Annotated in this window: 50 protein-coding genes, 1 tRNA gene and 1 rRNA gene (1 of these 52 running past the window's edge); 44 read left to right on the plus strand and 8 right to left on the minus strand. The window is 49.2% G+C overall.

The window, feature by feature from the left end; all coding sequences use genetic code 11:
- A 5S ribosomal RNA gene (gene rrf, locus CRO03_RS18695) occupies window positions 1–88 on the plus strand; the annotation flags it as partial.
- A 366-nt stretch (window positions 89–454) separates the two neighbouring features.
- Window positions 455–2,092: an EAL domain-containing protein gene (locus CRO03_RS15420; RefSeq protein ID WP_097112539.1), complete on the plus strand. Its 1,638-nt coding sequence runs from the start codon at window positions 455–457 to the stop codon at window positions 2,090–2,092.
- Here the strand turns inward: CRO03_RS15420 and CRO03_RS15425 are convergent.
- Complete coding sequence (locus tag CRO03_RS15425; protein ID WP_097112540.1) at window positions 2,046–3,032, minus strand: 1-aminocyclopropane-1-carboxylate deaminase/D-cysteine desulfhydrase; 987 nt, start codon at window positions 3,030–3,032, stop codon at window positions 2,046–2,048. The genes CRO03_RS15420 and CRO03_RS15425 overlap by 47 nt on opposite strands.
- A 71-nt stretch (window positions 3,033–3,103) precedes the next feature.
- Here CRO03_RS15425 and CRO03_RS15430 point away from each other — a divergent pair, with 71 nt between their 5' ends.
- The 25 genes from CRO03_RS15430 to CRO03_RS15550 all read left to right on the plus strand — a co-directional run bounded on the left by CRO03_RS15430 (window position 3,104) and on the right by CRO03_RS15550 (window position 31,575).
- Window positions 3,104–4,027: a hypothetical protein gene (locus CRO03_RS15430; protein WP_097112541.1), complete on the plus strand. Its 924-nt coding sequence runs from the start codon at window positions 3,104–3,106 to the stop codon at window positions 4,025–4,027.
- Window positions 4,024–4,614 carry a PilN domain-containing protein gene (locus CRO03_RS15435; RefSeq protein WP_097112542.1) on the plus strand — a complete coding sequence of 197 codons (591 nt, stop codon included), beginning with the start codon at window positions 4,024–4,026 and terminating at the stop codon, window positions 4,612–4,614. The genes CRO03_RS15430 and CRO03_RS15435 overlap by 4 nt, the downstream gene beginning before the upstream one ends.
- A gap of 2 nt (window positions 4,615–4,616) precedes the next feature.
- Complete coding sequence (locus tag CRO03_RS15440; protein WP_097112543.1) at window positions 4,617–5,267, plus strand: type II secretion system protein M; 651 nt, start codon at window positions 4,617–4,619, stop codon at window positions 5,265–5,267.
- Window positions 5,245–5,571: a hypothetical protein gene (locus tag CRO03_RS15445; protein ID WP_097112544.1), complete on the plus strand. Its 327-nt coding sequence runs from the start codon at window positions 5,245–5,247 to the stop codon at window positions 5,569–5,571. Before CRO03_RS15440 ends, CRO03_RS15445 begins: the two co-directional genes overlap by 23 nt.
- Complete coding sequence (mshL, locus tag CRO03_RS15450) at window positions 5,561–7,222, plus strand: pilus (MSHA type) biogenesis protein MshL (protein ID WP_097112545.1); 1,662 nt, start codon at window positions 5,561–5,563, stop codon at window positions 7,220–7,222. Before CRO03_RS15445 ends, mshL begins: the two co-directional genes overlap by 11 nt.
- Window positions 7,223–7,226: 4 nt before the next feature.
- A complete protein-coding gene (locus CRO03_RS15455) occupies window positions 7,227–8,114 on the plus strand; it encodes an ExeA family protein (RefSeq protein ID WP_097112546.1) in 888 nt (295 codons plus the stop codon).
- Window positions 8,111–9,259, plus strand: a complete 1,149-nt coding sequence (locus CRO03_RS15460) for a hypothetical protein (protein WP_097112547.1) — start codon at window positions 8,111–8,113, stop codon at window positions 9,257–9,259. The genes CRO03_RS15455 and CRO03_RS15460 overlap by 4 nt, the downstream gene beginning before the upstream one ends.
- Before the next feature lies 1 nt (window position 9,260).
- Window positions 9,261–11,018: a GspE/PulE family protein gene (locus CRO03_RS15465; RefSeq protein WP_097112548.1), complete on the plus strand. Its 1,758-nt coding sequence runs from the start codon at window positions 9,261–9,263 to the stop codon at window positions 11,016–11,018.
- A gap of 3 nt (window positions 11,019–11,021) precedes the next feature.
- Window positions 11,022–12,239: a type II secretion system F family protein gene (locus CRO03_RS15470; protein WP_097112549.1), complete on the plus strand. Its 1,218-nt coding sequence runs from the start codon at window positions 11,022–11,024 to the stop codon at window positions 12,237–12,239.
- 74 nt (window positions 12,240–12,313) lie between these two features.
- Window positions 12,314–12,847: a prepilin-type N-terminal cleavage/methylation domain-containing protein gene (locus CRO03_RS18700; RefSeq protein ID WP_097112550.1), complete on the plus strand. Its 534-nt coding sequence runs from the start codon at window positions 12,314–12,316 to the stop codon at window positions 12,845–12,847.
- Between the two features lie 14 nt (window positions 12,848–12,861).
- Window positions 12,862–13,359: a prepilin-type N-terminal cleavage/methylation domain-containing protein gene (locus CRO03_RS18640; RefSeq protein ID WP_097112551.1), complete on the plus strand. Its 498-nt coding sequence runs from the start codon at window positions 12,862–12,864 to the stop codon at window positions 13,357–13,359.
- Window positions 13,360–13,374: 15 nt separating this feature from the next.
- Window positions 13,375–13,848 (plus strand): type II secretion system protein, encoded by a 474-nt coding sequence (locus CRO03_RS18645; RefSeq protein ID WP_097112552.1) that lies wholly within the window; start codon window positions 13,375–13,377, stop codon window positions 13,846–13,848.
- Window positions 13,842–14,438 carry a type IV pilus modification PilV family protein gene (locus CRO03_RS15490; protein ID WP_245861690.1) on the plus strand — a complete coding sequence of 199 codons (597 nt, stop codon included), beginning with the start codon at window positions 13,842–13,844 and terminating at the stop codon, window positions 14,436–14,438. Before CRO03_RS18645 ends, CRO03_RS15490 begins: the two co-directional genes overlap by 7 nt.
- A complete protein-coding gene (locus CRO03_RS15495) occupies window positions 14,438–15,271 on the plus strand; it encodes a PilW family protein (protein WP_097112553.1) in 834 nt (277 codons plus the stop codon). The genes CRO03_RS15490 and CRO03_RS15495 overlap by 1 nt, the downstream gene beginning before the upstream one ends.
- The gene (locus CRO03_RS15500) at window positions 15,261–15,677 is read left to right on the plus strand and encodes a PilX N-terminal domain-containing pilus assembly protein (RefSeq protein ID WP_097112554.1); all 417 of its coding nucleotides are present in this window, start codon (window positions 15,261–15,263) and stop codon (window positions 15,675–15,677) included. Before CRO03_RS15495 ends, CRO03_RS15500 begins: the two co-directional genes overlap by 11 nt.
- Window positions 15,674–19,648 carry a DUF6701 domain-containing protein gene (locus CRO03_RS15505; RefSeq protein WP_097112555.1) on the plus strand — a complete coding sequence of 1,325 codons (3,975 nt, stop codon included), beginning with the start codon at window positions 15,674–15,676 and terminating at the stop codon, window positions 19,646–19,648. Before CRO03_RS15500 ends, CRO03_RS15505 begins: the two co-directional genes overlap by 4 nt.
- 223 nt (window positions 19,649–19,871) lie before the next feature.
- Entirely contained in the window at window positions 19,872–20,915 is a 1,044-nt protein-coding gene (locus CRO03_RS15510) for a rod shape-determining protein (protein WP_019677307.1), read from the plus strand.
- A gap of 66 nt (window positions 20,916–20,981) precedes the next feature.
- Complete coding sequence (gene mreC, locus CRO03_RS15515; RefSeq protein WP_097112556.1) at window positions 20,982–21,839, plus strand: rod shape-determining protein MreC; 858 nt, start codon at window positions 20,982–20,984, stop codon at window positions 21,837–21,839.
- The gene (gene mreD / locus CRO03_RS15520) at window positions 21,839–22,321 is read left to right on the plus strand and encodes a rod shape-determining protein MreD (RefSeq protein ID WP_097112557.1); all 483 of its coding nucleotides are present in this window, start codon (window positions 21,839–21,841) and stop codon (window positions 22,319–22,321) included. The genes mreC and mreD overlap by 1 nt, the downstream gene beginning before the upstream one ends.
- 32 nt (window positions 22,322–22,353) lie before the next feature.
- Complete coding sequence (locus CRO03_RS15525) at window positions 22,354–22,926, plus strand: Maf family protein (RefSeq protein ID WP_097112558.1); 573 nt, start codon at window positions 22,354–22,356, stop codon at window positions 22,924–22,926.
- A complete protein-coding gene (rng, locus tag CRO03_RS15530) occupies window positions 22,923–24,389 on the plus strand; it encodes a ribonuclease G (protein ID WP_097112559.1) in 1,467 nt (488 codons plus the stop codon). The genes CRO03_RS15525 and rng overlap by 4 nt, the downstream gene beginning before the upstream one ends.
- Window positions 24,389–28,288: a YhdP family protein gene (locus CRO03_RS15535; RefSeq protein ID WP_097112560.1), complete on the plus strand. Its 3,900-nt coding sequence runs from the start codon at window positions 24,389–24,391 to the stop codon at window positions 28,286–28,288. The genes rng and CRO03_RS15535 overlap by 1 nt, the downstream gene beginning before the upstream one ends.
- Window positions 28,278–29,111: a carbon-nitrogen hydrolase family protein gene (locus CRO03_RS15540; protein ID WP_097112561.1), complete on the plus strand. Its 834-nt coding sequence runs from the start codon at window positions 28,278–28,280 to the stop codon at window positions 29,109–29,111. The genes CRO03_RS15535 and CRO03_RS15540 overlap by 11 nt, the downstream gene beginning before the upstream one ends.
- Complete coding sequence (tldD, locus tag CRO03_RS15545; RefSeq protein WP_097112562.1) at window positions 29,111–30,550, plus strand: metalloprotease TldD; 1,440 nt, start codon at window positions 29,111–29,113, stop codon at window positions 30,548–30,550. Before CRO03_RS15540 ends, tldD begins: the two co-directional genes overlap by 1 nt.
- A gap of 29 nt (window positions 30,551–30,579) precedes the next feature.
- Window positions 30,580–31,575, plus strand: coding sequence for a branched-chain amino acid aminotransferase (locus CRO03_RS15550; protein ID WP_097112563.1), 996 nt, complete (start codon window positions 30,580–30,582; stop codon window positions 31,573–31,575).
- Between the two features lie 205 nt (window positions 31,576–31,780).
- Here CRO03_RS15550 and yjgA read toward each other — a convergent pair whose 3' ends face one another.
- Complete coding sequence (gene yjgA, locus CRO03_RS15555) at window positions 31,781–32,320, minus strand: ribosome biogenesis factor YjgA (RefSeq protein WP_097112564.1); 540 nt, start codon at window positions 32,318–32,320, stop codon at window positions 31,781–31,783.
- Between the two features lie 118 nt (window positions 32,321–32,438).
- On the opposite strand from yjgA, the gene pmbA reads away from it, so the two are divergent.
- Window positions 32,439–33,785: a metalloprotease PmbA gene (gene pmbA, locus CRO03_RS15560; RefSeq protein WP_097112717.1), complete on the plus strand. Its 1,347-nt coding sequence runs from the start codon at window positions 32,439–32,441 to the stop codon at window positions 33,783–33,785.
- A 179-nt stretch (window positions 33,786–33,964) separates the two neighbouring features.
- Here pmbA and CRO03_RS15565 read toward each other — a convergent pair whose 3' ends face one another.
- Both CRO03_RS15565 and CRO03_RS15570 read right to left on the minus strand, forming a co-directional pair.
- Window positions 33,965–36,133 carry a M3 family metallopeptidase gene (locus tag CRO03_RS15565; protein WP_097112565.1) on the minus strand — a complete coding sequence of 723 codons (2,169 nt, stop codon included), beginning with the start codon at window positions 36,131–36,133 and terminating at the stop codon, window positions 33,965–33,967.
- A gap of 168 nt (window positions 36,134–36,301) precedes the next feature.
- On the minus strand, window positions 36,302–38,221 hold the full coding sequence (locus tag CRO03_RS15570; protein WP_097112566.1) for an ATP-binding protein: 1,920 nt from the start codon (window positions 38,219–38,221) through the stop codon (window positions 36,302–36,304).
- A gap of 162 nt (window positions 38,222–38,383) precedes the next feature.
- Here CRO03_RS15570 and CRO03_RS15575 point away from each other — a divergent pair.
- The 9 genes from CRO03_RS15575 to CRO03_RS15615 all read left to right on the plus strand — a co-directional run bounded on the left by CRO03_RS15575 (window position 38,384) and on the right by CRO03_RS15615 (window position 46,706).
- Window positions 38,384–38,460 (plus strand) — tRNA-Arg (locus CRO03_RS15575).
- 314 nt (window positions 38,461–38,774) lie between these two features.
- Window positions 38,775–39,122, plus strand: a complete 348-nt coding sequence (locus CRO03_RS15580; RefSeq protein ID WP_097112567.1) for a hypothetical protein — start codon at window positions 38,775–38,777, stop codon at window positions 39,120–39,122.
- A gap of 147 nt (window positions 39,123–39,269) precedes the next feature.
- Window positions 39,270–41,240, plus strand: a complete 1,971-nt coding sequence (locus CRO03_RS15585) for a DUF2779 domain-containing protein (RefSeq protein WP_097112568.1) — start codon at window positions 39,270–39,272, stop codon at window positions 41,238–41,240.
- A gap of 83 nt (window positions 41,241–41,323) precedes the next feature.
- Entirely contained in the window at window positions 41,324–43,378 is a 2,055-nt protein-coding gene (locus CRO03_RS15590) for an AAA family ATPase (RefSeq protein ID WP_097112569.1), read from the plus strand.
- 61 nt (window positions 43,379–43,439) lie between these two features.
- Window positions 43,440–44,432: a helix-turn-helix transcriptional regulator gene (locus CRO03_RS15595; protein ID WP_097112570.1), complete on the plus strand. Its 993-nt coding sequence runs from the start codon at window positions 43,440–43,442 to the stop codon at window positions 44,430–44,432.
- Window positions 44,433–44,524: 92 nt separating this feature from the next.
- Window positions 44,525–44,977 carry a hypothetical protein gene (locus tag CRO03_RS15600; RefSeq protein WP_097112571.1) on the plus strand — a complete coding sequence of 151 codons (453 nt, stop codon included), beginning with the start codon at window positions 44,525–44,527 and terminating at the stop codon, window positions 44,975–44,977.
- Window positions 44,974–45,282, plus strand: coding sequence for a hypothetical protein (locus CRO03_RS15605; RefSeq protein WP_097112572.1), 309 nt, complete (start codon window positions 44,974–44,976; stop codon window positions 45,280–45,282). The genes CRO03_RS15600 and CRO03_RS15605 overlap by 4 nt, the downstream gene beginning before the upstream one ends.
- Window positions 45,283–45,324: 42 nt before the next feature.
- A complete protein-coding gene (locus CRO03_RS15610; RefSeq protein WP_097112573.1) occupies window positions 45,325–45,882 on the plus strand; it encodes a YqiA/YcfP family alpha/beta fold hydrolase in 558 nt (185 codons plus the stop codon).
- A gap of 32 nt (window positions 45,883–45,914) precedes the next feature.
- Window positions 45,915–46,706: a hypothetical protein gene (locus tag CRO03_RS15615; RefSeq protein ID WP_097112574.1), complete on the plus strand. Its 792-nt coding sequence runs from the start codon at window positions 45,915–45,917 to the stop codon at window positions 46,704–46,706.
- Between the two features lie 218 nt (window positions 46,707–46,924).
- On the opposite strand, the gene CRO03_RS15620 is transcribed toward CRO03_RS15615, so the two are convergent.
- Window positions 46,925–47,794 carry a helix-turn-helix transcriptional regulator gene (locus tag CRO03_RS15620; protein ID WP_245861692.1) on the minus strand — a complete coding sequence of 290 codons (870 nt, stop codon included), beginning with the start codon at window positions 47,792–47,794 and terminating at the stop codon, window positions 46,925–46,927.
- Between the two features lie 291 nt (window positions 47,795–48,085).
- Here CRO03_RS15620 and CRO03_RS15625 point away from each other — a divergent pair, with 291 nt between their 5' ends.
- The 5 genes from CRO03_RS15625 (at window position 48,086) to CRO03_RS15650 (ending at window position 53,339) form a co-directional block, all read left to right on the plus strand.
- A complete protein-coding gene (locus CRO03_RS15625) occupies window positions 48,086–49,126 on the plus strand; it encodes a hypothetical protein (RefSeq protein WP_097112576.1) in 1,041 nt (346 codons plus the stop codon).
- Between the two features lie 324 nt (window positions 49,127–49,450).
- The gene (locus CRO03_RS15635) at window positions 49,451–49,774 is read left to right on the plus strand and encodes a hypothetical protein (protein WP_097112578.1); all 324 of its coding nucleotides are present in this window, start codon (window positions 49,451–49,453) and stop codon (window positions 49,772–49,774) included.
- Between the two features lie 27 nt (window positions 49,775–49,801).
- Window positions 49,802–50,647 carry a metallophosphoesterase gene (locus CRO03_RS15640; protein ID WP_097112579.1) on the plus strand — a complete coding sequence of 282 codons (846 nt, stop codon included), beginning with the start codon at window positions 49,802–49,804 and terminating at the stop codon, window positions 50,645–50,647.
- 119 nt (window positions 50,648–50,766) lie between these two features.
- A complete protein-coding gene (locus CRO03_RS15645) occupies window positions 50,767–50,958 on the plus strand; it encodes a hypothetical protein (RefSeq protein ID WP_097112580.1) in 192 nt (63 codons plus the stop codon).
- A gap of 293 nt (window positions 50,959–51,251) precedes the next feature.
- Entirely contained in the window at window positions 51,252–53,339 is a 2,088-nt protein-coding gene (locus CRO03_RS15650; RefSeq protein WP_097112581.1) for an AAA family ATPase, read from the plus strand.
- A gap of 35 nt (window positions 53,340–53,374) precedes the next feature.
- Here CRO03_RS15650 and CRO03_RS15655 read toward each other — a convergent pair whose 3' ends face one another.
- Window positions 53,375–54,397 (minus strand): helix-turn-helix transcriptional regulator, encoded by a 1,023-nt coding sequence (locus tag CRO03_RS15655; protein WP_097112582.1) that lies wholly within the window; start codon window positions 54,395–54,397, stop codon window positions 53,375–53,377.
- 108 nt (window positions 54,398–54,505) lie between these two features.
- On the opposite strand from CRO03_RS15655, the gene CRO03_RS15660 reads away from it, so the two are divergent.
- Complete coding sequence (locus tag CRO03_RS15660) at window positions 54,506–55,177, plus strand: HEPN domain-containing protein (protein WP_097112583.1); 672 nt, start codon at window positions 54,506–54,508, stop codon at window positions 55,175–55,177.
- Here CRO03_RS15660 and CRO03_RS15665 read toward each other — a convergent pair.
- Together CRO03_RS15665 and CRO03_RS15670 are read right to left on the minus strand one after the other, a co-directional pair.
- The gene (locus CRO03_RS15665; protein WP_097112584.1) at window positions 55,159–56,250 is read right to left on the minus strand and encodes a PDDEXK-like family protein; all 1,092 of its coding nucleotides are present in this window, start codon (window positions 56,248–56,250) and stop codon (window positions 55,159–55,161) included. The genes CRO03_RS15660 and CRO03_RS15665 overlap by 19 nt on opposite strands.
- Window positions 56,251–56,571: 321 nt before the next feature.
- Complete coding sequence (locus tag CRO03_RS15670) at window positions 56,572–56,970, minus strand: hypothetical protein (RefSeq protein ID WP_170949036.1); 399 nt, start codon at window positions 56,968–56,970, stop codon at window positions 56,572–56,574.
- 570 nt (window positions 56,971–57,540) lie between these two features.
- Between CRO03_RS15670 and CRO03_RS15675 the strand changes: the two genes are divergently transcribed.
- Window positions 57,541–57,671, plus strand: the 5' portion of a protein-coding gene (locus CRO03_RS15675) for an HNH endonuclease (protein WP_097112586.1). It continues 661 nt past the right edge of the window; 131 of the gene's 792 nt are visible here — the first part of the coding sequence; it begins with the start codon at window positions 57,541–57,543; the stop codon falls past the right edge of the window.

Consider the following 57,671-nt stretch of genomic DNA (forward strand, 5'->3'; position numbering starts at 1 on the left):
CCTGATCCCATTCCGAACTCAGAAGTGAAACGCAGCTGCGACGATGGTAGTGTGGCATTCGCCATGCGAGAGTAGTACACCGCCAGGCTCCCAATTCAATAAAACAGCCCCTCTCGACAGAGCAGGGGCTTTTTTATTGGCTGAGATTTGGTGGTGTATTGCCCGAGCATGGCGACCCCATGCGACAAGCATGCCCGGAGCATGTTTGGACAGCTTCAGCTGGCCGCGAAGCGGCGAACCCCAGGGATGGGGTGAGCAATGTAGTACAGCGATGCCGGTCTTTCGACAAGCCAACAGTTTGGCTTGTCGCCGGCAGAACGCCCTGAGCTCTGCGAAGGGCATAAAGGCTCCCAATAAAACCATGCTGATTCTGAACGGCTATAAAATCTGGCTAATATCTAGACAAAGCAGCAAATTAAGTTAACACTGTATTGACAGTCAAAAGGAGTTGCGTGTGTCACTTGCCCGGCTATTTAAACAAAAAACCTATTCCAGCTGGTTAATTATCCTGGCTTGCTGCTTCATTTTTGCTAATGTGCTCTTTGGTCTTGCTATCGTCCTTAGATCTTCAAGTCTGGCAGGCTGGCAACTTAGTCTGCTGTTTAATGCTTCACTTTTGATGTTTTTAGCTGGCTTATTTTATGGTGTACAGTGGCATCGTCGCTCTCTGGCTACCACTGTATTAAAGGTTGATCATGCGATAAAACGGCTGGAAGAAAGACTGGAACTTACCCAGCGGGTAGATTTGATGCCAGATATCCGGCTGGAGAAGATTAATGACCGGCTGTTAAGTTACATCAGGCGCGATCATGAAGTACGTCACCTGGTCAGAGTTCAGGGCCTTATTGATCACGAACTTGCGATTGGTAACCGGATATTTTTCGAAAGCAAGCTGCAACATTTTTTAAGCGATGCTTCAGAGGAAGGTTCTGGTGCTCTTTTCATTATTGAGGTTTCTCACCCCGGGCATAGTATCAGCCAGGTCAAACAGTTAGCATGTCTTAAGGCCTGCGTTGAAGTTATCAATAGTTATTGTGAGCCCTATCAGGATAGGATCCTGGCCCGCCTATCTGAAAATGACTTAGTATTATTGCTATCAGGTATCTCAGAAAAAGACATGGCTAATCTGGCTGATACGCTGGTGGTTGCTATGGGCCGGGCTAATTGTTTTGCTAATTATTTAAGTTCTGATTTTGTGCATATCGGTTATGTTGCCTATCAACGCGATCAAACGACTTATCAGTTACTTTCGGAAGCCGACATGGCGCTGCGAACTGCGCAGCTTTATGGCCACAATAGTGCCTTTGGTTTTGAGCCTGAGAAAAAACCTGCGGCCAAAGGTTCAGTCTGGTGGCGATCTGAAATAACTAAGGCTTTGGCGCAGCACCGCTTTAGTTTAAGCTTCCAGCCAGTGTTTTCATGGCAGGATCAGGAGCTGCTGCAACAAGAGGTTTTGGTAAGGTTGCAGAGCACCGAGGGCGAAAATATCCCAGCGGCGATATTTCTGCCAATGGCTTACAGCTGTGGCTTAACATTACAAATTGACCAGCATGTGTTGTTGCGGGCGGCAAAGCTGGGTTCATTGGAAAGTCGCAGCGCTATCAGGTGCAGCGTAAATATTAACGCGCACTCTTTATTAAGCAAAGACTGGCAACAATGGCTGGAGCAGCTAGTGGTAGCTGGCCAGCTCGACCCCTCACAGTTAGCCCTGGAACTGACCGAGCATCATCTTATTCGTTACTATGTTAAATTAAAGCCAGTGCTGGATAAAATTATTAACCTTGGCTTTGCGCTGGTTGTTGACCAGGTAGGACTTACCATTGATATACCTCCATACGCTGATGATCTGGCAATTGAATCAGCGAAATTACATCCATCTGTAGTGCGTAATATTGACCAGCATCTGGAGCAACAATTGTTTGTCCGGGGGCTGATATCACACTTTGCCGAGCGAGGCATCCGGGTGATTGGTACCGGAGTAGAGTTGGCTGCTGAATGGCAAACACTGCAAAAGCTGGGGGTCGCCGGCGGGCAGGGTTTTTACTTCAGCCAACCGCTGCCGCAGATAGTATCTGGTACTGTTGCTGAGTAATTAATTGCCGGTAATATAAGCCTGCCAGCCCTTGTAACCCACCGGTATGAAAAAAGCTGATCCTGCTGCCTTGGGCAAACTCACCTGCCGCTATCATCTTGTAAAGTTTAAATAAAGCCCTGCCGGTATAGACGGGCTCTACCGCTATATTGTGTTTAAGCGTAAATTCGCAGCAAAAATTGACATGTTCAGCAGGGCACTTTGCATAACGTTGATCAGGGGCAGTTGCCACAATCCGCCAGCACGCTGCGTCTACAGCTTGTTCAGCAAGCAAATTCGCTACTTTCTCAGGTAAAGACAGGTCGTTGACCACCGTTAATCCCAGAACCTTTGCGCTGTTACTACTAACTGCACTTTGTTGTGTGCTTGCGGCTATCAGGCCAGCAAGCGTACCACCACTGGCGGTGGCAGTGGCAATAACATCAGCCGGCCCCGCGGGAGTGTCAGTAAGATTTAAACCGGCAACACCGCGGGCTCCAAGTTCAGAGCTGCCCCCTTCCGGGATGATCAGGCAGCCAGGATGGCGAAGTGCGAGCATTTTAAGAAAATCTGGTTGTTGGCGTTGCCGGTATGTCTGACGATCGGTAGCAATCAGCGTCATACCTTTTGTCAGGCAATACTGTAAGGTAGGATTTTGCCGATCAATGACGTCAGCCCGGACATAGGCGGTTGCATCAAAACCGTTTAGTTGTGCTGCAGCGGCGCTCGCTGCCAGATGGTTTGAGAAGGCGCCACCAAAAGTGACTAGGCCACGATATTGCTGTTGCTGAATCAACTTTATATGATATTGTAATTTCATCCATTTGTTGCCGGATATCATCGGCTCAGTAGTCGTCGGACAATATAACCATAGCTCAACCCCTGTGTCTGAAAGCAGAGATTCATCAATCCTGTGCCAGTGGGCACAGAGACCTGCAATGTCCTGGGTTGGCAATAACATAAAGCGGCATGGCAGCTCTGAAATGAAGTTGCCAGTATTATAAACCGATATCAGGGTTAAATAGCATTAAGATGTTAGCCAAAGTTTTGCAACAATTCAGGGTCGGCCATAATAGTTCAGCGGGCATTGCTGTATTGCATATTCGTGATCATGAAATTCAATTGCTGATTCAGCCTGAAGACGGAAAAGAGGCATCAGTGCAGGTTACGGCTGTAAATCAGGGTAACTGGCAGCTGGCAATGCAAGAGGTACTGGCAAAAGTTAACAAAGGAATGGCGCTTACCCTGATCATTCCCCCTACCATGTATCAGATAATCCAACTGGAAAAGCCCGCCCTTGAACAACAGGAACTATTAACCGCTTTACCGTGGCAGATAAAAGATCTGACGGATATTGCGTTGGAAGAACTGGTGCTTGATTACATCGATTTACCCGCCGCTCCAGGTCAGCCTGCCAAAATTAATGTGGTAGCGAGCGTAAAAAGCCAACTGCAGGAGCTGATAGCAATTGTTAACCGTCACAAACTTAATTTGCAGCAAATTCTGATTGAAGAATGGTTAATTCATGAGTTACTTGATTATGCAGACCACGCAGCTTTAGTAATAATGCATCAACCTGAGCAAGATGTATTGTTACAGGTTATTCGCCAGGGCGAATTACAGTTCTCCAGACGGTTACGCGGTTTTAACCGGTTGCATCAATATACTGAATCTGAATTACAGCAGGGCGTTTTTGACAATTTGTTGTTGGAGATTCAACGTTCTATGGACTACATCGAAAGCCAGCTGAAATTGCCGCCAGTGCGCAGTATTCATTTGCTATGTAGTGGCGCCGATCGAACTGATTTGGTTCCGTTATTTCATCAGGCAGGATTTAGCCAGGTTCAGGCTTTGCAGCTAAAACCTGAACTAAACTGGGCTGTGGTCTTAGATGTAAATGAAGTCTGGCCTGCGATCGCTGCTGCGGGTAGCTTCAGCAAGGAGCCGTTGGCATGAAGCAACGGATAAATCTATACCAGGCTGGTTTAAAGCCACAGCAAGAAACGATGACATTATCGTCATTATTTGGTTTATTGGTGCTCGTACTGACCATAAGTTTGCTGGTGTGGGGGGGCTTAAAATGGCAACAAAGTCAGCAAATACAGCGAAATAAACAGGTCGAGCAACAGTTAAAACGCCAGCAGGAACAGCTTGGGTTGCTGCAGCAGGCCTTACTACAGCGCCAGCCATCTCAGGTATTAGTTTTTGAACGGGACCAGCTTAAACGTCGGGTTGAGCAGCAAATTGCATTACAACAATACTTAGCAGCACAACAAGTGCAAGCCGACTATGCCTACAGTGAAGTTTTACAACAGTTGGTTGATGCCGATATTAACAGCGTCTGGTTAACCCACTTTAAACTTCGGCCAGGCAGCAGTGAATTACAGGGCCTGACGCTAGCCCCGGCTGCTGTGCCGGGCTGGTTGGAAAGTCTGCGTCATTTCGACTATTTTAAAGGCCAACGTTTTAATGAGCTGCGTTTAACTCAACTGCCCGAGCAACAGGCGGTAATGTTCCATCTTATTGCTGAGCAGGGAGATTGAACATGGCGAACTGGCAGCAACTCAACCAGCGTTATCAGGCTTTGCAGTTAAGAGAAAAGCGGCTTATTTTTTTCGGTTCTGTAGTATTGGTTTTCTGGTTATTATTGATGTATCTGCTTGAACCTGCCTGGCAGCAGCAACAGCAACTGACAGGCCAGCAGCAAAAGTTTCGCTTGCAGCAACAGCAGGTCCGACAGCAACTTGAGCTACTGCAGCTACAGCTGGCAGTAGATATTGAACAACCTTTCCGCGATGAAATTAACCGTCTGACTCTGCAGCAGACAGAATTAACCAGCCAAAGACAGCAACAGAGTAGTTTGTTTATTGGCGCTGATCAGATGTTGGCGTTACTGCGGGAAATTCTTGGCAAAAGCCAGCAGCTAAAATTGAAGTCACTGTCCACTTCGGCGGCGGTACCTGTGGTACTGGCAGGCCAGCTGGTGGACGAGGCGCCTTTATTGTATCAGCATAAAACTACCCTGGTAGTTAGTGGTGCCTATCAGAATGTGCAACAGCTGTTAAGTGAGCTGGAACAATTACCCTGGTTGGTGCAGTGGCAGCAGTTAGATTATCAGGTAACGGAGTATCCGTTGGCCGATATTAGTATTGAATTTATTACAGTGAGCGAGAATGAAAACTTTATTCAGCTATAGTGCTGTAATGTTGCTGGCATTTTCCAGCCAGGCTGACCCAACCCGGCCAGCTGCTGGTTATATTGAAACGTCCGGCAATAATAACATTGCAACCAATACGAACAGCGCATTAAAGCTACAAATAATTCAAAACAGCGATCAGGGTAAGGCCGCTACCATTAATGGTCAGTTCTTGCAGCTTGGTGATCAGTATCAAGGCTATACCCTTACCGATATCAGTACTACTGCGGTAGTACTGAGTCGGGGGGATGAGCAACGCATTTTGCAGTTACATAATAAAACGATAAAAAATTATGATAAATAATACCCGCTATAAATTGTGTTTTATCAGCAGCATCTTATTGCTATCCGCTTGTCAGGCGCTGGAGCCAAATGCCGGCGCAGCTGATGCCAAAAAAGCATTGCAGCCGGCAGCAGCGACAGCAAAGCCTGCTCTGGCAGTGCCAGCGGCAGTAACTCAGGATCTACTTGCCAGGCCGCCAGCAGCAATCGCCAGTGCCGAACCCCGGTTTAATGTTTCAGCAGCAGATGTAGCGCTTACCGACTTTTTTCACTCAGTAGTGCACGACACACCTTACAGTCTGGTGGTTCATCCCAGTATCAGTGGCACTATCAGCTTGCAACTGAAGCAGGTTACTCTGGCAGAAACCCTGGCCATTGTGCAGTCGTTGTATGGTTTTGATATCCGGCGTCAGGGCATGGTATATCAGGTTTACCCAGCTGGCTTGCGTACAGAAACCATCGCAGTTAATTATTTAATGCTGCAGCGCAATGGCTTTTCGTCTATTTCAGTTAATTCGGGTGGGGTATCGCAAGACAGCTCAAACCAGAACAACAATAATCGTGGTAATCAGGGCCTGGCCAACAACAATAATCAACAGAATAACCCTTTTGGCAATAATAATGGTCAGAATCAAAATAGCCAGCAACAATTCAATGGCAGTACTATTCAAAGTGAAAGCCGGACTGATTTCTGGAGTGATTTAAAAGAGGCGGTAGCCGGCGTGCTGGGCGAAGGTGAGCAACGAATGGTGGTGGTCAGTCCGCAGGCGGGCCTGGTTACCGTGCGCGGGATGCCAAATGAAATTGCGGCAGTAAAAGCCTTTCTGGGCCAGTCAGAGCAGCAACTACAACGCCAGGTTGTACTGGAAGCAAAAATTATTGAAGTTACCTTAAGTGATGAATATCAGCAGGGTATTAACTGGCAAAATGCCCTGGCCACCATTGGCTCAACCAGTTTTAACTTTACCACCTCCGGGGTTACTCCAAATAACCCGACAACAACAAATTTAGGTGGTGTTACTGCCATTTCTTTTAATAACGCAGACTTTAACGGCGTAATTAACTTGCTGGAAACACAAGGTAATGCCCAGGTATTGTCCAGCCCGCGGGTCACCGCGATGAATAACCAGAAAGCGGTGATAAAAGTAGGCCAGGATGAGTATTTTGTCACCGATATCACCAGCAATACCACCATTGCCGGCACCGGTGCCACCACAACCTCTCCTAATATTTCTCTGCAGCCTTTTTTCTCCGGTATCGCCCTTGACGTGACGCCGCAGATAGATGAAAACGGCAGTGTAATTTTACATGTTCATCCGTCAGTGACCGAAACGTCAGAGCAAAGCAAAACCATTCGCTTCAGCGATGAGCAAATTGTCTTGCCGCTGGCACAGAGCAATATCCGCGAGTCAGATACCATTATAAAAGCCCAGAGTGGCGAAATTGTAGTAATTGGCGGCTTAATGCAAACCGTCACCAGTGACAGCGAATCACGTACGCCGGTGCTGGGCGCGATACCTTTGCTGGGCCAGTTGTTTACCAGCAAAAATAAAATAGAGCGGAAAAAAGAATTGGTGATCCTGCTTAAGCCTACTGTGGTGGGTACCGGGGTCTGGCAACAGCAGTTGCAACAGTCAGAAAAATTAATTACTGACTGGTATCCTGAGCAATAAGCTTATGTATGCTGCCCATTTTAATCTGGCCGCCACGCCGTTTTCTTTAACCCCCGATACCCGCTTTTATGTTGGCTTACCGCAACATGAAGCGGCACTGGCGGTGCTGAATACGGCATTAAATGCTGGCGAGGGTTTTATTAAAGTAACCGGTGAAGTGGGCACAGGTAAAACCTTATTGTGCAGGTTATTGTTAAAACAAGCGCCAGCTGATTGGCAACTGGCTTATCTGCCTGATCCCAGTGTTAGCCCTTCAGAACTGCGCTGGGCACTGGCCGCAGAGCTGGGCCTGAAATACTCCGCAAATATCGACGCCAGTCAGTTGCTGCAATTGTTGCAGCGGCAATTAATTCTACTGGCGCAAAGCGGTAAAAAAATTGTGCTGGTCATCGATGAAGCGCAAGCGCTGCCAGATGATACGCTTGAGACAGTGCGGCTGCTGACAAATCTGGAAACCGAGCGAAGGAAACTGCTACAGGTGGTATTGTTTGGCCAGCCAGAGCTGGATCAGCGCCTGGCCAGCCAGCAATTCCGTCAGCTGCGCCAACGTATTTCTTTCGCCTATAAACTGCCGGTAATGTCGCCGGCGCAAATCCGCTTCTATGTCCGGCACCGTTTACAAACAGCGGGGGCGACCCCAGCGTTATTTAATCGTTTCGCCTTGCTGGCCATTAACCGTTACAGCCGCGGTATTCCCCGATTGGTTAATTTACTGGCTCATAAAGGGCTGATGCTGGCTTACGGTGAGGGTAAAAGCCGGGTAACGGGCCGGCATATCCGCTTTGCCGCGCAGGATACCGAAGACACGCGCCGCAGTGCCGCGCATTATTTATGGTTACTGGCCGGTGCGGCAGTATTTAGTGCTGCCTGCTTTGCCTGGGTGCTGCGATGAGTGTGATTAACAAAATGCTGCAGGACCTGGAGCAACGTCAGCAATCTCAGGCAACAACAAGCCACAGCCAACAGGTGCCTTTACCGCGCAGTAGCAGCAAAAAAGGGTATGTTTGGCTGGCCCTGCTGTTGACACTGGTCCTATGCAGTGTGTTCTGGTTTAGCAACGTTAGTAACTCTGGCAACGTTAGCAACAATAGTCAGCTGCAGACCGGGCCTGCCGTTGCTGGCAGCGACGCGGCCGCCAGTAAAACCGGGCAGCCGGCACCTGCAGCAGAGCAACGCCAACAGAACGACAGCACTGGTGCAGAGCCTGTAGCAATTATGGCTGCATTGTCGGTTGAACCCGCTGCTGCGGTGACAGTAGCAGCTGCGGTCACCCGCACTGTGTCAGAGCCTGATATTACTGCTGAGCTGCCTGAACCGGTTATGTTAAAGCAGGTTCGGACGAAGCAGAATGTGGCATCGTCTGCGGGCACTGCCCCCAGGCAGCTAGCGGTTATTACTTCAGTGGAGCCAGAGTTACCCCCGGTTGCCAGGCCGCAGGCTAATGTGGATAAGCAGCCTCTGGACCCCGCAGCGCAGCAGCAGAATATGCAGTTACGGGCCAACGCCAGTGAAGCGGCAGGTGACACCAGCGGTGCTATCGTGATTTGGCAGCAAATTATTGCCCGGCAACCGGCCGAGGCCAATGGCTATCTTAACCTGGCCAGGTTATGGTTAAAGCAGCAGCAGGTAGTCAGTGCCAGTCAGGTTTTATTGCAGGCCCGGCAAAATGGCGTGCTAAGCGCTGAGATAAATATGCAGTTGGCGCAACTGGCAGTGCAGCAAGGCCAATGGCAACAAGCGCTGCAGTTTCTAGCTGATCAGTTTGAGCTGGCGGCAGAGCCAGAGTATTTTGGTTTTAAAGCCACCGTATTGCAGCAATTACAGCAACATGAGGATGCCCTTAACTGGTATCAGCGCTTGCAACAGCTGCAACCAGAGCAGGGCCGCTGGAGCCTTGGCGCGGCACTGGCCAGTGAACAGCTGGGGCAGCCCTTGCAAGCACACCAGTATTATCAGCATGCCTGGCAGCACCGCCAGGGACTGTCGGTCAGCAGTCACAATTTTATTCAACAACGACTAAAGGCAACAGAACCCTAGTATGCAAAAACCAAAGCTTAAGATGCGCCTGGGCGATTTGCTGGTGCATGAACACATTATTACTGAGGCCCAGCTCGAGCAAGCCCTTGCGCGCCAGAAAAGCAGTGGCCGTAAGTTAGGCGCAACCCTGATAGAAATGCAGTTTCTGTCAGAGCAGCAGTTACTGCAGTTTTTGGCCCAACAGTTACAGGTGCCATTTCTGGATATTGCCCAGCGAAAAATCGACCCGAAAGCAGCGCAATTACTGGCGGAAGTGCATGCCCGGCGTTTCCGGGCCCTGGTCATTGAGGACATGGGTGACTCAGTACTGCTGGGAATGAATGATCCGGCCGATTTGGCGGTGCTGGATCAGATAGCCCCGCTACTGGCGCCACGTGAAATTAAAATTGCCGTGGTGCGGGAAAGCCAGCTGCTGGAAGCATTTGACTCGTTATACCGCCGTACCAAAGACATTGAAACTTTTGCTACCCAGCTTAAACAGGAGCACAGCGGTGACACGGAAGATGCCCTGCTGGCAGAAGAAAGCCGCGAAGAAACCGATAACACCATTGCCAAACTGCTGCGCTCAATTTTTGAAGATGCGGTGCAGGTAAAAGCGTCTGATATTCACATCGAGCCGGATGAAAAAGTACTGCGGATCCGCCAGCGGGTAGATGGTATTTTGCAGGAGAGCACCTTAAACGAAGTCAGTATTGCGGCTGCATTGGTACTGCGCTTAAAGCTGATGGCCAGTCTCGACATCTCAGAGAAACGGCTGCCACAGGATGGCCGGTTCCAGATTAATGTTAAGCAACATAAAATTGATATCCGGATGTCGACCATGCCGGTGCAATACGGCGAGTCGGTGGTAATGCGCTTGCTGGATCAGTCTGCCGGCTTGCTGAAAATGGAAGATACCGGTATTCCCGGCCCGATGCTGGCGCGGCTGCGCCGTATAGTGCAAAGCCCGCATGGCATGATATTAGTCACCGGGCCAACCGGCTCAGGTAAAACCACCACCCTGTATGGTCTGTTAAGTGAGCTTAATCAGGCGGGCAGTAAAATAATCACAGTAGAAGATCCGGTTGAATACCGTTTACCGCGGATTAATCAGGTGCAGGTTAACCATAAAATCGGCCTGACTTTCAGTAATGTACTGCGCACAACGTTACGCCAGGACCCCGACATTATTATGGTCGGCGAGATGCGCGACCAGGAAACCGCTGAAATGGGGCTGCGCGGCGCACTAACCGGCCATTTAGTGTTATCAACTTTGCACACCAACGATGCAGTATCCAGTACCCTGCGTTTAATTGATATGGGGGCGGCACCTTATCTGGTCGCCAGTGCGTTGCGGGCAATTATTGCCCAGCGGCTGGTGCGCCGGCTCTGCGATTATTGTAAAAAGCCCCATCAGCCAGATGAGCTGGAGCTGACCTGGCTGCGCCATCATAGAGCCAGTGAACAGGCCAGTTATTGGCAGGGCGCAGGCTGTCAGTCATGCCATCATACCGGCTATAAAGGCCGGCTTGGCGTGTTTGAACTGTTGGTGATCAATAAGCCACTGGCCGATGCGCTGCGCCGCTCTGACATTGAAGGTTTCAGTAATCTGGCCTATCACAGTGCTGACTTTGTCAGTTTAGGTAACATGGCGCTGGATTATGCCCAGCAGGGTGTGACGACGCTGGAAGAAGTGATCAGGGTATCCGAATATCTGGAAACCGAACCCTTTACGCCAGATTTCAACGATAATGCGTCTGACGCGGCAGAGGAAAACTAAGTAATGGCCAGCTTTCAGTACAAAGCACGTGACGCCAGCGGCAATGCCGTTACCGGCCAGCTGGAAGCGGGTAGTCAGGCGGCCGCTGCCGATATTCTGAAGCAGCGACGCTACATTCCGTTAAGTATTGACGCCATTACTGTTAGCAACAGCTCCGCCAGGTTTGAACTATGGCAGGCAAAGGTCAGCCTGACTGAACTGATTATTTTTTCCCGGCAGATGTATTCGCTGATGAAAGCTGGTATTCCCATTATCCGGGCGATTAAAAGCCTGGCAGAAAGTACCGGCTCGCCGCGCTTACGCCAGGTAATGACTGACCTTGCCAGCGAGCTGGAAAACGGCCGCAGTTTATCGGTCGCCATGGCAAACCACCCAAAGGTATTCAGTCGCTTAATCGTTAGTCTGGTGCATGTCGGTGAAAATACCGGCCGGCTGGATGAAGCCTTTTTACAGCTAACCTTTTATTTCGAGCAGGAGCTGGAAACCCGCAAGCAAATTAAGCAGGCTACCCGATATCCTATTTTCGTATTGTTTGCCTTAGTCGTGGCAATGGTGGTGCTGAATATTTTTGTTATTCCGCAATTTGCCAATATGTTTGCCCGCTTTAATGCCGAGTTGCCCTGGTCAACCCAGCTGTTGCTGGCCAGCTCATCGTTCTTTATCAACTTCTGGCCTTTATTGTTGGTATTGTTGTTGGGGGCGGTTGTCGGCATCAGTTTCTATTTGCAAACGCCTGCCGGCAGGTTGCGCTGGGGACGCTGGAAACTTAAAGTGCCGATCATTGGCAGTATTATTAACCGGGCGACGCTGGGCCGCTTTGCCCGCAGCTTCTCGATGATGCTAAAAGCCGGGGTGCCGATAACAACTGCGCTTAGCCTGGTTGCCGAAGCGGTCGATAACGACTATCTTGGAGATAAGATCCGGGAAATGCGGCGCAGTATTGAACGGGGCGAAAGCTTGCTGCGGGTAGCACAGCAAAGCGAGATGTTTACTGATCTGGTATTACAAATGGTATCAGTAGGGGAAGAAACCGGTCAGATGGATGAAATGCTGACTGAAGTAGCCGGCTTTTACGAACGCGAAGTCGCGTTTGATTTAAAAAGCCTGACGGCGAAAATAGAACCTGTGTTAATTGTTATCGTTGCAGCAATGGTGTTATTGCTGGCATTAGGGATTTTCACGCCAATGTGGGATATGCTAAATGCGTATAAAGGCGGTTAATAGTTGACACAAATTAAGCTAATAACAATAAATAACGATATACTCAATATTACAAGTGTCCGGGAGAAACCAATATGAGACAACAGAACGGCTTTACCTTAATCGAATTAGTGATAGTAATTATTATTCTGGGTCTACTGGCAGCAGTGGCATTACCACGTTTTATAGACGTGACCGAAGAGGCAGAAAATGTTTCGATTGAAGCGGTAGCTGGCGGGTTTGCATCAGGTGTGGGTTTAACCAGAGCACAATGGGAAGTCTCAGGCCGTCCAGCCGGTAGTGTAAACTATGACGGCGTTACTGTGCTGGTAGGCACAAATGGCTATCCAACCGGTGGTGGCACAGCCACTGCTATGAATGAAACACAATGTTTAACTGTACTGGATAGTATTTTGCAAAGTCCACCTCGTGCTACTACTTCGACAACGGTAGCGGACATTGAAGAGGCTCGTTTATTTGTCCGGGCCAATACCACCCCAGCTAATCATGAATGCGAATATTATCAGACAGCGGGATTAACCGCAGCACCAACCGACTTTACTGGTAGTAACGGCTTTAGCTATACACCTGCTACCGGTCGTGTTATTACATTTACCAATAAAAACTAGTTGAGGATCATTTAATGAAACGTAGTCAAGCAGGTTTTACATTAATTGAATTAATTATTGTAATCGTTATTTTGGGCATTCTGGCAGTTACCGCTGCGCCGAAGTTTTTAGATTTTGGTGGTGATGCCCGTCGTTCAACATTAACTGGTGTGAAAGGTGCGTTAGAATCTGCAGGCTCGTTAGTCTATGGTAAGGCAATTATCGCTGGCAAACATAATGAACCTACTGAGTCGTTGACGGATCCTGCCATTGATATTGTTTATGGTTACCCTGCAGCGACTGATACTGCTATCAGAGCAGCTGCAGAACTGGCAGCTGACGAGTGGGATGTTGTTGTAAGTACAGATGATGATGCTCCTGGTTTTGGTGCCGTGGGTACCAGTAGTGTTGTTATCTCTGCGGCAAACTCTACCCCTGGCACTACTGAAGCAACAGCATGCCATGCGGTTTATGAAGCATCAGCAGGTCCCGCAGTAAAACCTGTAATTACAGTGTACGGCGACGGCTGCTAATAGCAGTAAGCTGTAATGAATAGCTCCCAGCGTCAGACAGGCTTTACCTTAGTAGAGCTTATTGTGGTGCTGGTTATCATAGGCGTGTTAGCAGTATCCTTGCTACCACGCTTTTTTTCTGGCAGCGGCACAAACGAATACTTATACCGCGACCAGGCGTTTAGTCTGATCCAGCGCCAGCAAATGCAGGCTATGCAATGCACCAATTGCCCGCTGGCAGGTTTCAGGGTTGGCAGTTTCAGCATAAACCCTGCTGGCATTGATGATTGTGCCAACACCGCTATGGCACTATGTATCAGTGAACGTGACCGCAGCGGCATCCGGCTGCTGCCGGGCTCCTTTAATAACGACCTGTTTTTCAATAATCTGGGACAGCCGGTAAACGCAGCCGGGGTCCGCAGCTGCAACAGCAGCTGCCGGGTGAATGTGCTGGGTAGCGTTAACCTTGCTATCTGTATTGAGTATGAAGGGTATATTCGCCGATGTTAGCCTCATTGATGTTAACCTCAGCCGGATTAGTCCGCAGCCAACGGGGCGTCAGCCTGATAGAGCTGATTGTCGGCATTGTAGTGCTTGCGATTGCCCTTAGTCTGGTAACGGCCGTATTGGGGCCCTTATACATTAAAAGTACCGATCCCTGGCATCAGGTACGGGCCACTGAGCTGGGCCAGAGTATGCTTAATGATATTATGTCCCGCTCTTTTGACCAGCAAAGCCCGCGTAGCGGCAGCATGTTACGCTGTGGTGACAGCGGTGCACCGGCCTGCACGGTGCAAAACCCTGATGGCAGCTGGCCGGCTGACCCGGGGGAAAGTGCTGCTGATAACCGGCTGCGTTTTAACGATGTCGACGATTTTCACAACTTTACCGCTAATGGCAGCGTGTTAACCAATATTCTGGCGGAAGATCTGGCCGATGTGTATCGTAATTATCAGCTGCGGGTCAGTGTCAGTTATGCGGCCGCTGCCGAAGTTGCTGGCATTAGTCTGGCGGCAGATCAGGTAAAACTGATTACCGTAACCGTACGTACTCCAACCGGCAGCGAATTACAGTTCAGCAGCTATAAGGGGAACTGGTGATGTCGCTGACAATGCAATTAAAAGCCAGGCAACCGTTCTTAAAAAAACGGCATGGTTTTACCCTGATAGAACTCACCATCGTTATCATATTATTGTCAGTGCTGGCATTAGGGGTAAGCAGTTATATTGGCCTGGGTGCCAGTATGTACAGCGACGCCACCGAACGCGAGCAGGTACTAAATCAAAGCCGCTTTGTCGCCGAACGCTTGCAGCGCGAATTACGTAACGCGGCCCCGAACAGTATTCGGACCAACGATGCCGCCTTATTGCGCTGTATTGAATTCGCACCTATTGTCGCCAGTGGCGTGTATTTACAGGCCCCGGTGGCGCCTGCCGCCGGCACAGAGTTACGGCTGGCGATCCTAAACTGGCAGAGTGGTTATCTGAACCTGCCTTTTACTATTTACCCGCGCCAGCTTGCCGATATTTATGGCGCAAGTGGCAGCACCGTAACCCTTAGCGGTAACGAGCCGGACGATGGCGATGGCAATAGCGCTACCCGCACCGTGCAGCTTAGCAGTAGCCATAGTTTCCCACTAGACTCGCCCGAGAAAAGGTTTTACCTGCTGGCCGCCAGCCCGGTAAGTTACTGTTTTAACGGGGTCGATGGCAGTATTCGCCGCTATAGCGATTACAGTTATAGTGCAGCCCAGCCATTACCACCGACGGGGCTTGCTGCTTTAATGGCCAGCGACGTGCAGCGGGTCCGGTTTGCAGTAAACGACGCAGTGTTAACCCGTAACAGCGTGGTCAATTTGCTGTTGCAGTTTGGCCAGAGCCCGGCCAGTGACATGTTTTTTAACTATGAGGTGCATATTCCGAATGTCCCTTAAGCTGGCGCCAACCAAAATATCGCAACAAGGCAGCGCGCTGGTCGTGGCTGTGTTTATTATTGTGGTGATGCTGGCCATCGTGCTGGCCTTGTCTCGTATTTTGTTGAGCAGCAGCGACAGTGTGGTGTATGAAGTGCAGGGTACCCGGGCCTTATTTGCGGCGCAAAGTGGTATGGAATTGGCGCTAACTGAATTATTTCCGCGCAGCGGCGTCGCTAATTGCAGTAACTGGACCTTTAATTTTGCTGCGGCTGGCTTAACCAACTGTGAGGCGCAGGTGCAGTGCACTGCCCAGGCCGTTGCCAGTCCACAACTAAGCCAAATGTATTTGCTGCAAAGCACGGCCAGTTGTAATGCCAATGAATTTATAACCAGTCGCAGTATTGAGCTGGAGGTAAGGCAATGAGGTGGTTACTGGGCGGCATGTTATTACTGTTAAGCACCCAGGTGCTGGCAATCAATTGTGAAGATATCTGGACCGAAGCGGTAAGAGAAAATAGTGCTGCCCCGGCAGCGATCAATTTGCCTGCTGCACTTAATCCTGTCTTTCCAGCTGAACTGGAACCAATAGATTATTATTATTCCGGTACTTTTTCGAGTGGGCCAAGTCGGGTCGCCAGTTCAGCTAATGCAACGGCAAGACTTTTTATAGATGGGAGTCTGACAATCGAGTCGGGCTCCAGATTTAACAGCAGTAATCCGGCCGAAAACTTTGTGTTGGTTGTTACCGGTAATCTTGTGATCCGGGATGATGTTCGGATAAATGGTTTTATTCTCGCCGGTGGTGCTGTAACCATTGGTGCAGATACTGTTATTAACGGCGCAGTAACCGCCAAAGGGGCGATAGCAAACTCGGGTACTGTAACCTACCGGCCAGATGCAATCAGTGAGTTGCAAGGCGGCGTATTGTGCGAAACGCCTTTGTTACTGCCGATAGCGGAGTATCGGTTCGATCAATATAACTGGGATGGCAGCATCGACGAAGTTGCCGACAGTATTGGCAGTAACAACGGACAGGCAATTAATACGGCAACCATTGGCGAAGGCCAGATTTGCCGCGCCAGTGACTTTAGCGGCAGCGGCTATATCAGTTTGAATGATTTATCGGTGCTGGGCGGCACCGCCTCGCTCAGCTTCTGGATAAACACCACTGCCAGCGGCAATAATGTCGGCTGGCAGGCGCCCGCGGTGGCTGGTGTTGAGCAAACCGGTGGTGCCAACGATATTTTCTGGGGCTGGCTGGATGCCAGTGGCCGGATTGGCCTGACCAAGGGCAATGACTTTGCTGCGACTAAGTCGACGGTAGCGATCAACAATGGTGAGTACCGGCATGTAGTGCTGACCCGCAATGCCAGTAGCGGCGCTTTTCAGATTTTTATTGATGGAGAACTGGATAACAGCGGAGCCCTTGCATCTCAACAGGGTGCAGTGACTACCCCTTTTAATGATCTGGGCCGGGTGTTACATACCAATGGTGTCGGGGTTAATTTTTTAACTGCCACTCTGGATGAAGTGCAGGTGTATGATAGGGTCCTGAATGCCAGCCAGGTGCAGCGGCTTTACCAGCAGCAAAATGAACAGCGCGACGCGGACGGCACGGTTCGGCTGTGTCCGGCTGAGCCGTTACAATGCCTCGCCGACGACTTTGCCGACGATTTAGCCGACTGGGTGACGGCCAGCAGCCGGGGAACCTTTACCCCGAGTATCGTTGACGGCCGGCTGCGAATGACTCAGGCCGTTACCAATCAGGCAACCTCTGCTACCTTTCAACGGCTATATCCGGCAGCCGATAATCTGGTAATCATTGAGTTTGATTATCGGGCTTATGGTGGCAGTGGGGCTGATGGTCTGGCAGTGGTGTTATCTGATGCCACGGTAACCCCACAGCCCGGTGCTTTTGGCGGCCCGCTGGGTTACGGTTTTAAACCTGGCATTCCTGGCTTTGCCGGGGGTTGGCTGGGTTTTGGTCTGGACGAGTTTGGCAATTTCTCCAACGAAGGTGGTGCTGCCAGCATCGGGCGGCGCCGGCAAAGCGTTGTGGTGCGGGGTTCCGGCGAGGGTACTTCGGGTTATCGTTACCTGCGGGGAACCTGTGACAATGGAACAATAAACCGGACCGGTGACTGTCTTAATCCACGTGTAGATGGCAATGCCGACAACCCACACCGCTATCGTTTTACGGTTGACTCAAGAATACCTGACACCACTATTGTCTCGGTTGAGCGGGATCATGGTACTGGTTACATCACGCTTATCGAGCCATTCGATGCCCGCAGCCAGTTCGGGCAGGCAGCGGCACCGGAGAATTTCTTTTTATCATTAACCGGCTCGACGGGCGGTTCTACCAATATTCATGAACTCGATAACATTAATATTTGTGCCCTGCGATCATCACCGGTAGGCCAGCAAATTGACCATTTTGAATTTGATCACAGTGGCCAGGCATTAACCTGCAAGCCAGAGACACTGACGGTGCGCGCTTGTGCCAATGCTGATTGCAGCCAGCTGGTCACCGATCCGGTAACCGCCACCTTAAGCCCGGCTACGGTTGCCAGTGGTGGCTGGGTCGGGGGGAACGTTATTAACTTTGCCGGCGGCACTACTACTGTCGATTTAAGGCGTAATACTGCTGGTAATACCCTGGTCGGGGTAAGTGGTTCAGTGCCCGGCACCAGGCCGCTTAGCCAAACTTTATGCCGTTCCGGTGCCGGCCCCTTAACTACTGCTGCCTGTAATATCAGTTTTGCCAGTGCCGGCCTGGTATTTAGCGTGCCCGATGGTATTGCTAACCAGCCTGCTAATAACATTGTTGTCAGCGCTGTGCGGCAAAGCGACAGCAGTCAGCAATGTGTGCCTGCTTTTGCCGATGTCAGCCGTAGTGTCGGGTTCTGGAGTAGTTATATTGACCCCGGACCAACAGGGCGTCCGGTATCGTTACGTCTGCAGGTCAACGGCAGTAATATTGGGTTAACTGAGGGTAGCAGGACTCCTGTGGCGCTTAATTTTGACGAAAACGGCGAAGCAGTTATCAGTGTTAATTATGCCGATGCCGGCCAGGTGCAGCTAAACGGCCGTTACAGTGGCACACCGGCCAATGACGATAGCGGGCTGATACTCAATGGTAGTGATCAGTTTATTCGCCGCCCGGCAGGCTTGTGTATTATAAATGAAGGCCATTGTCTGGCTGCAGACTCCAGCTGCCCGGTATTTAAACGCGCCGCAGAGGCGTTCCCGCTGACTATCAGTGCCCATGCCTGGCAGGAAGGTAGTACTGATATCTGTGCTAACCCGGTTACTCCGAATTTTCAACAGGCTGATATTAGCCTGAGTCATAGTCTGGTAGCGCCAGCCGGCGAGCCCGGAAGTCTTGGTTCGCTCAGTTATGCGCATCAACGTGCAGTTAATAGCCAGACCAGCATTGAGCAAAGCGTCTCAGAAGTCGGTGTATTCAGGTTTAATACTGCGCCGGTAAATTATTTGACCATGGCCGACCCGGTGCCGGCTGCTACTGGTCAGCCGAGCGGTCGTTTTGTCCCCGCCGACTTTGCCGTTAGCGATATCAGTAGCAGCGCGGCCTGTGGCAGTTTCAGCTATATGCAGCAGCCTTTTGCCCTTGGCTTTACCTTAACGGCGCGCAATACTCTGGGCCAGCGCACCCGCAATTATTATGGTGGTTTTGCCAATACCACCTTGCTGTTGCAGGCTGAGAATGCAGACGATGCTGTCGATTTAACCGGCAGGCTTAGCAGTAGCGGCTTCGGCAGCTGGACGCTCGGCCAGCAAACATTCAGCACCACCGAGTTGCGGCTTAACCGCCAGGCCAGCGGTGCAGCAGACGGCCCGTTTTCAGAGCTTAGCGTGGCGTTAAATGTTATTGATGCGGATGGCAGCTTGGTGGCCAACCCTGATAGCAACGTCAGTAATATTGGCTGTGCAGCTGATGACAGCTGTAATGCTGCAGCTCTGATGCTGACGGATATTCGGTATGGCCGGATGCAAATGGCCAACGGTTTTGGCCCGGAATTTGACGACTTGCCGGTTAATCTAACCGCTGAATACTGGGATGGCAGTCGCTTTCTTAGCAACAGTGCTGATAATTGCAGTGTTATCAGTGCTGCCAACCTTAGTTTAAGCAATAGCCTGACAAGTGCCGTTGCCAATGTGGCTGCACTGAGCGCTGGCAAAACGCCAGCAGACGGATTATTACTGTTGGCGCCTGCTGAGACAGGTACCGTTGGCGCTACCTATCAGGTACCGGTTTGGCTGCAATATGACTGGAATGACGACGGTAGTTACACTAACTCGCCGGTCGCTGAGTTTATCTTTGGTCGTTATCGCGGTAACCCACGGCAAATATACTGGCATGAGCGCTTTTAGCCGGTAGCAGCCAGCGCTTGGCAAAGTTAGCACTGGCTACGCCGGTACATAGTGCAATAAGGCTGATTAATTTCTGAAAAATGTCATAAAAGGCTATTTTCTTGGCATAGACTTACTTAGAATAGCCTGAGTAACTGATTTTAACTCCGATGTTAATGTTGCAGTGTGCCCGCCAATGGTGCCCCTGCTTGCGGAGTACTTGTTAATAGGATCTGGCGTCTACATGTTTAATAAATTGCGTGGCCTCTTTTCAAACGACTTATCAATCGATTTAGGTACGGCTAATACTCTGATTTACGTAAAAGATCAGGGCATAGTGCTGAACGAACCGTCAGTAGTGGCCATTCGACAGGAACGGGCTGGTGGCCCGAAGAGTGTCGCGGCAGTCGGACATGCGGCTAAACGGATGCTCGGCCGTACGCCTGGCAATATTAAAGCTATCCGGCCGATGAAAGATGGCGTTATCGCCGATTTCTACGTCACTGAAAAAATGTTACAGCATTTTATCCGCCAGGCCCATAGCAACAGTTTTTTACGGCCAAGTCCACGGGTGCTGGTTTGTGTGCCGTGTGGCTCCACCCAGGTTGAACGCCGGGCTATTCGCGAGTCGGCGCAAGGCGCAGGTGCCCGTGAGGTTTATCTGATCGATGAGCCTATGGCTGCGGCAATTGGTGCTGGTTTACCGGTGTCAGAAGCGACCGGCTCTATGGTGGTCGACATTGGTGGCGGTACCACTGAAGTCGCAATTATTTCTTTAAATGGCGTGGTGTATTCATCATCTGTGCGAATTGGTGGTGACAAGTTTGACGATGCCATTGTTAACTATATCCGCCGTAACTACGGCATTTTAATTGGTGAGGCGACAGCCGAGCGCATTAAAACGGAAATTGGTTCAGCCTATCCAAGTGATGATGTGCTGGAAATTGAAGTACGCGGCCGCAACCTGGCGGAAGGTGTGCCACGTAGTTTCACCATGACCAGTAATGAAATCCTTGAGGCATTGCAAGAGCCACTGGCGGGTATTGTCAGCGCAGTAATGGTAGCGCTGGAACAGGCACCACCAGAGCTGGCTTCAGATATTTCTGAGCGTGGAATGGTGTTAACCGGTGGTGGCGCCTTGCTACGCGACCTGGATCGTTTGCTGATGGAAGAAACCGGTATTCCGGTAGTCGTAGCTGATGATCCGCTTACCTGTGTTGCCCGAGGTGGTGGCAAAGCCCTGGAGATGATTGATATGCACGGCGGTGATGTATTCAGTTATGAGTGACAGCACGCTTACCCAAAGTGATAGTGCTCTTGCTACGAGTTGGGCTCTTACTGTAATAGTTAAGTTATGAACGCTATTTTCAGCCGGGGCCCGTTGTTAGGACTACGCCTGCTGCTTGCAGTGCTTTGCAGTGTCGGCTTAATGGTGGTAGATCGCTACACTGAGCGCTCTACCCAGCTTCGCAGTTTTCTCACCTCGGCGGTCAGTCCGCTGTTTTATGTTGCCAGTTTACCGGAAACCCTGCTTTCTGGTGCTACCGAACAATTTATGTCTCACCAGCGCCTGCTGGATGAAAATGCCCGTTTGAAAGAAACTCTGCTGCGCCAGAATGGCCAGTTGCAGTTGCTAGGCTATTTACAGCAGGAAAACACTAAATTGCGGGCGCTGCTGGGTTCTGCCCCGCTTACCGACGGCCAGCGCCTGGTTGCTGAAATTCTGGCCGTGTACAGCCATCCCTTCAGCCATCAGGTGGTGTTAAATAAAGGCAAAAATGACGGTGTGACTGAGCATCAGCCGTTAATTGATGAAAAAGGGGTGGTCGGCCAAATCGTCAGTGTCGGGCCGACCAGTAGCCGGGCATTACTTATTTCTGATAATACGCATGCTATTTCAGTCCGGGCCGAACGTACCGGTATCCGCACGGTGGCCGAGGGTCTTGGCCAGTGGGATCTGCTGCGGGTGATTCACTTACCGCAAAGCGCCGATATCCGGGTTGGCGACCGCTTACTTACTTCGGGACTGGACGGTTTATTTCCCGAGGGTTATCCGGTCGCCGAGGTCAGCCGGGTCCAGCAAGATGAAAGCCAGCCTTTTATGACCGTTTACGCCAAACCTTATGCGCAACTGGACAGAATTCGCCATGTGTTGTTGTTATGGCCAGGTGCCCGCTTAGAAGATGTAATGGATGCCGGGGAGCCAAACTAATGCGCAGAAACGGGGGGCTTGGGTTTATTTATCTGTCTTTGCTAATTGCCTTGCTGCTGACGGTTATGCCAATGCCACAACAGGTAAAATTATTCCGGCCAGACTGGGCATTACTGGTGGTACTTTACTGGACCATGGCGTTGCCGGGGCGGGTAAATATACTTACTGCTTTTTTGCTGGGCTTTTTAACGGATGTGCTGGTCGGAACCGTGTTAGGGGTCAATGCGCTGGCATTTTCAGTCGTCACCTTTATTGTTGCGGTTAACCATCTAAAGATCCGGAACTTTTCGGTGATCCAGCAAGCCTTACTGATAGGCCTGTTTTTAGCGTTGTATCATTTACTGCTGTTCTGGCTCAGCCACTTTTTAACCGGAGTGTACTTTTTACCTGCTTATTTGTGGCCGGTGTTAACGGGTATGTTGGTATGGCCCTGGCTATTCTGGTTATTAAGGCGCTATCGCCGGCAGTTTAAGATCCAATAATTTACGTTGCAACACGATTAAGATCCTAAATAATGTATCCAGAAATTGCACTTGCATCTGCTTCACCCCGGCGTCGTGAGCTGCTGCAACAAATTGCCGTGTCATTTAGCCTGGTACAGGTCAATGTCGATGAGCGTCATCTGGGCAATGAAAGCCCGCAGGTGTACGTGGCCAGACTGGCTAACGCCAAGGCCCTGGCTGGCGCTGAAAAAATAAAATTTTCTGTGCCGGTAATGGGCGCAGATACCATCGTCGTGGTAGATCAACATATTCTGGGTAAGCCGGTCGATCAGGCTGACTTCAGCCGGATGATGCAATTGTTGTCAGGGCGTTGTCATCAGGTAATGACCGCAGTGGCACTGGTTGGCCAGCACCGCACCGATGACTGCTGTGTCATTACCGAGGTGTGTTTCCGTGAGCTTAGTGCGGCTGATATAACCGCCTACTGGCAAACAGGCGAACCCCTGGATAAGGCCGGTGGCTATGGCATTCAGGGCCAGGGTGGCCGCTTTGTCAGCCATATCAGTGGCAGCTACAGCGCTGTTGTGGGTTTGCCATTGTGCGAAACCGATCTTTTATTACGTAACTGGCAGGAGCAGGCATGAGTGCAGAACTACTGTTAAACGTTACGCCGACCGAAACCCGGGTAGCGCTGATTGAAAACGGTGTGCTACAGGAGCTACATATCGAACGCCAGGCCAAACTGGGACTGGTTGGCAATATTTATGTCGGTAAAGTCAGCCGGGTATTACCCGGGATGCAGGCCGCCTTTGTTGATATTGGTCTGGATAAAGCGGCATTTTTGCATGCCTCTGACATCGTGCAGCACAATGAAAGCAACGAGCAGGACAGTAAACCCGCCGTCAGTAAGGACATCCGGGTACTGGTGCGTGAAGGCCAGCATTTACTGGTGCAGGTGGTAAAAGATCCGCTGGGTACCAAAGGTGCCCGTTTAACTACCGATATTACCCTGCCATCACGCTATCTGGTGTTTATGCCTGACTCTAACCATGTCGGGGTATCGCAGCGCCTGGAAAGTGAAGCAGAGCGTAAGCGCTTAAAAGATATTGTCAGTGATTGTCTGGATGACAGTGGTGGCTTTATTGTCCGCACTGCTGCCGAAGGGGCTGGCGCCGATGAGTTGGTACAGGACGCTAAATTTTTAAAAAAGCTCTGGAGTAAAATTGTAAAGCGTAAGCAGAAAACCCGCAAAGAAGGCGTGGTTTATGAAGACCTTACCCTGTGTTACCGGATTTTGCGTGACTTTGTCGGCAGCGAGCTGGAGCGGGTTCGTATCGATTCTAAAATTACCTTTCAGCAACTTACTGCCTTTTGCGAAGAGTTTATGCCGCACATTTCGCCATTGCTGGAGTATTACCCCGGTGAGCGGCCCATTTTCGATATGTTTGACGTTGAAAATGAAATACAGCGGGCGCTCGAGCGCAAAGTGCCACTGAAAAGTGGTGGCTACCTGATTATTGACCAGACCGAGGCAATGACCACTATCGATGTGAATACCGGCGCTTTTGTTGGCCATCGTAATCTGGAAGAGACTATATTTAATACCAATACCGAAGCGACGCAGGCCATTGCCCGCCAGCTGCGGTTACGTAATCTGGGCGGTATTATTATTATCGATTTTATCGATATGCAGAGTACCGAGCATCAACGACGGGTATATCACAGCCTGGAGTTAGCCTTGTCCCGTGATCGGGCAAAAACCAATATTCATGGCTTCTCGGCCCTGGGCCTGGTAGAGATGACCCGGAAAAGAACCCGGGAAAGCCTGGAACATATTCTGTGCTCTGAGTGTCCGGTATGTAAGGGCCGCGGTACCTTAAAAACCGTTGAGACGGTATGTTTTGAAATTTTGCGGGAAATCGTCCGGGTAAACCGGGCCTATGCCGCAGATAAATTTGCGGTTTACGTGTCGCCGGTGGTGAAAGACGCCCTGACTACCGACGAGTTTCATAGCCTGGCGGAGTTACAGGTTTTTATTGGCAAGCAAATAATTATTTATGGTGAGCCGATGTACACGCAGGAGCAATTTGATGTGGTGATGATGTAGTGCAACAAGCAACCCGGGTCTGCTTTTATTGTTTACATAAAATCTGGCTATTGCTGGCCATAGGTCTGGTGCTGCTTGCTACTCTGGTTTCGGTATTACGTCTGGCATTACCCTATGCCGACAGTTATAAACATCATCTGGAAAATCTGCTTGCCAACCAGCTGGGCACCCCGGTTCAGATAGCGGAGATCAGCGCGGGCTGGCAAAAGCTTGGCCCGGCGATGGTGCTGAACCAAATGCAGCTGGGTAGCCCACAGCAGGGTGTGCAGCTGAGTATTGAACAAACCCGGGTCCATTTTGATTTCTGGCAAAGTTTGCGCAGTTTGCAATTGCGGGCCGAGCATTTCGAACTCAGAGGGCTGCGCTATGCCATTGATAGCAGTACTTTACTGAATCGTCCGCAAACTAATCAACCCCTTGATGCTGTACCGGCGATTAACGCCCTGGAACAATTATTTTTTCGCCAGTTAAACCATTTTACTTTGCTTGACAGTGAGCTGGTGTTAACTGCTGACGGTAGCGACGATATCGTGATCTCAGTTGATAAGCTGGACTGGCGCAATGAGGGTGAGCGTCATCAGGGCATTGGTGAGCTGGCAGTAGCTGATATTACTGGCAACACCTTATCTTTTATTATTGATTTATACGGCCCGAGCTTAGATCAGGCATTTGGTCAGATATTCCTGGAAAGCCGCGAGCTGGACATACTACCGTGGTTTCAGCAGTCGTTGCCACAAACCGGCCGTCTGGATCAAGCCGATATTAACTTTCAGGCCTGGGGCCGGGTCGACAAGGGCGAAATACAACGATTCCAGATTGAACTGGCTGACAACAGTTTAAGCTGGCAACGACAGGGCCAGGCGCATCAGTTGAAACTGGGGCCAGGCCAGTTGTTGTGGTATCCAACGGAAAATGGCTGGTCGCTCTATTCCGGGCCTCTGGCCTTATCTGACGGTCAGGCGCTATGGCCTGAACTGACCGTGCAGCTGCATAAAAAATCAGTCGGCTGGCATGGTCAGTTGCAGCAACTAAAACTGGATGCTCTGGCCCCACTGAGCCAGTTGCTAAGTGATGAAATACCGCAGCTGGCACGATTGACCACCACTGAATTGCAGGGTGAACTGAACCAGGCGCAGTGGCAGTTGCAAAGCCGGGATAACTGGCAACTGCAGGGCCAGCTAACTAATTTAAGCAAAACAAGCAGCAATGAGCTGCCGGGCTTAAACGCCCTTGACGGCAAATTCTGGGCCGCGTCCCATGCGGCAGGCTTAACCCTGAGCGGCCAGCAAAGTGAGTTGCAATGGCCCGGTATGTTCAGTGCGCCTATCCCCTATCAGCAGTTACAGTTAAGTTTGTTAGCCAGGAAAAATACTGCGGGTATCTGGCAAATTCAGTTACCGTCACTGCAACTCGACACAGCCGATTTTAGCCTGACTGGTAGTATGCAATGGAGTATGCAACAACAGCCTGAGCTGAGCTTATTTGCGGTATTAACCGGTGCCAGAGCCAGCGAGGTGGGGCGCTATCTGCCACTGCGTTACCTGCCAGAAAAAACCAGAGAGTATTTAAGCAATGCGATTATCGATGGCCAGCTGGAGCAGGCTGCGGTGTTATGGCAGGGGCAACCTGCGCAGTATCCTTTTGCTGACGCTGAGGGCATATTCCAGGTTGAGGCAAAGGTTAACGACGCCAGCTTTCAGTTTAATCCGCAGTGGCCTTCGTTAGAACAACTTAACAGCCGGTTATGGTTTGAAAATGCAGCAATGCAAATCAGCACCGACAGTGCCAGTATTGCCGGTATCCCATTGCAGGGCGTTGTTAAGGCTGATATTGCCAATTTGCTTGATGCCGAATACCTGACTATTGAAATCGACAGCGAACTACAGTTAAGTGAAGCAACCGGGTTGATTAACGCCTCGCCGCTGCGTGATAATTTAGGCAAAGTATTACGACAACTGGCACCAACCGGCGCCGCCCAGGCTGATATTGCGCTACAGCTCGGTTTGCGCCAGCCTGCAGTTGAGGCCAGCGGCACTATCACCCTTGACAAGGTGAGCCTGGATTTAACCGCACCGCAGCTTGCTATCCGCCAGTTAACGGGCGAGGTAAGCTTCCGGGATAGTGACGTAAATGCAGAAAATCTTAAATTTAACTGGCGCGAGCTACCGGTAACAGCCAGCCTCGACGGCCAGCAGCAGGCCGACTATTACCAGTTTAACCTCGCTGCTGAGGCAAGCAATGGCAGCAGTAATGTGGTGCAAGCACTGTGGCCCGACGCGGCAGCATTAGTGCGCGGTGAGCTGGACTGGCAACTGGCATTAGCATTGCAATTACAAAGTGATGACTTCAGCTATAACTCAACCCTTAGTGCCGATTTAACCAATACCGCATTGCTGCTGCCAGCGCCCTACCAAAAAGCGACAGCAACAAGGGCAAAGCTTAATATCGGCGCTGAGGGCAATAGTCAGCAGGGGCTGCTCAGCCTGAACTATGCTGATCAGCTGTATTTCACTGCCGAACTTGACCATACCGATGCCCGGGTGCGCCGGGCAAATCTGAGCCTGGGACCGGAAAATGCCGGTATTAACGGGCCGCACTTTACCATTGACGTCGATGTTGCGCATGCAGAACTGTTACCGTGGCAGCAGCTGCTTAGTGAGCAGTTGGTTAATCGCGACCAGGACGACAGCGGGTTAATGCCGCCATTAAGCAGGGTGCGGGGCCGGATAGCTAAACTTGGCTTAGTCGCGGGTAGCGCCCTGACTAATACCGTATTTGAACTGGAGCCGGGGCAGGATGCCTGGCACCTGCGGTTGCATGGTACTGAAATAGCCAGTCGTTGGGCGTTCAGTCATGACTGGCAGCAGCAGGGGCTGCGGGCTGAAATAGATTATCTGCATTTGCCGTTACCCGGTAACCGCCAAAACCAGGCAGTGGCGCAAACCCCATCAGACGAGGCTGTTGCTTTGGCCACACCGGACGAGGCACTGCCGCAACTGCAGGCCAGTTTGCTGACCCTGCCGCCGTTAACGGTAAAATGTAACGATTGCTCAGTGGGAAACTACCAGTTTGGACGACTTGAGCTGGCCGCAAGCGGACAGGACGACCACTGGCAACTTTCAGAATTTAACAGCCGCTACAAAGACAACGAACTGGCTGTGCAGGGTAACTGGTTCCCTGATGAACAGTTAGGGGTTACCGAACTGAGTGGTCGTTTTCAAAGCCCCAATCTCGGAGCATTGTTAAACGAATTGCAATTGACTACCGGGATCAGTGGCAGCCGGGCCGATATGAGCTTTAAGCTGAACTGGCCGGCGGCACCCACTCAGTTTGAGCTGGCAAAACTGAATGGGCAGTTACAGTTTAACCTGGGCGAAGGGGCCTTAACGGAAGTGAGCGATCAGGGGGCCCGGTTATTTTCTATTTTCAGCCTTGATTCGCTGGTACGCAAATTACGGCTGGATTTTCGCGATGTATTCTCCAAAGGTTTCTTTTATAACAAAATGAGCGGTGACCTGGCGATTCACAAGGGCGTAGTGCAAACCAGTGACACCACCATCGATGGTGTCCCCGGTAATCTGGCTATTCAGGGCTATGCTGATCTGGTTAATTCAGAGCTGGATTATCAAATGTCATTTTCGCCTAAAGTCACCTCCAGTTTACCGGTTATTATTGCCTGGATGGTTAACCCGGCAACGGGTCTGGCTGCCCTGGCGCTGGACGAAGTGTTTCAGTCGGCAGAGGTGATCTCCCGAATTAACTTTACCGTGACCGGTACCTTTGAACAGCCGGTGGTAACCGAAGTGAATCGCCACAGTACTGAAGTGCCGGTACCGGTGCGGATAGCGCAGCCTGAGACGGTTATTGACTTAGAGGAGCAACAGCCCCGTGGCGACTAACTGGCGCTTATCGGCAATCCAGTTAACCAGCGGCCCTGAGCCTTTGGCCAACCTGGCTGCAGTAAAACAGTACCTGCAACAACTACCACAGGCAGCGCAACATCTGGTGTTGTTACCGGAATGTTTTGCGGTATTTGGTGGCGGTGACAAATTACAGCTGGCCCACCAGGCTGCTATCGGCGAAGGGGTTATTCAGCAGGCTTGCCGGCAACTGGCTACAGAGTTTGGTGTGTATCTGGTCGCCGGCAGTCAGCCAACCACTACCCTTAATCCTGAGCGCTTTGCAGCCAGCTGCCTGGTATACAGCCCCGCAGGTGAACTGCTGGCCGATTATCAGAAACTGCATTTGTTTGACGTCAATGTGGCTGATAACACCGGCAGCTACCGTGAGTCGGCCACCACCTTGCCGGGTGAAAAGATCAGCCTATGCCAATTACCTGATCTGAAACTGGGGCTGAGTATATGCTATGATGTGCGCTTTCCCGGTTTAATGCAGGCATTAGCCGCCAAAGGTATGCAGCTGTTAACGGTACCGTCGGCTTTTACCCGGCCAACCGGCGCGGCCCACTGGCACACGTTGTTAAAAGCCCGGGCCATCGAAAACCAGTGTTTTGTGCTGGCGGCTAATCAAACCGGCGTGCATGCTAATGGTCGCGAAACCTATGGCCACAGCCTGATTATCGACCCCTGGGGCGAGGTACTCGCTGACGCAGGCACCGGCCCCGGCTGGGTATCGGCGTTGGTCGATATCAACCAGTGTCAGCAACTCGGCCAGAAAATGCCGGTCCACCAGCACAATCGTTTTAACAGTGAGCTGAAATAATGAATGCAGTTGAACAGAATTTAATTACCGCCTCCGATCTCAGCATGGCTGATCTGGAGCATACCCTTGGCTATTTATTTGGCCATCAGCTCGACTATGCCGATTTATACTTCCAATCCAGTATCCATGAATCCTGGGTACTGGAAGATGGCCTGGTAAAAGATGGCTCTTTTAATATAGAGCGTGGTGTTGGCGTGCGGGCAATCAGCGGTGAAAAAACCGGTTTTGCCTATGCCGACACCATTAGTGTTGCAGCACTGCAACAAGCTGCAGGTGCGGCGCGTGGCATTGCCAGCCATGGCCAGCAGGGCCGGGTAAAAGCGTTCAGCAAAAGTGGTAACAGCAATATTTACCTGCCATGCGAGCCGCTGCAAAGCATGACCAACACCGACAAGGTCGCCCTGTTAAACCAGATTGAAGCCTTTATCCGCACCCTTGATAGCCGGGCTGAGCAGGTAATGGTCAGCTTGTCGGGTGTGTACGAAGAAGTATTAGTCGCGGCAAGCGATGGCACCTTTGCTACCGATATCCGGCCGCTGGTCCGCTTAAACTGCTCAGTACTGCTGGAGCAGGATGGCCGGCGCGAGCGTGGTAGCGCCGGTGGCGGTGGTCGTACCGATTATTTGTATTTCAGCGAGCTGGTAAATGACCAGCCACGCTGGCAGCAATATGCCCGCGATGCGGTGCGGATGGCTCAGGTTAACTTAACCGCCATCGATGCACCGGCCGGTACCATGCCGGTGGTGCTGGGCTCGGGCTGGCCCGGCGTACTGCTGCACGAAGCAGTTGGCCATGGCCTGGAGGGCGACTTTAACCGTAAAGGCTCGTCTACTTTCAGCGGCAAAATGGGCCAGCAGGTCGCCTCTAAGCTTTGTACCATAGTCGATGACGGCACCTTAGCGCATCGGCGTGGTTCGCTCAATGTCGATGACGAAGGCGTGCCAAGCCAGCACAATGTGCTTATCGAAAAAGGCATTCTGAAAGGCTATATTCAGGATAAACATAATGCCATGCTAATGGGTGTTAACCCGACCGGTAATGGCCGGCGTGAGTCGTTCGCTCATTTGCCAATGCCACGGATGACTAACACCTATATGCTGGCCGGCGAGCATGACCCGGCGGAAATTATTGCCAGTGTGAAAAAGGGTATCTATGCCCCCAATTTTGGTGGTGGCCAGGTAGATATTACCTCAGGTAAGTTTGTATTTTCGGCCTCAGAGGCCTATTTAATTGAAGACGGTAAAATCACCAGCCCGATTAAAGGCGCAACCTTAATTGGTAGTGGCCCGGCAGCAATGCAGCAGGTGTCGATGGTCGGTAACGACTTAGCGCTGGATACCGGGGTGGGCGTTTGTGGTAAACAGGGCCAGAGCGTCCCGGTAGGCGTGGGTCAGCCAACCTTAAAACTGGATGCCATGACCGTCGGCGGCACTCAATAACAGATAAAAATTAACAACAGGAAGCAACAATGGCTGCATTTGGTAGTGTTTTTATGCCACAGATGGCATTAACCCGTTTTGAACAGGGCGCCTGGAGCACCCCGCAGATTGTCCCGGCCGACAGTATCAGCCTGCACCCGGGTGCACATGTGCTGCACTATGCCAGCACCTGTTTTGAAGGCTTAAAAGCCTTTAAACACAGCGATGGCTCGATAAACTTATTCCGGATGGAAAAAAACGTCGCCCGGTTAATTCAGAGTAGCGAGTTATTATCGTTACCCCAGCCTGACGCTGCGACCTTAAGCCAGATGATTATTGATATCGTCCGCCAGTACGCCAGCGATGTGCCCGAGCCACCGGGCTCGATGTATATCCGGCCAACCCATATTGGTACTGAGGCCGCTATCGGTAAAGCCGCTGCACCAACAGCCACTTCCATGCTGTATGTGCTGTTATCGCCGGTTGGGGATTACTTTGCCGGTGGCAGCAAGCCCTTACGGCTGTTACTGGAACAAAACGGCGCCCGCTGTGCGGCGCATATGGGCATGGTAAAAAGCGGTGGTAACTACGCCAGTGCGTTGCAACCGATATTAAAAGCCCGGGCCAGCGTCCAGGCCGATCAGGTGTTGTTCTGCCCGGGTGGCGATGTTCAGGAAACCGGCGCTGCTAACTTTTTACTGATTGACGGCAATGAAATTATTACCAAGGCCCTCGATAGCAGCTTCCTGCACGGCGTAACCCGCGATTCAGTACTGACGTTAGCCCGCGACATGGGCATGATAGTGTCAGAGCGCGAACTAAGCGTAGCTGAACTGTTAGAGCGTGCGGCCAAACCGGGTACTGAGGCGGCCCTGTCAGGCACCGCCGCAGTATTAACGCCGGTAGGTACTTTAATTGCTGATGGTGTCGAGCATAAAGTGGGTAGTGGCGAAGCCGGCCCGGCGACGTTAAAACTACGCCAGGCGCTGAATGATATTCAGTGGGGCAAAGCTTCCGATAAGCATGGCTGGTTAACCCGTATTTAAGACTGGATAATCGACTATTTAAGCGGAGTCGGTTTGCCCTAAACTAACCGTTGAAGCCCTGGACGGGCGGACAAATGCGCCTGGAACGCATTTGAACAGCTCAGCTGGCCCGTCAGGGTAAACTTCATGGATGAAGTTTATAAACGAGCCCCCAGGGATGGGTTCACGGCGTGTTAGTGTGGGCAAACCGATGGCAGCTAACAGACTAACCGTTCTCGCCATCCATAATCACCGGTCGGATCAACTGAAACAGCTCACGGTAGGCTTTAGGTGGTTGTTCTTTTTCCTGCTCTTTTTTAGCCTGGCGGATTAACAAACGCAGTTGCTGAATTTCAATATCCGGATAGGCTGCCACAAACTCAGTTAAGGCATCATCGTTAGTCAGCAGCTTTTCCCGCCATTTTTCCACTCGATGAAACTGCTTGTCAGCAGCCTGCTTAGTGTTACGCATTACTGCCAGCGCCTGCTCAATTTGCTCGACATCGCGGGTGCGCATTAAGCGGCCAATAAACTGGATATGCCGGCGCAGCGCTTCGCGTTTTTTCGCCAGCTTGTCGGCCAGCTCCAGCGCGTCGACTAATTCTTCATCCAACGGCACTTTAGCGCGGGCGGCCGGACTCAGCGCCACCAGCTCTTCGCCCAGTGCTTGCAGCGCATGCATCTCACGTTTTATCTGGCTTTTGCTGATATGGTCTGGCTGGTCCAGCCATTTGCTGTCGCCATACTTAAATTCGGTTTCGGTCATGGTGCTTCTTCATTAGCAGATTTGTGCCAAGTATAACACTAAACTTATGCCTGCTGGCAGCAGCCTTAAGCAGTCTATGGTAAGCTTGGCACAAATAGCCCGATCAGCAAGAGTGAATATGCAAGCAACAGAACAAAACGTCTGGCAGGAAATCGCCGAAGTCAAAGATGCGGTCAGTGCAGTACTGGCCCGTGCTAAAGAGTTAGGCGCCAGCAGTGCTGAAGCCTCAATGAGCCGTACCCGTGGTTTAAGTGTGGAAACCCGCCATGGCGAGGTGGAAACGGTTGAGTTTAATCAGGACGGTGGCCTGGGCATCAGTTTATATTTTGGCCAGCGAAAAGGCTCGGCTTCTACGGCTGACTTAAGCCCGCAGGCGCTGGAGCGTGCGGTTGCCGCCGCAGCTGATATAGCCCGCTATACCTCAGAAGATCCGCACGCCGGCGTGGCGGAGGCAAGCTGGCTGGAATTCAGCCCACCCGATTTAGATTTATTCTACCCTGACAGCATCAGCACCGAGCTGGCTATCAGCTTGTGCGCCGGCGCAGAAGAAGCCGCTTTCGCTACCGATAAACGGATCACCAACTCTGAAGGCGCCTCTTTTTCATCGCATCAGGGTTTAAAAGTATATGGCAACAGCCATGGCCAGCTGGTGGGTTATCCCAGCTCGCGCCACAGCTTCAGCTGTGTAATGATTGGCGAGCAGGACGATGATATGCAGCGCGACTACAGCTTTACCGTCGCCCGCCAGTACAGCAAATTACTTGACCCGAAACAGATTGGCCGCGAAGCGGCGCTGGAAACCGTGGCCCGCTTAGGTGCGCGCCAGCTACCGACCCAGAAAGTACCGGTTATTTTCCGGGCCGATATTGCCAGCAGCCTGTTTGGCCATCTGGTGTCGGCGATCAGCGGTGGCAGTATTTATCGTAAATCCAGCTTCTTGCTGGATAAAGTGGGTAAGCAGGTAATGGCCGCCGGCGTCACTGTTCAGGAACAACCGCATCTAACTCAGGCGTTAGCGTCCAGCCCGTTCGATGCCGAGGGCGTTAAAACCCGCGATTTAGCGGTGATTGAAAACGGCGTGTTAAACACCTACTTAACCACCAGTTATTCCGCCCGTAAATTAGGCATGGCCAGTACCGGCCATGCTGGTGGTATTCATAACTGGCTGATCAGCCACGGCAATGACGATTTAGCGGCGTTGTGCCGGCAAATGGGCAAAGGCTTGCTGGTAACCGAACTGATGGGCCAGGGGGTTAATACCGTTACCGGCGATTACTCGCGTGGTGCCAGCGGCTTCTGGGTTGAAAATGGCGAAATTCAGTTCCCGGTAGCGGAGGTAACCATTGCCGGTAATCTGGCTGATATGTTTATGAATATTGCGGCTGTGGGTAATGACGTAGACCGCCGTGGCGGGGTGCTGACTGGCTCAGTGCTGATCAGCCAGATGCAGGTGGCAGGCAGTTAAGTTATTACTGCGCAAAAAAGCAAAGCCCGGCGTCATCTGCCGGGCTTTTTTGTAGAATCTGATATGAGAATCGAATTGCTTTAAGTCAACCGTTGCAGGCCTGGAGGGCCGAATCGAGCCCCCAGGGATGGGTTAACGGCGTGTTGACGTAAGCAAATCGGTTCGACACATCTCGGTAATTAATCCACTTTGGTTTTTAAACCGCGGCGGATTAACAGCGCATCAGTGGTTGGCTCCTGGCCACGGAACGCTTTATACGATTCCATGGTAGGGCGTGAGTTACCCACTTCCAGGATGTTTTTGCGGTAGTGATCACCATTCTCGCGGGTTAAACCACCCCGAGACTGCACATAGGCAAAGGCATCGGCTGCCAGAATTTCACTCCACATGTAGGCATAGTAACCAGCTGAATAACCGCCACCCATAGAGTGGGAGAAAAACGGCGACTTATAGCGTGGTGGTACCGCTGGTAAATCTACACCGTGTTTTTTCAGGGCGGCCGCTTCAAACGCGCTGACATCCTGCAGTGGCTCATCGGCTGACAGTGAGTGCCATTCCATGTCCAGCAGCGCAGCTGACATATACTCTAAAGTATCGTAACCCTGGTTAAAGCTGCGTGAACGCAATACTTTATCCAGTAATTCCTTTGGAATTGGCTCGCCGGTTTCATAATGCTTGGCGTAGTTTGCTAATACTTCAGGGTGCTGGGCCCAGTCTTCTTCAAAAGTAGACGGGAACTCAACAAAGTCACGCGATACTGAGGTACCGGCTAAGGTCGGGTACTTAACATCAGAGAACATACCGTGAATACCATGGCCCAGTTCATGGAAAATGGTGGTGGTATGGTCATAGCTGATTAACGTCGGGTTGCCTTCTGGTGCTTTTGGAATGTTCATCACATTGACAACCACTGGCTTGGTGCCTAGCAGGTGTGACTGGCCAACAAACGAGCTCATCCAGGCGCCACCACGTTTGCCGTCACGGGCAAAGTAATCGGCATAGAAAATGGCCAGGCTGCTGCCGTCGGCATCAAATACTTCATAAGCTTTCACGTCCGGGTGGTATACCGGCAAATCTGGCCGCGGCTCAAACCGAATACCGTAGAAACGGTTTAAGGTATAAAAAACACCATCTTCCAGTACCCGGTTAAACTCAAAGTACTGCTTAACTTCGTCTTCGTCTAAATCATATTTAGCCTGACGGACCAGCTCCGCATAGTATTCCCAGTCCCATGGCTCGGCTTCGAACTCGCCGCCTTGTTGCTTGATCATGGCATTAATGTCAGCCAGCTCTTTCTCGGTGTTTTCCACTACCGCCGGCACCATACTACCCAGCATGTCGAATACCGCTTCCGGTGTTTTTGCCATTTGCGCTTCCAGGCCATAAGTCGCCCAGTTAGGGTAGCCCAGTAATTTAGCGCGCTCTGCCCGCAGCTGTGCTAAGCGGCTGACGATAGGGGTACTGTCAAATTCGCCGCTGGTGCCCCGGTAAGCCGACGCTTCCCACACCCGCTTACGCAGCTCGCGATTATCCAGCTGGCTTAACACCGGCTGGCGGGTGGTGTTAGTAATGCTCAGCAGATACTTGCCTTCATGGCCGGCAGCTTTGGCTGCCTCGGCGGCTGCGGTGATCTGGCTGTCAGACAAGCCGGCTAGTTCTTCTTTACTATCAACTACCACCGCAATATTTTTTGTTTCAGCCAGTTGGTTCTGGGAAAACTGATTGGTCAGGGTGGAATGTTCTTCGTTTAATGCGCGAATAGCCGTTTTTTGCTCTTCGGTTAGCTCGGCACCGGCCCTGACAAAGCGCTCGTAGTAGACTTCGGCCAGACGCACGCCTTCGGCATCCAGTTCTAAATCGTTACGGTTATCATAAATGGTTTTAATCCGGGCGAATAATGCCGGATTTAAGGTAATGTTATCAGAGTGGGCGGCCATTTTTGGTGCCAGCTCAGACTGAATTTTGCGGCGTTGCTCGTTGCTGTCGGTACCGGTCAGGTTATAAAATACCCGGGCTACCCGGGTTAGCATCTCACCGCTTTTCTCCAGCGCGACCAGCGTGTTTTCAAAAGTCGGCTGTTCCGGGTTATTGGCAATGGCTTCAACTTCAGCCATGTTTAGCTTCATGCCTTCTTCAAATGCTGGCAGAAAGTGGTCGTCTTTAATGGCGGTAAAATCAGGCGCCTGATATTGCAGGCTGCTTTGCTGAAAAAACGGGTTGGTGCTGGTCACTTCGTTATTCTCAACGGCTGAGGGCGTGGTTTCTGTCTGAGTTGGGGCAGTATTGTCTGAGCAGGCGCTCAGAGCAAAAATGGCACCCATCGCAGTAGCGAGTAATGTTTTACGCATTGTTATGTCTCCGTGGCGTGATTGCGGCTTAGGCCGCTAGTCATTATTATCAGCTGCACCAGACAAGGTGAGCTGTAGCTGATGCAGTATGCCAAAAATGGCAGTAAAATGCCGGGCTTTGCAGCCAATGGTAAGCAAATTAAGATAAAAACCGGCCAAGTGCAACTTTTAGCCAGCTCCAGACGTGGCAGCGGGCAACTCGAAGTAAAAACAGCTGCCGGCCTGATAACGCTGATAGCCAATCTGGCCCGCCATTTGCTCAATCAGCGCCTTACTGATCGCCAGACCCAAACCGGTGCCACTGTGCTGCCGGCTATCCTGGTTATCGGCCTGAGCAAACCGTTGAAACAGTTGCGGTAAGAACTCACCGGCCACGCCAACACCCTGATCGATAACGCTGACCCGGATCATCTGGTTATGCTCTGAAATTCTAATCTCTACGGTGCTGTCAACGGGCGAGAATTTTACTGCGTTAGACAAGAGATTCAGACATACCTGGCTTAACCGGCCTTTATCTGCCAACACTTTGTAAGTTTTGTCTTCATCGCAGCTTATCACCAACTGCTGTTTATGCTGCATGGCGGCAATCTGGGTAATACTTTGCTCCAGCAAGGGAATCACCGCCACCGCTTTAATATCAAACCGCATTTTACCGCTGGCCAGCCGCTCGGTATCCAGTAAATCGTTAATCAGCTGATTTAACTGGCCACAGCTGCTGTGTGCCATGGTTAACATTTTTTGCGCTGAGCGGTTTAAGTCGCCTAGGGCTCCGCCTATTGCCAGGCCTAATGCACCGTTAATGGCAGTAAGCGGGGTGCGTAGTTCGTGACTGACGGTTGCTACAAAATCATTTTTCAGCTTTTCAATCCGCTTGCGCCCGGTAATATCACGAATTAACAGCAATTGGTGGTGCTGCTGACCCAGCACTAACCGGGTGCGTGATAACGACAACTCAAACTGACTACTATCCTGGCGTAAGCCACTGCCTTCAAATTCCTGTTCAGGCTCAGAGGTCGCACTGTATATCGCTTCAATACTTTCAGTAGTGGCCAGCAACATTGACCAATGCAGGCCGCGCAAGCTGCCTGGCGGGTAGTCAAACAACCGATAGCAGGATAAGTTGGCGTCTTCAATAATACCTTGCTCATTGGTCACAATAATGGCGTCCAGCACATTATCGGTTACGGCCCGCAAATAACTTTCATTTTTGCTCAGTTCACTGGCGGTTTGGCGCAATTGCTGCCTGGAGTAAAACAGCCACGCAAATAACGTCAGTAAACATAAGGTGGCCAAGTATAATGCTGAGCGGAACCAGATACTTCTATCTATTACGGGTTCTGTTGCTCTTATCGCCATTTGCCAGTCAGCGCCACGAATAGCCAGGTTCAGCAACAGGCTGTCGTCGTAAAATAACCGCGGCTCACCAAAAAAGCTGTTGCCATATTCATTCTGACCCGGGGTTTTAGCGCGAAGTGCTATCGTCACATTTTGCTCTGCTGCACTGGCAGCCAGAAGTGACCAGATGGTTTCAATATTAATTACTGTGCTTAAAATACCCCAGTAAGTATCGTCGGGAATAAAAACAGGCAGGCGATAAATAAAGGCCTGGCCACCCTGCACTAAACGCACCGGGCCAATTAAACGGGCCTGACCGCTTTGAATTGTTTCCGCAACTACCGGCCATTGGTCGGGTAAGTCAGGGTAATATAAGTTTAATGCCCGTTCATTGCCGGCCAGCGGGTAAATATATTGCAGCCGGTTACCCGGGGCCACGCCAATATTGCGGATATGTTTAGCTTGCTGCACCAGGCCGGGCAGTAAAATATCCAGTTCGGCTTTATCTACCTTGCCGCCACTGGCTTTCACATAAGACGCCAGACCCACGGTTAAATACAGGGGAAGGTTTAACTCCGCTTCCAGCATCGCTTTCAGCTGGCCGGCACTGGCCACTTCATGCCGAAGCTGTTGACTGCGGTTAAGTTGTTGCTCGTGTTTTACTAATGTTTCTATAGCCATTAAGGCCACAGCGGCCAGTACTACTAACAATAACCAGTGCCAATAGCGCAACGCGCTAAAAAAACCACTCATTCAACAAAGGTTCCTTAACCACAATAAAGCTACTCTAGCCTGTCACCGGCAGCGACGCAATCACCGCTTATTAAACTGTTTGCCTAAAAAACGCACTGCCAGGTAATAGACTTACAGCAAAAGCCTGTCTATAATGCGCGCTCGCACCAAGGTGCGAAGGTTGCACCCGTAGCTCAGCTGGATAGAGCGCTGCCCTCCGGAGGCAGAGGTCAGAGGTTCGAATCCTCTCGGGTGCACCAATACAATCAACCACTTACGCGAAAGCTAAGTGGTTTTTTTGTTTAATGTGCCACAATTGTGCCATGTTTGTGCCATGTTTGTGCCATGTTTGTGCCAGCCTGAGAAAATCACTTCGTAATACCTGCCGCAATATGACCTCTGCTCTATAAATTGGGTAACCAGTTCATGTCGGAATGATGTGAAGCCTTTTTGACATAAATATGAAGTCTGCCACCCGTACCCTTAGCGTACATATCAGAAATATCCGCACTGTTCAGAGCTGTTTATAGCAAATAATTTGGCTACACTGAAACAAAGCCTAAGGAGATACGCTATGGATAATGATGTCATCCAACTTGAAAAGCAGAGCCTGGAAGCACTGCGTCATAACTACCCTCAATTACAAAAGCTTATTGGCAGCATCACCTTTGTAGCTGAAGCTGATTCGCCTATGTTAACAGCTACCGCTTGGCACTTAACCGAAGCTGATAACGTCATGCTGAAACAGTCAGGTGTAAAAGGCGCCATTTTAGAACTGCTCGATAACCTGGTGGAACAGCGCAAGCAAAAGCGTATTCGGCCAAACCGGCAAGGTCGCTTACTACTTAATGCCGGCCAGTTAGGTGTTGAGTGGTTAAGCGATGATAGTAAATCGTTATTAGCTTATAAGAATGCCAGTTAAGCGTTGTCAGAAGCGCAGAGCGCACCATTGAATTCCTCTTTATCTGCCTGAAAAACGTACACTGAGTAATTAAACAGTATGGTCAGATTTTAGAAACTGCTAAATAATAGCCGTCATTACTCGATAAATTATGGAGTGTAGTGGGTTATGACAGCAGCAAGATACCTTACTAAATCACGTTTTAAGCTGGCGCTAGAGTGTCCTACTAAACTCTTTTATACCGGTAAGCCTGAGTATGCTAACCAAAGTCTGGAAGATGCTTTCTTGCAGGCTTTGGCTGACGGTGGCCATCAAGTCGGCGAGCTGGCGAAGCAGTATTTTCCTGGCGGGGTTGAAGTAAGTACGCTTAATGCAGCTGACGCCTTAGCACAAACACAGGCGCTATTAGCCCGTGATGACGTCATCATTTACGAAGCAGCAATCAGTCACAACAATTTATTAGTTCGGGTTGATGTACTTATCAAACGCCCCGGGGCGCTGCAGTTAATTGAAGTTAAAGCCAAGTCTTATAGTGCAGGCAAAGATGGTGACTTCCGGAATAGATCGGGTAAACCCGATAGCCGTTGGAAGCCTTATTTGTATGATATCGCCTTTCAGAAATATGTCGCGTTAGCAGCATTTCCTGACTATAGCGTGTCGTCTTATCTGATGCTGGCAGATAAAAAGGCAGCATGTCAGACGGATGGTCTAAATCAAAAGTTTCTGTTGGTGCGGGACGAGCGTTCACGTCGCGGTGTTAAGGTTATGCAAACCCTGACCGATGCAGATTTAGCAGTACCTGTCTTAGTCAAAATCAATGTTGACGATGTTGTTAATTCGATCCTAAGCGGCAATACCTCACAAGATTTGCCGTTAGCTACTTTTCACGAAAGTGTAGAGTTTCTTAGTAAAACCTACAGTGATGATTCACGGCAGGCGAGTCGCCTCAGTACATCATGTAAGAGTTGTGAGTTTAAATGCAACGCGGCCGACCAGAGCAAAGGCCTGAAGAGTGGTTTTGCCGAGTGCTGGCAGCAACAATTAAATTGGCGCGAAGCTGATTTTCAGGAGCCAACGGTATTGTCGTTATGGAACTTTCGAAAAACTGCCGATTTTATCAATGATGGCCTGATTAAGCTTAAACAGATTGAGCCTGATGACATCGGTTTTGACGGCAGTTTTCATACGCCATTGTCTACAACAGCCAGGCAATGGTTACAAATAGCAAAAGTGAAGGATAAAGATGACTCGGCTTTTCTGGATAAAGTCGGTTTACAGTGCGAAATAAGCCGTTTTCGCTATCCGCTTCATTTTATCGACTTTGAAACCTGCACCGCAGCACTGCCTTACTTCAAAGGCATGGTGCCATATGAAACGATAGCCTTTCAGTTTTCGCATCATGTTATGCATCAGGATGGCAGGGTTGAACACAGCACGCAGTTTTTAAACGTGGCCCCCGGCAGCTTTCCAAACTTTAGCTTTGTCCGGGCATTAAAGCTGGCACTGCAGAACGATGACGGTACTATTTTCCGCTATTCCAATCACGAAAATACCGTGTTAAATCATATTGCCGAGCAGCTAAAAAAATCGTCAGAGCCCGACAAAGATCAGCTTATCGCCTTTATAAAAACCATTACCCAATCGGGTAAGGATCACACCCCGGGCTGGCGCGGCGATCGGCTGATGGTCGATTTACTGGAACTGGTAAAAGGCTATTATTATGACCCTGCGACTGGCGGCTCTAATTCTATCAAAGCGGTGTTGCCCGCTATGTTGAACAGGTCTGCCTTTTTGAAGGAGCTCTACAGCGCTCCCGTCTACGGCACTGCGCAGATGCCAAGCCTGAATTTTAAAGCGCATACCTGGCTGAAAATTGAAAATGATCAAGCTGTCGATCCTTACAAGCAACTGCCCAGACTATTCAATGATGCTAGTGAGCATGACATTGAGTTACTTAGTGAAGTAGACGAGCTGAATAACGGCGGTATGGCACTGAGTGCCTATGGGAAATTACAATTTACCCAAATGTCCGATTATGAAAGGGCCGAGCTTGAAGCTGCACTGCTTAAATACTGTGAACTGGATACATTGGCGATGGTGATGATTTACCAGGGCTGGATGGATATGTTAAATCACTGACAATAAAAGTATATTTTTGTCTTCAAATTTTGAAGCTTGTGGTTGCTAGAGTGCTACTCCATTACTAATGATGAGGTCAGCCTATGGAACAAGTATTTCTAAAACCACTTGCCGAATCTAACTTCCGGATAAACCCCACCGTATCGGCAGATTTAGCCATTGCCGTGCGTTGGGTGTTGCAAATACAACAGCGCTATTACCGCTATCGTTGCACCAAAGCACTGGAGTCGCTTGGCCTTAAAGACGAGTTTGCAACCCAGCTGATCATGGACGAGTCAGCCATTGGCTATAACCAGCTTATCAGCACGCTTGATGAATACATCGCTGCACAGCCTGCGCTGGCGCTCGATAAAAATATTCAGCAGTTTGGCCAGTTAATTGGTTTAACGGCTCTGGAAGTGAGTATTTTTCGTTTTGTTTTAATAGCCCGTAGCTGGCGCCTGGTGTTCAGTGATGTGCGGGCATCCAGGTATTACGCTACCAGCAATGATGTGTTTGAGCTGGTTGCACATTGTATTAACGCCAATGCAGACGATGTGGAGATGGCACTGATGCCAACTTCTACCTTAGCGTTGTGCAACCTGGTCACCATGGAGCGCGGCAGTGATTTGGCAGATTATTTCAGATCGCTCAGGGTGTTCGATAAGCTATTTGCTAACGACTGCAACCCCAATGACTTGTTGCAAAAGTTTAGTCATACCGCTGAAGTGCCAGAGCTTAATGCCACAGACTTTCCGCACCTTGCTGATGCCATACAATTAATGGAGCGTTTGTTGTCATATGCGCTTAGCCAGCGTCAAACCGGAGTTAATTTTTTGCTTTATGGCTCGCCTGGTACCGGTAAAACTGAACTGGCGAAGTGGCTGGGCTACCAGGTTAGCGGCCATGTGATGGGGGTAAGTGCCTTTTCCGGTGTCGATGTACACGGCGCAAAATCACGGCTTAATGCTTTACTGATGTGTCAGCGCTTATATGCGGCCAGTGGTGACCGGGTGCTGATATTTGATGAGGCTGATGATGTGCTGCCCAGCCAGGTAGGTATTGCTGTGGGTAATACTGATGCGCTAAAAATGGCCATTAACCAGTTGCTTGAAACTAACGCCACACCTTGTATCTGGATTTGTAACAGCATTCGTCATTTTGACACGGCACAGCTGCGACGTTTTAGTCAGATCATTCACGTTGAAACGCCCCCGCAACCTGTGCGGCTAAATATAGCGGAGCGCTATCTGGGTGATACCGGTGTCAGCAAAGGCTATATTTCAGCGCTTGCTTCTGATGAACAAATCACGCCCGCGCTATTAGCCCGCCTTGCCAAAGGTCATGCGGCACTAACTGACACCTCGTTATCACAGAAAGAACGCGACTTTGATTTAATCCTCAATCCTTTGTTGCAAGCCCGTTGTGGCCGGCGCCGCAAAGACGCCTGTCAGGCTGAGATTAACCCGGCGTACTACAATACAACAGTGTGCATGGCTGAGTTAGCCAGGCAATTTAAACAGACATCCGATATACGGTTATGCCTTTATGGACCGCCTGGCACCGGTAAAACCAGCTATGCGGCTTTTTTGGCGCAGCAGGCCCAAATGCCTTTAGTGCAAAAGAATGCCAGCGAATTACTCGGCAGCTACGTTGGTGAAACCGAAAAAGCCATTGCAGAGGCGTTTGCAGAAGCTGAACAGGGCGGTGCGATTTTGCTGCTGGACGAAGTAGACAGCTTTCTTGGCAAGCGACAGCAGGCCGAGCGGCACTGGCAGAAAACCATGACCAATGAGTTGCTGGTGCAACTTGATCAATACCAGGGCGCCTTGGTATGTACCACTAACTTTATTGAAATGTTAGATCCGGCGGCGGTGCGTCGTTTCGATTTAAAAATTCAGCTGGATTACCTAACGGCCGCGCAAGCCTGGCAACTGCTTTGTGAGCTGCAACAAGCGCTTGGTATGCCGCAGCCATTAACTGTGACTCAGCAGCAGTTTAAAGCACTTAAACTCACGCCGGCAGATTTCACCATTATTAAAAGACAAATGCGTTTGCAAGCGAGCGAAGCAATAAGCAGCGATAGGATTATTGCGGCGCTGCGAACAGAAGCTGAATTGCGACAACCAACAGCAAATGTAATTGGCTTTGTGCATTGAGCTATGAACAACAAAAAAGTTGTTGTATAACAACATTAATTTATCTTTTGCAGGGTCTACTATGGAACAGTTGATTGATGCGATTTATCGTTTATTACCGACTAAAGCCGGGCAGGCATTAAGTGTTACTGCGCTTCGTGACAAGCTGGAAAATCATGACGCCTTGCTTACCTGCGCCACCAGCAAAACTAAATATCAGAAAGTACAACGGCAACTGGATAAGTTAGAGGTCGATAAAGCAGGAAAAATCTTTGTTGAGCCTTACGATAAAGAAAACCGCTACTGGAAGCTTTGTGAACCTGAAGTGCAGCTTGCCAACCTGTTGAGGCAGTTAAGCCTGCTGCAAGATGTCATAAAACAGCGTTTGCCTGCCAGCTTACAGCAACAGCTGGACGATGTTATGCAGATGACAGCAAAAAAAGACCATTGGCTGCGAAAAATCTACGTTGCGCCTTCCAGTGTCTGGCAACCGCCAAAGCTGGACCCTGCTGTAACATCTGTGGTGTATCAGGCTATTGAAGAAGACAGAGCCTTTAGTTGTGATTACACCACCATAAAGGGGAAAACCCGTCGGGTAACCCTGGTGCCCTGGGGTTTGATGACTAAAGCTGAAAAAGTATATGTGCTGGCGATTGAGCGTGGTAGTAAAAAATCAGCCCCAGTAACTTATGCTCTTATCAGTATCCGCAATGCAGAACTGGCCGGGCCTAAAACTATCGTTGAAGGCTTGCCTGCCGACACCGATCTACGCACTTACTGTGAGCGCCATCAAATTGGTTCTTTTGCTGTAGGCGCAGAACAAATTAGCCTGGTAGTCAGGTTTTATGGTAATGCCGGGCGTAACATAAAAGAAACCCCGTTAAGTGATGATATGCAGGTACAGGAACTCAGTGACGACTGTCGGGAAGTCACCGCGACGGCACATAATTCGGTAGAGCTGAGAAAATATCTGCGTGGTTTTGGTGAACAGGCCGAAGTGATAGCGCCGACAGAGCTTCGGCAACATATGCGTAGTGAGCTGCATGCCGCCATCAAAAGATATGAAAAGTTATAGAAGTTAGAAATGGCTTCAATTTTTGAAGCCACTCCTTGCTAATCTGGCCTCTGAACCGGGTACTCACCCGCTTAACTATACAAGAGGCCTGTATGAACGATATTAACGCCGTCTTTAAAAAGCTCGTGATGCCGCTGAAGCAGCTGGGGTTTCACTCTGAACGCCCTTTGTTGCCGATAGTGCGCGAGCTCACCCAATATATGCCGTTATCTGAAGAAGCGAAACTGCTGCTTAGCGCCTCGTTAGCCGCAGATTTAATGGTAGAAGAAGACTTCGATGACACCGCCAGTTATATCCAACAAGGCTGCTGCTGGTATGGCGTGTATTTTGATAATGCCACAAGTGAAATTGTTTTCACCAGCGAAGACAAAGGCGAGTTGTTGCGGGTTAACAAAACTTGCGCTCAGGAGTTGCCGGTGCCAATACATCCTGAATATCATCAGCTTTATCAGGGCTACCTACTGAAGCGCCAGCTTATTCGCCAGCACGATATCGTGGTGATTACGCCTTGCCCGCCAACTCAGCAAGCAGGAGGCTTAGCATGAAATTTAATAAAGGTGATTCGCAAAGCGCTCTTATTCATTTACTGGCTGACCTCACCAATGAGGCGGCAGAGCCTAAAAGGTTGCGGGACATGTCAATGCCGGCAGCACTTTACAGCCTGTTTGAAACTGCCTGCATCGGTTTTGGTTGGTTGTTGTTTTCCATCTTTATGGGGCTCGGCTTTGAAAGTGATCTTGCGGTGCTAATTGTCTGGTGCTTTGGCGCTGCCCACGTTATTACCCGGCTGTTTTTTATCAAACAATTTAACCAGTTTATCGTCGATTGCGAGAACGAAGTCAGCGACTGACATCAGCAGTTAACGTGTCTCAATTTATAAGGCAGGTAACATATGATTATTTTTATTCATGGTTTCGGCTCAGATGGTTTTGGCGGTAAAGCCACATTGCTGCGGCAATATTGCGCCCAACACAATATAGCCTTTATCGCGCCGTCAATATCAACCATACCAGATCTGGCGATATCCACTTTAGAAGAGTTAATTCAGCAGTGGCAACGGGTTGACGACGTAAAGCTGATTGGCTCATCTCTTGGTGGCTTTTATGCCATGTACCTGGCAGACAAATATAATCTGCCTGTGGTGCTGATAAACCCTTCGATAGCACCGGTCTTTACGCTTGGTAAGAAAATTGGTGAGGGCATTAATTTCCATGACTTTTCCGGTTATGAATGGACCGCAGAACATGTACAAAGCCTTGAAAAATATCAATGTTCTTTCAGTGGACAGCGTTGCTTATTATTGGTACAAACAGGTGATGATGTACTGGACTACAAACTGGCAGTAGAAAAACTACCTGACGCGCAGCACGTGATCGAGCAGGGTGGCAACCATGGATTTGAAGGGTTTGAGAGGTATTTATCTCGAATAACTAAATTTTTAATTCTGTGACCTTATTACTAAATAAATAGGAAAAGAATGGTATGACATTAATAGTAAGTGGTTCAGCACGTGATTTGACTGAGATGATCAACAATTTCAGCTCTAAGTATCACGATGACTTTTTTTATACAAACTCTTTGGCGAAAGACTATTTATCCACGACTCCTTCCATGACAAAAGCGACTGCTCTTGCAAAGGCGCTGAATACTACATTGAATAATTGGGGGGCCGGCAAAAGATCTGCTCCCACTGCACAAAGCATAGAAGTCATAGCTAGAGCATTACTTTTGCCCGCACTCCATAGTAACCTGATCGAATTAGCGAAAAGCTCTTTTTACTTGACTATTGATAATGGTCATAGAGCTCTTAGAGAGGGCTCACCATTTACTTCAATTAGTAGTTTCGACCAGTGTTTAATGTCTACGCTGGGTGATTTATCATCAATGTTTTTAATTGATAATACCAATGTTACCTATCCAATGAAGTTACTTTTATTAATTACAGGTTTGATGCCAGCTCTTGACAGCCAAGTAAAAGGTGGCCTAGCTATTTCCGGCGTACCGGGTATAAATAAAACTCGTTATTTACTTCCTGAGGACATGAATGTTGATGCTAAAAAAATATGTTGTCTGCCCTTCTATATTAATGATTGTGCTTCTCGTCATTTGGAATTAATAGCCAGTGCAATATCGGATAGTTTATATCCGAGCCTATCAAACGAATACGGTAGAATATTTGATATTTTATTTTTTATGCAAAAAACGCTCACTAGTTCAAATCGCGTAATTTTTTTTGAAAATCAAGCGCGTGGGCAAAAATGGTACAATATTTAAAGTTACCAACCGTGATTCTGGTCAATTAAGATCCGCGGTCTTCTTCGAAAAAGTGAGGTTTAATTGTTGCGGTAAAGCCATGTGTATTTTCTTAAGTGTCGCATAGATATATTGCAGTAGCAGTGAAACCGCAAAAATAAATACCGACAACTTGGTGTATTGAAAATGATTTCTTTAACTTTTGATTTTAAAAGCATTATAAACAGAGCTATAAGATATCAAAACGCATGCCGCTTAACTTCATCCAAATTCGCCACCATAATCTGCTGCGCCTCCGGGCGCGCTTCTATTTTGGCAAGGTCCAGGTTTAGTGCCTGCACGGCATAGGGAACCAGTGCAGATCGTACCGAGATAACCCGCTTACCGTCAGCCATATTATAATCTTCGGCGATAATAGCTTTTTGATAGTCTGATAAGCGGGAGTCGGGTACCAGCACGATATCAACTTTGCTTTGCCAACGTTCATCCTGCGCTTTAGTCATATCAGCATCGCCTTCAAGGCCATTAATGCCACGAAACCGACTCAGCACAAAATCACGATACTCGCGGTTCTTTTCGCAGTAAGCACGCACATGCCAGCGCAGTGGGGTGCAAACCAGGGTGTGCGGGGCAATGATCCGGCTTTCTTCATCGGGTGAGGTTAGCGACACATAACCCATATCGATTTTTTTGCCATCGCGCGCCGCTTGTACCAGGGCGCGTAAAATGTCCGGGTTAACCTGTCGCAGTGGTGGTGTTAGCATTTCAGTATGGGCAAAGCCTAAATCGAGCTGGCTAAAGGTGTGGGCAAAATCTTTAATGCTGGCTAAAGCGTGTAAGTATTCATCGGCCAGGCCACTGGTTAGCCTGGGAGTAAAATCAGCTGCGGGCTTATAGCCTTTAAGCTTACCGTCATATTCCAGATTACCGGGTGCCACATCGCGCAAATAAGCATTAATATCTTTTGACGCTTGCTGGCGCGCTATGCCAAAGCTGTTGCACAGATGGTTAGTAGTAAGCCTCCCTTCCCAAAGCGCCACAATTTCAATTAGCCGGTAGCGCATTAATAGTTCCCAGCGGATAGGCCAACCGGTTTTTGTTATATCCATATTGGTATTACCTGTCATTTAAGCGTGCACATCTGAATACAAACCTGACAGCCAATGTATGCCATTTTAACGTGCTTAGGAATGTCTAATTAGTTTTACATAACAATAATCTGCCTGAAAACCATACACTGAATGCCTGCACAGTATGGCGTGAATTTGGAAACTGCTTAATATATGCTGCAAAGGATGACATGTCGGTTGTGATGACATACGACAACGGAGCTGGTGCAGGACGCATCGACAGGATGTAACAAGGATAACCTGGCAAGGATGCTAACTAAGGAGAAGCTTATGTGGTTTGAACAATTAACCGGTTTTACTGAGCAAGGCGCCGCGCACGTCAGGCAAATGATGTCGCTGGAAAACGGTGTGCTTACCAGCCGTGCCAATGGCGCCAGCTTTAAGGTAGGACATCTCGTTACACCAAGCCTGCGTGCATTAATGACTGATGCAAAAGCAGTACTGCAAAGCTCAGCCTCAGAGGCGAAATCAATCAAGGTGCAGGAAGTAATTGCTGATGTGCAAAGTTTGCATACAGATCCTCAAAGCGCGGGGGCATTATTTCAGGTAGCATCCCAGTTTAATTTACTGGAGATGGTAGGCCCAACTGTCACCCCAGACTCAGGTATTACCGGCTATCAATTCGACCACACTCAAGGTCCTGCCTGTGCTATGGCTTGTGGCGCCGGGCTTATATACCGCAACTACTTTGTGCCGGTAAAGGGTCAGGTTGGCCAAACGGCAGAGCGGCAACTCAATATGCTCGATGAGTTTGAACAGCAGCTTTTAGTACAGGTAAATAAACATAACGAGCAGCAATTTGACTCACTCTGGCAAATGAAAAATGGTTATGCTTTGCCAAATACTCAGCAGCTTACAGCAATAAACCATGCACTTGAGCAGTTAAACCAGTCTGATATTAATAAGCTTATCAACACGATTAAAATTGGCGTTCAATACGATACCCAGGTTACGTTGAAAAATACTGGCCAGCTGGTCACTCAGGCTTATTGCTCAGCTATGCCGGTGGCCTACAGCCAACACAGTAGCGGGCTATGGCAGCCATTGGCCAGTTTAATATTACAAGCGGCATATCAGGCCACCCTTGCTGCGGGCGTAATCAACACAGCCAAAACAGGTAATAATACGGTTTATCTGACGCTATTAGGTGGTGGTGCCTTTGGTAATGCCGTTGAATGGATCACCAGCGCGATGCAGTCGGCAATTACGCTTTTCGAGCAAAGTGGTCTGGACATTAGAGTTGTCAGTTACGGCCGGAGTAAGCCTGAAGTTAATGCTTTGGTCTCGCACTTTGCTGCTGATGTTCGTTAGTAAAAGAGTTTATTGATTGATCTTTTCTGGATACGTGCGATTGGGAGATGGTTATGGAAAAACGAAGGCTGGATACAGTATTAACTTACGCACATGCTTATCATTGGCTGCCTGATGCGCATACTTTGGTGCCGGAAGATGAATTATACGTAAAAAACCTAATTTGCCTGGAGCATGCGGAGCAGGTTTACGCAGAAACGCAGTCAAAAGGTTGGGCAATGTCAATCAAGCAATTACAAAAGCAAATTGACCGGCGGAATAAGCAGATCATTAAGCTATATAAAAAGTAGAATCGGTAATGGCTAAACAATTAGAGGTACTCCTTTGAACTACGCCCAACATGAACTGTTTTTAATCAATCTGCGCCAGCAGTTTTCTGACATTTTTATGGCCAGCAAAGCCGGTAAAGATAATTCCGAACATCGCCTGCGCGCTCAGGGTTTTATTCATGCTGGTGAGCTACTTGAAATATGCGGTCGGCAAGAAGTGCAGCAGTTGATGGAGCAGGTACACCTGGAAGTATTTGGCGTAACTATCGCTGAGCGTAAGCCTAATGAGCAAGCACGCCGGCAGCAGGCATTGAAGCTTGGTGATTACGATTACTTTGACGAGCCAGCCTTTACAAGGCAGCAACGCGACATTGAGTAAAGCATTTAACTGAATTTTTGGAGGTTTATGTACGACATTATTGGTGATATTCACGGCCACGCAGATGAGCTTGAGTTGTTACTGGCAAAGTTAGACTACCAACGAATTGATGGTGTTTGGCAGCACGCTGAACGAACTCTTATCTCCGTTGGCGATTTAATCGATCGCGGACCACAGCAAAAACGAACAGTCGATATTTTAAAGTCGATGGCTGAACATGGTGCAGCCCATGTAATCCAGGGCAATCATGAGTTTAATGCTGTCGCTTTTGCAACTGTGGATGAACAAGGTGAGCCATTAAGACCGCACACCAAAAAAAATCAGGAGCAGCATCAAAAGTTTCTGTTAGTGGCCCAGAGTGATCCGGCCTGGTACCAGCAAACGATTGAGTGGTTTAAATCGCTGCCCATTTTACTGGAACTAGCTGATTTTCGGGTTGTTCATGCCTGCTGGCATCCAGAGTCCATTGCAGTGTTAAAACAATATGCGAACGACAATTTCGTGTTGCACGAAGATGCATGGATAGCGGCGAACCAGGATGGGCATCCGCTTTACACCGCGTTAGAAGTGTTGATGAAGGGCTGGGAAATTCAGCTGCCGGATGGATGCAGCTTTCTCGATTTTGCTAATCATCCACGTAACAAGATCAGAACCCGCTGGTGGCTGCAGCATGCAGCCGATTATCAGCAATTTGCGATTAGTGTACCTGACATTACTATGCTGCCTAAAAAGCAGGTAGATAATAAGTTAATGGTGGGCTACGACAATAATAAGCCGCTATTTATTGGCCATTATTGGCTCGAAGGTATCCCATGTTGTTTATCTGAACATATTGCCTGTCTTGACTGGTCAGTAACGGAGCGGGGGCTTTAGTTGCTTATCGGACTGACGACAATAAGCTGGACGACAAAAACTTTCATGCCGTGCCGGGGCGTAAATCAGTTCCTAATGATGTTGAGCGATTAAATAAAGCTTTTTATCTTAGTGATCCGATGAATACCTGTTGTGTTGAAAACCAATGTTATGACGAATATCAGCGCATAGCGAATTATACCAAAGCATTGTTGGATGATAATCTGGCATTGTTTGATGCCATTGAAAAGGCGCTGGTCTCATCGTTTGACGACCTGGTTAAAGAGCGGCATGTCTGCGCGGTGATGAAGTCGATAGCTAATTTACTTTAAGGCCATTTTTTCCGGCATAACCAAGACACAAACAGTCTTACCTCATGATTACAATAGCTTATCTGACGTTGTTTTAAGTATGAAGTGCCAATTTCTTCTTCTCGCCAGGTATCCGTTACATCATGGCTAAAGCTGGCATATACCCCAGGCTAAGCTGTGTTTTTACAAACATTGTCGCAATACCCTGCGACAACTTGTGCCGGTCAGGGCATTTTTAACGGCGTTAAAACGGTACGTCTCAATTCGTCGTGCAGGGTTGTCATAATGCTTCTGGTTAACAGAGGAGCGCAGTTATGGGTATGGCAAAACAACAGCTAAGCAAGGCGACAACTATAGAGTCACTGTTTGTCGATATCGATTCACCGGTTATTTGCCGGCTGTGGGCATATCGGTTGATCGTAAACCAGAAGCTGATAAAAAAACTGTACGACATAGACGAACTGGACACGCAGTTAGCTACTTTACTGGGGTTCAGCAGTCAGGCCGAGTTGTTAAGCCCGATGCAGTTGCAGCAAGCCTTGATTGAAAAGTTACATCAGCTGGAGTCGCATCCAGCAATCAGTTTGCCGCCTACGCTGGCTGACAATATCCGAGCTCTGGACGACATGCTTGGTCTGACGATGCTTGAGCAGCAACTGCTGGGTTTTATAGCCCTGGTCAAAGCAGATCAATTGTTAGCGGGTGTCTGTGCTTTATTGCGAAATGTGAAAAAAACACACTTACCAAAAATACTGGCGCAGACCCTTGATGCCCCTGAAGCGGCAGTTAAGAAAACGCTTAGCTTTGATAGCACCTTGATAAGTTCCGGATTGATAGCGGTGGAGTCGCAGCCGCTATTTTCACTGGACGATGTTTTTGAATTTATCTCGTTTAATTTTGGCTATAAGTTACTTGAAGAAAATACTGATACTCAGCGCTTACTTAAAGAGATTGTGCACAAAGCTACACCGGCAACGCTTAGCTTGGCACAATATCAACATCTAAATACCGATTTGCAAATACTGTTATCTTATTTAAAAAACGCTGCCAAACGGCAATTACATGGGGTCAATATATTGGTTTATGGCCCGCCTGGAACCGGCAAGAGTGAGCTGGCCCGGGTAGTGGCGCAAAAACTACAGTTACCCTTATTTGAAATCAGCAGTGAAGATGATGAGGGCGATGCTATTGCTGGACAAAACCGCTTAAGAGCATACCGGATGGCGCAAAGCTTTTTGGCAAACTCAGCAACATTGCTGCTATTTGATGAAGTTGAAGATGTGTTTGTCCAGAACCCTTTTGCCAAAAAAGCAGATGTGGGCAAAGGCTGGATGAACCGGATGCTTGAACAAAACGCGGTGCCATGTTTTTGGGTTACCAACGACCAGAGTGCTATTGATGATGCCTTTATTCGTCGCTTTGATCAGGTAATCAAACTGGATGTACCGCCTAAACCACAGCGAGCCGCGCTTTTACTCAGTGCTGCACCAGATCTGCTGACAGAGACTGAAGCAGAGCAGTTAGCCGAGCATCCTTGTTTAACACCTGCTGTTATTACCCGCGCCAGTAGGGTGGTGACTAGTTTAAACCCAAGGCTAAAGCGGACTGATAAAGTGGCGGCATTGCAGCATTTAATGCAGCAGACCCTGCGCGCTCAGGGGTTTAAAGTTGACGACGCGCTAAAGCGTGACGTGTTAGGCGGGGTTTATGATCCCAACCTGATTAATGCAGATATCAATTTAGCTGAATTAACGGCCGGGCTTATTCGGGCGGGAAGCGGACGTGTCTGTTTATACGGTGCGCCTGGCACGGGCAAAACAGCGTATTGTCACTATCTGGCAAAGCAGCTTAAAAAGCCCCTGCTGGTTAAAACGGCAGGCCAGTTGTTAAGCATGTATCTTGGCGAAACAGAAAAACAAATTGCCGCAGCCTTTGCTGAAGCGAAAGAAAACGACGCAGTTCTGTTACTGGATGAAGTCGACAGCTTTTTACAGGACAGACGTAAAGCTCAGCACAGTTGGGAAGTAACCTCAGTAAATGAGATGCTGGTGCAAATGGAGGCCTTCCAGGGCGTGTTCGTGGCCAGCACAAACTTATTGCATAACCTTGACCAGGCATCCCTACGCCGTTTTGATTTAAAAGCCTGCTTTGGCTACTTAAAACCCGAGCAAACCAGGCAGTTATTTCAGGCACATTGTAAGCAGTTAAAACTTGTACCCTGTGCCAGCAGCCTGGCGCAACTGGCTGCGACGCGGGAGCTAACACCAGGTGATTTTGCCGCAATAGCCCGGCAAAGCAAGTTCCGGCCTTTTAGCAAAGCCAGCGACTTTGCCGCTGCCTTATTAAATGAAGTGATGTTGAAAAATGACGCCGTACCAAACCCCATTGGCTTCTTACAGTAATTGCCAACTCAAGATAAGGCTATAAGGCTGCAAAGCTAAGGAGAAGTAGCCGGCTGGTACTGCGCCAATGCCTGCTGCAAACTTTCAACAACACTTTGGGTAAGGGCCGCGGGTGCCAGTACCTGGATGCTGTTGCCATGCGACAATATCCACCATTTTAACTGCCAGCCATCATGCACGGTAGCATTAACAGTATGCCAGCCATCGGTATCAGGGCTAAGTGTCATATCTTCCGAGAGAGGGGCTTCTTGCAGCAACTGGCTTAAATAGGGGCTCACTCTGGCTTGCAGGCAAATTTGTTCGCCGTTAGCAAATTGCATAGCGCCGCTATGCAGGTAATGTTGCAGGGTAAAGCCTGGAGGGCTTAGTAAGGGTTGTTCACTAAGGCTAAGTTCGGTAAACCGGTGCAGGGCAAATAAACGCACATCCTGGTAGCTGCCGACAGTCGCCACTAAATAAGTAATATGGCCGCGTTGCACTAAGCCCAGTGGGTTCAAAAAATACTGTTTTTGCTGCTGATCATACAAGGCGGTGTAAGTGGCACTAAGTTGTTTACTCTGGCTTAGGGCTTGTTGCACTGCTTCATAAAGCATTGGCGAAGTAGATGGCGGTATCATGGGTAGTGCCGGTGATACCACGGCAATTTTATCGGCTAACTTGCTATTGCTGTTACTATCTTCCAGCGCCTGCAGCTTACTTTTTGCCTGATTAAAGCGGGTGCTTAAACTTTGCAGCATCACCTGCGGCAAAATAGTTTTTAAGGTGCCCTCTACCAGCTGCAGTATCATGGCTTCAGCCACGCTAACGCCTGGCAGCTGAATATCTCTATTTTCCATCCAGCGCCATAAATTGGTGCCTTTACTCTCATCACAACGGATCGGAAATACACTTGATAAGTCATTTAAATCACGTTCAACGGTGCGTTTAGTTACCTTAAAGCCATTGCTTTCTAACAGGCTATGCAATTCAGACGCTGTTTTTCCCTCACCGCGATCAGGCAGTATTTTCAATAGCTCCCATTGCCGGCTTAACGTAACGTGTGACTTGGCAGAAGACATAACAATCCATCCCTGAATGTAATACTAAGACGTGTAAAAAGCTTGCCCTAATATGGGCGGCTATGGCAATAATAGAGACAAGCACAGCAAATAGGAAGCTGAAAAATCATGTTAGATAAGGACTTAAGTCACAGTGCTCTAAAAGCTTATCAGCGGCAGCATCGCGAGCATTTTCCCGAAAACCTGGCCTTGCGGGTTCACAGAGCCCTTAGCTGGTTAAATAAAGCGGAGCAGGCCAGGCTAACCAACGATACCGACACCGAATTTATTTACTACTGGATAAGCTTTAACGCGGCCTATGCTAATGAGTTTGGTGAAAGCGAACGTATGGCGGAGCAACAACATTTCCAGGCTTTTCTGGCCAAAATTGCCGATTTAGACCAGGAAAACTTACTGTTTAATCTGATTTGGCAACAATTTAGCAGCAGCATCCGGCTGCTCATGGATAATAAATACGTTTACCAACCCTTCTGGGATTTTCAGCGCGGCCGTCTCAACGAAGAAGACTGGCAAAAGCGTTTTGCAGCCTCTAAAACCACCCTAAATAAAGCGCTGGCTGACAAAGATGTGCCACTGGCCTTGTCCTGCATTTTTACCAGGCTATACACCTTGCGTAACCAGCTTATTCACGGCGGCGCCACCCACAACAGCAGCATCAACCGCGAACAACTAAAAGACGCCTGTAACCTTTTAAATAAGCTGATCCCGCTGGTTATTGCGCTGATGATGAGTGCGCCTGAGCAGTTGTGGGGTGAGGGGTGTTATCCGGTGGTTAAGTGATTGTCTTGTTCTAATTGATCTAACTCTAAAAGGCGAGCACAAATGAACTGAACGATTTGTTCTTCTTTCATTGCTGCTTCTTTGACACTATAAACACGAATTTTCTTTCCTCCTTCCAGCCAGCGTTCAGCCTTTTTATCGGTTAGTATGAGCGAATCAACTTTATGCTCATTTAGTCCGTTACGAAGGCTGGCGTATACATTAAAAGTCGTTTTATCAGCTTCGCCAGACAAGAACAGGACAACGTCCGAGTCAGTATCTTTCCAATTGGACAAAGCAAATCGTAAAGCGGGGTAACCATTCCAGTTATGCAACCGAATCACAACATCTTGCCCTAATTTGTTTTGTAACTCTGTCTGTAAATGCTGATGGTATTCGTTGATGGCTTGCAGCTTGGTTTGCTGCATCTCTTTAATTGATGCAAGATTTTTTAAAACAAAATCGCGTGTTTGCTGATTAACCGATGGTTGCGACATAAGACTCTCCAGATGCAAAATGAACTCGCGAAGTAGCAAGGACCATTTATTGATAGGTTGGGAAATAAACTGCTCTGCCAGCTGCACTTTTAACGCCGAAATTAGCGTTGGATAGCTAATGCCATGCCATCCGTTATGTGGTTTTTCACCTGCTGGCGAGAGAACTACAAAAAGCTTTGTTTTGCCGCTAAAGCGAGTTTCTTGTTCTTCCTGAATAAATTTCTCGTAGTCACTAAAAGGGTTATTTTGCTGGTGGTAAATCTTATTTTCTAGCAACATAACCCAATTGGTACCTTCCAAAAGCAAGTCAATTCGTTTACCCGTTTTGGTTGTTACTTCTCGCTCGGGTGGCCCTGCTAAGGCGTGATCCAGCTGATGATATTCTTCTTGCAGGCAATACAGCAGCGCCTTTAATACGATAGCCCCGAGCTTATGCTGGCCATTACTGTCACAGAAAAATGCCAATATGTCAGTAGTCGGATTTTCGTAGTAGCCTTTGCTGCCAATACTGAAAATGGAGGGCTCAGCGACATCTATCGGCGGGAGTTGACGAAATTCCTTTAGCAGCTGTTCAAGTTTTGATAGTTGGGTTTCCATACCTAGCCTTAATTAATTTTTAAGCGTCCAGTGCTTGGACAGTTTTAAGTCATTATGCGACGATAGCTGCTCAATTAGCCGCCGCGCATCAGTAACACTCAGCCAATAGGCCACCCTTCAGTTTCTCGCTGCACAGTTTTTTCCATCATTTCCATACGAATAATCCTTTAAACATGCATACAATGTGGACATGACAAGACAAGGCCAGATGATGCTGTTGCACAATAACTTACTAATCTTCCGACTACTCTACGTAATTATGTACCTTTAATCCATAATTTCGTGTTAGTAATTAGGCTTATTTTAGGATGTTGTTATTAACTAGCCGAACTTATTAAAATCTGCACAGGCTCCCTTAAACCACTTAACATGCTGCGCAATTTCATCGTCCGGTTCATTGTTGTAATCAATCAGGTACATTTCCTCGGCGTCGGTGGCTTTCCGGATAATGGCCACGACCTTGCCTTCGTGTATAACCTGGATAGATTTCGCTTTTTCGTCGATAACGATTTCGCCTTCAATAAAGTTAAGCGATCGCCCCGGCGTGTAATCGTCGCGGCCTCTGGTTATCAATAAGCCGTTTTTAACCTGCTGCGCTTGCATAAAATGAGTGCTTAACCCTATGCAGCCCCTAGGGCGGTATATATCGATCCCGGCAAGCCCATTAAAAAAATCACGGATCGCGGCGTTAACCGCGCAATTGATAGCGTATAACTTCATCAAGCTCTCTCCCGCTTACATCGCTTTAGCTACTTACTGATATCAAAACTTTAAGGTCATTAAGCCTGGCTGCCAACGCTTATTTGAAAGCGTAAAAAAGCTTATGTCTGAAAAATGTACACTGAGCATCTGCACAGTGCAGTGTGAATTTAGAAACTGTCGAAGATAGGCAATAACGGATGACATGTCGCGCACAGTGACACACGACAGCGGAAATGAGCAGTGCATGCATTAAACACCAACGACAACATTACCGATGTCAGGGGCTAATTAATCGAACAATGGTTCTGGCAGTACTCTGATTTCGCGGTGTGTAAGATGCTGTCACCATTAGCATCCAGAATTCAGACTTACAAAGAGCGGGCATGTAAAACAATTCCACAATAGCAAGGATATTTTGTAGTATAAAATTTCATTGGGTCTCCTCCTTGTTAGTTTGGTCGCCTTCCAGCTTAGCAAAGCTGACTGGACTGGCGAGAAGGCTCAATGAGTGCCAAGCAAAGTCAGCCAACGCGTATCGCGCAGCTGTTTTAAGAGTAAACTTATAAAACGAAGAGGTAGCCGGTTCGAATGACCATCGATAAGAGATTCGCGCTAATAGATAAGAATGGGATTAAACGTTATCCGTACAAAAAGGAACAGAAAAGTACGGGCCGATTTGGATACGCACTAACGGCGGAGGGAGAGCAAGATCGGAGAGG

Origin of the sequence: Arsukibacterium tuosuense, from assembly GCF_900215315.1 — a bacterium.
Classification (GTDB): Bacteria; Pseudomonadota; Gammaproteobacteria; order Enterobacterales; family Alteromonadaceae; genus Alishewanella; species Alishewanella tuosuense.

What these genes read in the sequence shown, in the direction of transcription:
- CRO03_RS18645 (WP_097112552.1), top strand. Translation starts at nt 13,375, where the DNA reads ATGAATAGCTCCCAGCGTCAGACAGGCTTTACCTTAGTAGAGCTTATT.
- tldD (WP_097112562.1), top strand. Translation starts at nt 29,111, where the DNA reads ATGAATGCAGTTGAACAGAATTTAATTACCGCCTCCGATCTCAGCATG.
- rng (WP_097112559.1), top strand. Translation starts at nt 22,923, where the DNA reads ATGAGTGCAGAACTACTGTTAAACGTTACGCCGACCGAAACCCGGGTA.
- CRO03_RS15605 (WP_097112572.1), top strand. Translation starts at nt 44,974, where the DNA reads ATGAAATTTAATAAAGGTGATTCGCAAAGCGCTCTTATTCATTTACTG.
- CRO03_RS15435 (WP_097112542.1), top strand. Translation starts at nt 4,024, where the DNA reads ATGAAGCAACGGATAAATCTATACCAGGCTGGTTTAAAGCCACAGCAA.
- CRO03_RS15445 (WP_097112544.1), top strand. Translation starts at nt 5,245, where the DNA reads ATGAAAACTTTATTCAGCTATAGTGCTGTAATGTTGCTGGCATTTTCC.
- CRO03_RS15510 (WP_019677307.1), top strand. Translation starts at nt 19,872, where the DNA reads ATGTTTAATAAATTGCGTGGCCTCTTTTCAAACGACTTATCAATCGAT.
- CRO03_RS18640 (WP_097112551.1), top strand. Translation starts at nt 12,862, where the DNA reads ATGAAACGTAGTCAAGCAGGTTTTACATTAATTGAATTAATTATTGTA.
- CRO03_RS15650 (WP_097112581.1), top strand. Translation starts at nt 51,252, where the DNA reads ATGGGTATGGCAAAACAACAGCTAAGCAAGGCGACAACTATAGAGTCA.
- yjgA (WP_097112564.1), bottom strand. Translation starts at nt 32,320, where the DNA reads ATGACCGAAACCGAATTTAAGTATGGCGACAGCAAATGGCTGGACCAG.
- CRO03_RS15465 (WP_097112548.1), top strand. Translation starts at nt 9,261, where the DNA reads ATGCAAAAACCAAAGCTTAAGATGCGCCTGGGCGATTTGCTGGTGCAT.
- CRO03_RS15645 (WP_097112580.1), top strand. Translation starts at nt 50,767, where the DNA reads ATGAATACCTGTTGTGTTGAAAACCAATGTTATGACGAATATCAGCGC.
- CRO03_RS15525 (WP_097112558.1), top strand. Translation starts at nt 22,354, where the DNA reads ATGTATCCAGAAATTGCACTTGCATCTGCTTCACCCCGGCGTCGTGAG.
- mreD (WP_097112557.1), top strand. Translation starts at nt 21,839, where the DNA reads ATGCGCAGAAACGGGGGGCTTGGGTTTATTTATCTGTCTTTGCTAATT.
- CRO03_RS15570 (WP_097112566.1), bottom strand. Translation starts at nt 38,221, where the DNA reads ATGAGTGGTTTTTTTAGCGCGTTGCGCTATTGGCACTGGTTATTGTTA.
- CRO03_RS15550 (WP_097112563.1), top strand. Translation starts at nt 30,580, where the DNA reads ATGGCTGCATTTGGTAGTGTTTTTATGCCACAGATGGCATTAACCCGT.
- CRO03_RS15585 (WP_097112568.1), top strand. Translation starts at nt 39,270, where the DNA reads ATGACAGCAGCAAGATACCTTACTAAATCACGTTTTAAGCTGGCGCTA.
- CRO03_RS15505 (WP_097112555.1), top strand. Translation starts at nt 15,674, where the DNA reads ATGAGGTGGTTACTGGGCGGCATGTTATTACTGTTAAGCACCCAGGTG.
- CRO03_RS15430 (WP_097112541.1), top strand. Translation starts at nt 3,104, where the DNA reads ATGTTAGCCAAAGTTTTGCAACAATTCAGGGTCGGCCATAATAGTTCA.
- CRO03_RS15655 (WP_097112582.1), bottom strand. Translation starts at nt 54,397, where the DNA reads ATGTCTTCTGCCAAGTCACACGTTACGTTAAGCCGGCAATGGGAGCTA.
- CRO03_RS15620 (WP_245861692.1), bottom strand. Translation starts at nt 47,794, where the DNA reads ATGGATATAACAAAAACCGGTTGGCCTATCCGCTGGGAACTATTAATG.
- CRO03_RS15455 (WP_097112546.1), top strand. Translation starts at nt 7,227, where the DNA reads ATGTATGCTGCCCATTTTAATCTGGCCGCCACGCCGTTTTCTTTAACC.
- CRO03_RS15500 (WP_097112554.1), top strand. Translation starts at nt 15,261, where the DNA reads ATGTCCCTTAAGCTGGCGCCAACCAAAATATCGCAACAAGGCAGCGCG.
- CRO03_RS15615 (WP_097112574.1), top strand. Translation starts at nt 45,915, where the DNA reads ATGACATTAATAGTAAGTGGTTCAGCACGTGATTTGACTGAGATGATC.
- CRO03_RS15640 (WP_097112579.1), top strand. Translation starts at nt 49,802, where the DNA reads ATGTACGACATTATTGGTGATATTCACGGCCACGCAGATGAGCTTGAG.
- CRO03_RS15565 (WP_097112565.1), bottom strand. Translation starts at nt 36,133, where the DNA reads ATGCGTAAAACATTACTCGCTACTGCGATGGGTGCCATTTTTGCTCTG.
- mshL (WP_097112545.1), top strand. Translation starts at nt 5,561, where the DNA reads ATGATAAATAATACCCGCTATAAATTGTGTTTTATCAGCAGCATCTTA.
- CRO03_RS15580 (WP_097112567.1), top strand. Translation starts at nt 38,775, where the DNA reads ATGGATAATGATGTCATCCAACTTGAAAAGCAGAGCCTGGAAGCACTG.
- CRO03_RS15590 (WP_097112569.1), top strand. Translation starts at nt 41,324, where the DNA reads ATGGAACAAGTATTTCTAAAACCACTTGCCGAATCTAACTTCCGGATA.
- mreC (WP_097112556.1), top strand. Translation starts at nt 20,982, where the DNA reads ATGAACGCTATTTTCAGCCGGGGCCCGTTGTTAGGACTACGCCTGCTG.
- pmbA (WP_097112717.1), top strand. Translation starts at nt 32,439, where the DNA reads ATGCAAGCAACAGAACAAAACGTCTGGCAGGAAATCGCCGAAGTCAAA.
- CRO03_RS15470 (WP_097112549.1), top strand. Translation starts at nt 11,022, where the DNA reads ATGGCCAGCTTTCAGTACAAAGCACGTGACGCCAGCGGCAATGCCGTT.
- CRO03_RS15670 (WP_170949036.1), bottom strand. Translation starts at nt 56,970, where the DNA reads ATGAAGTTATACGCTATCAATTGCGCGGTTAACGCCGCGATCCGTGAT.
- CRO03_RS15490 (WP_245861690.1), top strand. Translation starts at nt 13,842, where the DNA reads ATGTTAGCCTCATTGATGTTAACCTCAGCCGGATTAGTCCGCAGCCAA.
- CRO03_RS18700 (WP_097112550.1), top strand. Translation starts at nt 12,314, where the DNA reads ATGAGACAACAGAACGGCTTTACCTTAATCGAATTAGTGATAGTAATT.
- CRO03_RS15460 (WP_097112547.1), top strand. Translation starts at nt 8,111, where the DNA reads ATGAGTGTGATTAACAAAATGCTGCAGGACCTGGAGCAACGTCAGCAA.
- CRO03_RS15600 (WP_097112571.1), top strand. Translation starts at nt 44,525, where the DNA reads ATGAACGATATTAACGCCGTCTTTAAAAAGCTCGTGATGCCGCTGAAG.
- CRO03_RS15495 (WP_097112553.1), top strand. Translation starts at nt 14,438, where the DNA reads ATGTCGCTGACAATGCAATTAAAAGCCAGGCAACCGTTCTTAAAAAAA.
- CRO03_RS15660 (WP_097112583.1), top strand. Translation starts at nt 54,506, where the DNA reads ATGTTAGATAAGGACTTAAGTCACAGTGCTCTAAAAGCTTATCAGCGG.
- CRO03_RS15610 (WP_097112573.1), top strand. Translation starts at nt 45,325, where the DNA reads ATGATTATTTTTATTCATGGTTTCGGCTCAGATGGTTTTGGCGGTAAA.
- CRO03_RS15440 (WP_097112543.1), top strand. Translation starts at nt 4,617, where the DNA reads ATGGCGAACTGGCAGCAACTCAACCAGCGTTATCAGGCTTTGCAGTTA.
- CRO03_RS15665 (WP_097112584.1), bottom strand. Translation starts at nt 56,250, where the DNA reads ATGGAAACCCAACTATCAAAACTTGAACAGCTGCTAAAGGAATTTCGT.
- CRO03_RS15595 (WP_097112570.1), top strand. Translation starts at nt 43,440, where the DNA reads ATGGAACAGTTGATTGATGCGATTTATCGTTTATTACCGACTAAAGCC.
- CRO03_RS15625 (WP_097112576.1), top strand. Translation starts at nt 48,086, where the DNA reads ATGTGGTTTGAACAATTAACCGGTTTTACTGAGCAAGGCGCCGCGCAC.
- CRO03_RS15425 (WP_097112540.1), bottom strand. Translation starts at nt 3,032, where the DNA reads ATGTTATTGCCAACCCAGGACATTGCAGGTCTCTGTGCCCACTGGCAC.